This window comes from Enterobacter sp. RIT637 (genome assembly GCF_019718755.1).
Taxonomy (GTDB): Bacteria; Pseudomonadota; Gammaproteobacteria; order Enterobacterales; family Enterobacteriaceae; genus Enterobacter.
In genome coordinates, this window is sequence record NZ_JAIHAZ010000001.1 from 662890 (window position 1) to 720560 (window position 57671).

Annotated in this window: 46 protein-coding genes and 1 pseudogene (1 of these 47 running past the window's edge); 21 read left to right on the forward strand and 26 right to left on the reverse strand. The window is 57.4% G+C overall.

From position 1 onward, the window contains the following. Window positions 1-20 precede the first annotated feature (20 nt). On the forward strand, window positions 21-947 hold the full coding sequence (locus tag K5E19_RS03220) for a LysR substrate-binding domain-containing protein (RefSeq protein WP_221549943.1): 927 nt from the start codon (window positions 21-23) through the stop codon (window positions 945-947). Window positions 948-993: 46 nt separating this feature from the next. Here K5E19_RS03220 and K5E19_RS03225 read toward each other — a convergent pair whose 3' ends face one another. After that, a complete protein-coding gene (locus tag K5E19_RS03225) occupies window positions 994-1464 on the reverse strand; it encodes a hypothetical protein (protein WP_221549944.1) in 471 nt (156 codons plus the stop codon). Window positions 1465-1650: 186 nt separating this feature from the next. On the opposite strand from K5E19_RS03225, the gene K5E19_RS03230 reads away from it, so the two are divergent. Continuing rightward, window positions 1651-2436 carry a phosphotransferase family protein gene (locus K5E19_RS03230; protein WP_221549945.1) on the forward strand — a complete coding sequence of 262 codons (786 nt, stop codon included), beginning with the start codon at window positions 1651-1653 and terminating at the stop codon, window positions 2434-2436. Between the two features lie 284 nt (window positions 2437-2720). Here the strand turns inward: K5E19_RS03230 and K5E19_RS03235 are convergent, their stop codons facing one another. From K5E19_RS03235 to K5E19_RS03265, 7 genes are all read right to left on the reverse strand, one after another. Further along, window positions 2721-3263, reverse strand: a complete 543-nt coding sequence (locus tag K5E19_RS03235; RefSeq protein ID WP_221549946.1) for a cysteine hydrolase family protein — start codon at window positions 3261-3263, stop codon at window positions 2721-2723. Between the two features lie 287 nt (window positions 3264-3550). Continuing rightward, a complete protein-coding gene (locus K5E19_RS03240) occupies window positions 3551-4150 on the reverse strand; it encodes an NAD(P)H-dependent oxidoreductase (protein WP_221549947.1) in 600 nt (199 codons plus the stop codon). Between the two features lie 74 nt (window positions 4151-4224). After that, window positions 4225-4818 (reverse strand): TetR/AcrR family transcriptional regulator, encoded by a 594-nt coding sequence (locus K5E19_RS03245; protein WP_221549948.1) that lies wholly within the window; start codon window positions 4816-4818, stop codon window positions 4225-4227. A gap of 34 nt (window positions 4819-4852) precedes the next feature. Beyond that, a complete protein-coding gene (locus tag K5E19_RS03250) occupies window positions 4853-7942 on the reverse strand; it encodes an efflux RND transporter permease subunit (RefSeq protein WP_221549949.1) in 3090 nt (1029 codons plus the stop codon). Then, complete coding sequence (locus K5E19_RS03255; protein ID WP_221549950.1) at window positions 7939-9036, reverse strand: efflux RND transporter periplasmic adaptor subunit; 1098 nt, start codon at window positions 9034-9036, stop codon at window positions 7939-7941. Before K5E19_RS03255 ends, K5E19_RS03250 begins: the two co-directional genes overlap by 4 nt. A 75-nt stretch (window positions 9037-9111) precedes the next feature. Then, window positions 9112-9726, reverse strand: coding sequence for a TetR/AcrR family transcriptional regulator (locus K5E19_RS03260; protein ID WP_042716843.1), 615 nt, complete (start codon window positions 9724-9726; stop codon window positions 9112-9114). Window positions 9727-9936: 210 nt separating this feature from the next. Continuing rightward, window positions 9937-10731, reverse strand: a complete 795-nt coding sequence (locus K5E19_RS03265; RefSeq protein ID WP_221549951.1) for an SDR family oxidoreductase — start codon at window positions 10729-10731, stop codon at window positions 9937-9939. A gap of 96 nt (window positions 10732-10827) precedes the next feature. On the opposite strand from K5E19_RS03265, the gene K5E19_RS03270 reads away from it, so the two are divergent. Continuing rightward, on the forward strand, window positions 10828-11196 hold the full coding sequence (locus tag K5E19_RS03270; protein ID WP_221549952.1) for a MerR family transcriptional regulator: 369 nt from the start codon (window positions 10828-10830) through the stop codon (window positions 11194-11196). A 209-nt stretch (window positions 11197-11405) separates the two neighbouring features. Here the strand turns inward: K5E19_RS03270 and K5E19_RS03275 are convergent, their stop codons facing one another. Beyond that, on the reverse strand, window positions 11406-11873 hold the full coding sequence (locus tag K5E19_RS03275; protein ID WP_059354822.1) for a nuclear transport factor 2 family protein: 468 nt from the start codon (window positions 11871-11873) through the stop codon (window positions 11406-11408). 104 nt (window positions 11874-11977) lie between these two features. On the opposite strand from K5E19_RS03275, the gene K5E19_RS03280 reads away from it, so the two are divergent. Then, a complete protein-coding gene (locus K5E19_RS03280; RefSeq protein ID WP_221549953.1) occupies window positions 11978-12562 on the forward strand; it encodes a TetR/AcrR family transcriptional regulator in 585 nt (194 codons plus the stop codon). A gap of 269 nt (window positions 12563-12831) precedes the next feature. Here K5E19_RS03280 and K5E19_RS03285 read toward each other — a convergent pair whose 3' ends face one another. Next, window positions 12832-13419, reverse strand: coding sequence for a histidine phosphatase family protein (locus tag K5E19_RS03285; protein ID WP_260411595.1), 588 nt, complete (start codon window positions 13417-13419; stop codon window positions 12832-12834). A 197-nt stretch (window positions 13420-13616) separates the two neighbouring features. Between K5E19_RS03285 and K5E19_RS03290 the strand changes: the two genes are divergently transcribed. After that, the gene (locus K5E19_RS03290) at window positions 13617-14129 is read left to right on the forward strand and encodes a GNAT family N-acetyltransferase (protein ID WP_221549954.1); all 513 of its coding nucleotides are present in this window, start codon (window positions 13617-13619) and stop codon (window positions 14127-14129) included. On the opposite strand, the gene K5E19_RS03295 is transcribed toward K5E19_RS03290, so the two are convergent. Beyond that, entirely contained in the window at window positions 14110-14898 is a 789-nt protein-coding gene (locus K5E19_RS03295; RefSeq protein ID WP_221549955.1) for a hypothetical protein, read from the reverse strand. The genes K5E19_RS03290 and K5E19_RS03295 overlap by 20 nt on opposite strands. A gap of 1 nt (window position 14899) precedes the next feature. Next, window positions 14900-15097, reverse strand: coding sequence for a hypothetical protein (locus K5E19_RS03300; protein WP_042715285.1), 198 nt, complete (start codon window positions 15095-15097; stop codon window positions 14900-14902). Window positions 15098-15354: 257 nt separating this feature from the next. On the opposite strand from K5E19_RS03300, the gene K5E19_RS03305 reads away from it, so the two are divergent. From K5E19_RS03305 to K5E19_RS03340, 8 genes are read left to right on the forward strand one after another with little or no spacing between them, the layout of a single operon-like run. Next, complete coding sequence (locus K5E19_RS03305) at window positions 15355-15789, forward strand: nuclear transport factor 2 family protein (protein ID WP_221549956.1); 435 nt, start codon at window positions 15355-15357, stop codon at window positions 15787-15789. Then, window positions 15786-16505 carry an SDR family NAD(P)-dependent oxidoreductase gene (locus K5E19_RS03310; RefSeq protein ID WP_221549957.1) on the forward strand — a complete coding sequence of 240 codons (720 nt, stop codon included), beginning with the start codon at window positions 15786-15788 and terminating at the stop codon, window positions 16503-16505. The genes K5E19_RS03305 and K5E19_RS03310 overlap by 4 nt, the downstream gene beginning before the upstream one ends. Next, window positions 16502-17761, forward strand: a complete 1260-nt coding sequence (locus tag K5E19_RS03315; RefSeq protein ID WP_221549958.1) for an NAD(P)/FAD-dependent oxidoreductase — start codon at window positions 16502-16504, stop codon at window positions 17759-17761. Before K5E19_RS03310 ends, K5E19_RS03315 begins: the two co-directional genes overlap by 4 nt. Window position 17762: 1 nt before the next feature. Further along, the gene (locus K5E19_RS03320; protein WP_221549959.1) at window positions 17763-18485 is read left to right on the forward strand and encodes a DUF1365 domain-containing protein; all 723 of its coding nucleotides are present in this window, start codon (window positions 17763-17765) and stop codon (window positions 18483-18485) included. Beyond that, a complete protein-coding gene (locus K5E19_RS03325) occupies window positions 18482-19702 on the forward strand; it encodes a cyclopropane-fatty-acyl-phospholipid synthase family protein (RefSeq protein ID WP_221549960.1) in 1221 nt (406 codons plus the stop codon). The genes K5E19_RS03320 and K5E19_RS03325 overlap by 4 nt, the downstream gene beginning before the upstream one ends. Then, on the forward strand, window positions 19699-20184 hold the full coding sequence (locus K5E19_RS03330; protein WP_221549961.1) for a DUF2878 domain-containing protein: 486 nt from the start codon (window positions 19699-19701) through the stop codon (window positions 20182-20184). The genes K5E19_RS03325 and K5E19_RS03330 overlap by 4 nt, the downstream gene beginning before the upstream one ends. After that, window positions 20181-20705 (forward strand): hypothetical protein, encoded by a 525-nt coding sequence (locus K5E19_RS03335; RefSeq protein ID WP_221549962.1) that lies wholly within the window; start codon window positions 20181-20183, stop codon window positions 20703-20705. Before K5E19_RS03330 ends, K5E19_RS03335 begins: the two co-directional genes overlap by 4 nt. Then, window positions 20702-21235: a DUF3833 domain-containing protein gene (locus K5E19_RS03340; RefSeq protein ID WP_221549963.1), complete on the forward strand. Its 534-nt coding sequence runs from the start codon at window positions 20702-20704 to the stop codon at window positions 21233-21235. Before K5E19_RS03335 ends, K5E19_RS03340 begins: the two co-directional genes overlap by 4 nt. Here K5E19_RS03340 and K5E19_RS03345 read toward each other — a convergent pair. Both K5E19_RS03345 and K5E19_RS03350 read right to left on the reverse strand, forming a co-directional pair. Next, window positions 21232-21690, reverse strand: a complete 459-nt coding sequence (locus K5E19_RS03345; protein ID WP_221549964.1) for a DMT family transporter — start codon at window positions 21688-21690, stop codon at window positions 21232-21234. The two genes, K5E19_RS03340 and K5E19_RS03345, sit on opposite strands and share 4 nt — an antisense overlap. Window positions 21691-21694: 4 nt before the next feature. After that, a complete protein-coding gene (locus K5E19_RS03350) occupies window positions 21695-22129 on the reverse strand; it encodes a DMT family transporter (RefSeq protein WP_010430856.1) in 435 nt (144 codons plus the stop codon). 97 nt (window positions 22130-22226) lie between these two features. Here K5E19_RS03350 and K5E19_RS03355 point away from each other — a divergent pair, with 97 nt between their 5' ends. Continuing rightward, entirely contained in the window at window positions 22227-23159 is a 933-nt protein-coding gene (locus K5E19_RS03355; protein ID WP_221549965.1) for a LysR family transcriptional regulator, read from the forward strand. Here the strand turns inward: K5E19_RS03355 and K5E19_RS03360 are convergent. Both K5E19_RS03360 and K5E19_RS03365 read right to left on the reverse strand, forming a co-directional pair. Further along, window positions 23156-24184, reverse strand: a complete 1029-nt coding sequence (locus K5E19_RS03360) for a methionine synthase (protein ID WP_221549966.1) — start codon at window positions 24182-24184, stop codon at window positions 23156-23158. The two genes, K5E19_RS03355 and K5E19_RS03360, sit on opposite strands and share 4 nt — an antisense overlap. Before the next feature lie 27 nt (window positions 24185-24211). Next, window positions 24212-25186, reverse strand: coding sequence for a DUF1852 domain-containing protein (locus tag K5E19_RS03365; RefSeq protein ID WP_221549967.1), 975 nt, complete (start codon window positions 25184-25186; stop codon window positions 24212-24214). A gap of 354 nt (window positions 25187-25540) precedes the next feature. Between K5E19_RS03365 and K5E19_RS03370 the strand changes: the two genes are divergently transcribed. Then, window positions 25541-26080, forward strand: coding sequence for a DUF2058 domain-containing protein (locus tag K5E19_RS03370; RefSeq protein WP_193939686.1), 540 nt, complete (start codon window positions 25541-25543; stop codon window positions 26078-26080). 7 nt (window positions 26081-26087) lie between these two features. Here K5E19_RS03370 and K5E19_RS03375 read toward each other — a convergent pair whose 3' ends face one another. Both K5E19_RS03375 and azoR read right to left on the reverse strand, forming a co-directional pair. Beyond that, window positions 26088-26774 (reverse strand): RluA family pseudouridine synthase, encoded by a 687-nt coding sequence (locus K5E19_RS03375; protein ID WP_221549968.1) that lies wholly within the window; start codon window positions 26772-26774, stop codon window positions 26088-26090. Window positions 26775-26864: 90 nt separating this feature from the next. Then, entirely contained in the window at window positions 26865-27470 is a 606-nt protein-coding gene (gene azoR, locus K5E19_RS03380) for an FMN-dependent NADH-azoreductase (RefSeq protein ID WP_221549969.1), read from the reverse strand. A gap of 205 nt (window positions 27471-27675) precedes the next feature. On the opposite strand from azoR, the gene hrpA reads away from it, so the two are divergent. Further along, window positions 27676-31578 carry an ATP-dependent RNA helicase HrpA gene (hrpA, locus tag K5E19_RS03385; protein ID WP_221549970.1) on the forward strand — a complete coding sequence of 1301 codons (3903 nt, stop codon included), beginning with the start codon at window positions 27676-27678 and terminating at the stop codon, window positions 31576-31578. A 70-nt stretch (window positions 31579-31648) separates the two neighbouring features. On the opposite strand, the gene K5E19_RS03390 is transcribed toward hrpA, so the two are convergent. From K5E19_RS03390 to K5E19_RS03410, 5 genes are all read right to left on the reverse strand, one after another. Continuing rightward, window positions 31649-32308, reverse strand: a complete 660-nt coding sequence (locus K5E19_RS03390; protein ID WP_221549971.1) for an O-methyltransferase — start codon at window positions 32306-32308, stop codon at window positions 31649-31651. Between the two features lie 75 nt (window positions 32309-32383). Continuing rightward, entirely contained in the window at window positions 32384-33763 is a 1380-nt protein-coding gene (locus K5E19_RS03395; RefSeq protein ID WP_221549972.1) for an efflux transporter outer membrane subunit, read from the reverse strand. Next, a complete protein-coding gene (locus K5E19_RS03400; RefSeq protein WP_221549973.1) occupies window positions 33760-34842 on the reverse strand; it encodes an HlyD family secretion protein in 1083 nt (360 codons plus the stop codon). Before K5E19_RS03400 ends, K5E19_RS03395 begins: the two co-directional genes overlap by 4 nt. Before the next feature lie 22 nt (window positions 34843-34864). Next, complete coding sequence (locus K5E19_RS03405) at window positions 34865-36517, reverse strand: MFS transporter (protein ID WP_221549974.1); 1653 nt, start codon at window positions 36515-36517, stop codon at window positions 34865-34867. A gap of 156 nt (window positions 36518-36673) precedes the next feature. After that, window positions 36674-37993 (reverse strand): MFS transporter, encoded by a 1320-nt coding sequence (locus K5E19_RS03410; protein WP_221549975.1) that lies wholly within the window; start codon window positions 37991-37993, stop codon window positions 36674-36676. Window positions 37994-38385: 392 nt separating this feature from the next. On the opposite strand from K5E19_RS03410, the gene K5E19_RS03415 reads away from it, so the two are divergent. Together K5E19_RS03415 and aldA are read left to right on the forward strand one after the other, a co-directional pair. Next, window positions 38386-39177 (forward strand): YdcF family protein, encoded by a 792-nt coding sequence (locus tag K5E19_RS03415; protein ID WP_221549976.1) that lies wholly within the window; start codon window positions 38386-38388, stop codon window positions 39175-39177. Between the two features lie 198 nt (window positions 39178-39375). Beyond that, the gene (aldA, locus tag K5E19_RS03420) at window positions 39376-40815 is read left to right on the forward strand and encodes an aldehyde dehydrogenase (RefSeq protein ID WP_221549977.1); all 1440 of its coding nucleotides are present in this window, start codon (window positions 39376-39378) and stop codon (window positions 40813-40815) included. Window positions 40816-40852: 37 nt separating this feature from the next. Here the strand turns inward: aldA and gap are convergent, their stop codons facing one another. Beyond that, a complete protein-coding gene (gene gap / locus K5E19_RS03425; RefSeq protein WP_126544619.1) occupies window positions 40853-41854 on the reverse strand; it encodes a type I glyceraldehyde-3-phosphate dehydrogenase in 1002 nt (333 codons plus the stop codon). Between the two features lie 190 nt (window positions 41855-42044). On the opposite strand from gap, the gene cybB reads away from it, so the two are divergent. Then, window positions 42045-42575, forward strand: coding sequence for a cytochrome b561 (cybB, locus tag K5E19_RS03430; protein WP_221549978.1), 531 nt, complete (start codon window positions 42045-42047; stop codon window positions 42573-42575). 93 nt (window positions 42576-42668) lie between these two features. Here cybB and K5E19_RS03435 read toward each other — a convergent pair whose 3' ends face one another. Beyond that, the gene (locus K5E19_RS03435; RefSeq protein WP_221549979.1) at window positions 42669-43736 is read right to left on the reverse strand and encodes an oxidoreductase; all 1068 of its coding nucleotides are present in this window, start codon (window positions 43734-43736) and stop codon (window positions 42669-42671) included. Window positions 43737-43749: 13 nt separating this feature from the next. Further along, window positions 43750-44493 (reverse strand): DeoR/GlpR family DNA-binding transcription regulator, encoded by a 744-nt coding sequence (locus tag K5E19_RS03440; RefSeq protein WP_221549980.1) that lies wholly within the window; start codon window positions 44491-44493, stop codon window positions 43750-43752. Between the two features lie 738 nt (window positions 44494-45231). Here K5E19_RS03440 and K5E19_RS03445 point away from each other — a divergent pair. Further along, window positions 45232-46569: a TolC family outer membrane protein gene (locus tag K5E19_RS03445; RefSeq protein ID WP_221549981.1), complete on the forward strand. Its 1338-nt coding sequence runs from the start codon at window positions 45232-45234 to the stop codon at window positions 46567-46569. 121 nt (window positions 46570-46690) lie between these two features. Beyond that, window positions 46691-57671 (forward strand): annotated as a pseudogene (locus tag K5E19_RS03450) (Ig-like domain-containing protein) (its annotated part continues 5882 nt past the right edge of the window); the annotation flags it as partial.

A 57671-nucleotide genomic window follows, 5' to 3' on the forward strand; every position in this document is an offset into this window, starting at 1 on the left:
ACCTCACAGAAAGGGAACGTATGTCTTTACCACCACTGTACGCCCTGCGCGCCTTTGAAGTTGCCGCGCGGCTGAACTCCTTCAGCAAAGCGGCTGAAGCACTGAATATCACGCCGGGCGCGGTCAGCAGGCATGTCCGGACGCTTGAAATGTGGTTCGACTGCGAGCTCTTTAAACGTCAAGGGCCGAGAGTGGAAGTCAGTGAGGCCGGGCGTATTCTGGCCGGACAGCTTAGCGAAAGCTTCTCGAACATCGAGTGGGCCTGCCGCGCGTTCAGAAGTGAAAATCACCTTCTGCGCCTCAAGGCTCCCAGTACCCTGACGATGAGATGGCTTCTTAACGTCCTGAAATCGTTTCGTGAAAACCATGCAAAACCGAAAGTAGAAATTGCCAGCGTCTGGATGGACTTCGACACCGTTGACTTCAGCCGTGAGCCCTACGATTGCGCGATCCTCCTCGGTAATGGCTATTTCGGCGAGTCAACAGAAAGCAGGCTGCTCTTCAGTGAATGGCTCATTCCGGTTTGCACCCCGTCTTTGCTTGAATCTGCCCGGCAACAGCTACCGCAGTGCGAGCTTATTCACCCCTCACCGGACAGACGGGACTGGCGGCGCTGGCTGAAAAGAACGGGGCTATTTCCCGGTCTCGACATGAGCGGCGGGATTGTGTTTGACACCCTGGAGCAGGGAAGCCTGGCCGCCATGCACGGTCACGGCGTGGCGATGGCCGATCTCCGCCTCACGCTCGACGCGCTGAAAAGCGGTCTGCTCGCGCTGCCCTTCAGGGAGGCGATTGCAACAGGGGATGGCTACTACCTCGTCTGGCCGAAAAATTCGCTCAGAAGACAGAGTATTGAACGTCTGCTGGCCTGGCTAAACCTGAACTCGCCGGTGGTACCTTCTCTGGATATTGCCTGTCTTGAGTACGATCAAAAACGGCTTTCTTAAATTAAGCAGGATATTCCTGACGGGATATCCTGCATATTTAATGCGTTTATGCGTAGGGGATATTTGCCATTTTCTTATATCTTTCCGGCAGGGCGCTATTCAGGTTGAGTAATTTATCCAGAATATAAAGTGCAGACGTACCCTTTGCGCGCTCTGCATCGATCAGCGCCGCGCGCAATATATTGGCAGCCGCGGTCATTTTATGGAAGTATGCGTCTGATTCAGGCGTCTGCGCTTCGCCCGACGTGGCGTACCGCACGTGGGGCCATTCGGCGAAGTCAAGTAGGGGAAGGGTTCCATCGTCTTTTGGTAAGTGTGCTGACAGCAACTCTTCGGCGTTACCCGGGTTGCTTTGGGCAAAAGACAGAAGATGCAGTCGATGTACAAAGGGTGAAAGCGCATCTGAACGATGGTTTTCTGACGACAGTCGCGAAATTAGCGCAGGGATATTTTCATCCGCGGTGTTTATTTCCGGGGAAAGTATTTTCATTAAATGAAATAAAGCATCGAGTGTCATAGGTGCTCCATACAGACTTAGTATTATTTATTTTTTCTATCCCAGGGATGAGAGGATGGTATTTCAGGGCCGTCACTTTGAAAAACGATAAATAGTGGCAATCAATGTGAGTTTTACTCATCATCGAATGTTGGTACACCACACTATACTTACTCCCTGAGACCAAACGAGTGGGATGAGGATGGTATGCCTGGTGAAAACTTATCCAGAATGGGCGCAGCAAAAGTCTGCTTGATTGCGGATCGCCATGGCAATCAGGTAATAGAAAAATGCCCTGTTAGCGATGTTGAATATGGCTTTTATACCCGTGCGGCGAAACCACTAAGTGACGTTGTTGAATCCCCGCGGTTGTTGCACGCGGACTCACACCGACGCAGCCTGATGCTCGAATACGTTCCTCATAAGATTTCCCAGGATGAGATTGCAGGGGACGAGATATTGAGACGACTTGCACGCCTGCATGATTATCCTGCCGACCCCACATGGATTTATCACACCCACACCTGGACTGTGTCAGCGCTAGAAAAATCTTTGTCTCTTCTGGAATTACCCATCCGCGCTGAGCGGCAGATACGATGTTTTCAGCAAGCGGGCAGCGTTTTATTTAGTCGGGAATGTTTAATTTCAGGTGATACCAATGCGGGTAACTGGGGCAGAAGAGAAAACGGTGAAGCGATACTTTTCGACTGGGAAAGGTTCGGTACAGGTAGTCCGGCTATTGACCTTGCTCCGCTGGTAAAGGGGATGGGTTCAAGACAAGGTATTTTCCAGCTTGCCGAGCGCTACTGTTTTTTTGCCACACATTTGGTCGCAGGCAGGTTAGCCAGAGAAATTGCTCTCGCTAAAGCATGGATTGTCACTGAAGTCGTGTTACTTCTGCACGAAAGGAAAAACAGTGATTTTAATCTCTACCTGAGCTGGTACAGAGAACATCTCCCCGACTGGCTGGATGAGTCCATCTCACTGCTCTGAGCACGTTGTAACACAGCATACGAAACCCATGCAGCGTTTTGTTTCTCAAATGCCATAGCTCATCGGCCTTTCGGGATACTACAACGTGGGTTGCCGTCCGCAGGCCCCATTAAAAAAGGTTTACATGCAACAAATCACTTTCAGTGACCTGCACCAACAAAGCGATCAGGATGCCAATTCTTTTCGCTTACGTGCGCATCGCAATTGACATCCTGAGCTGAGTGACCGGGTGCAGAGCCTGGCCTGGCCATTGCGCCGGACAAGATAGACAAGATCCCGCCAACTCAACCGGCCGTATTAAATTGCCAGTCGCATGCAGTGGACAGCGTCACGAACGGCCCGGCCAGCGTGCTGTTGTGATGACTAATAATGTCGCTGGCGGATAAATGTTCATTGTCCATTGTGGTATGTGCATCTGAAATCAATACCGTCCTGAAGCCCAGTTCCGGCGCGGCCCGGCAGGTAGTATCGACACAAAATTCTGTTTTCATCCCGGCAATGACCAGCTGTTTGATGCCCCTCTGATTAAGTTCACGCTGCAATTCGGTATCCCGAAAACAGCTGGGATAGCGTTTTGTGAAAACAACATCCTGCTCCTTCACGTCCAGCTCGGGTATCAGCTGTGTTAATGGGCCTTTCTCCGAGAAGGGAGAGTCGTCTGGTCCGATATGGCGGGCAAAAAAGACGGGCACCTCTGCTTGCCGCGCGCGGGCGATTAACAAGCAGATATTTGCCAGAACGGCGGCGGAGGAGCTGGGGGAAACCGGGCCCCGGAAGAGGCCGTGCTGCATGTCGATAATTAAGAGAGCATTGTCAGATGAAACCATTTTCTTTCTCCATTCAGAGGGGAATGAACGGAGAGCGTTTTCCCCGTCCAGGTCGGCGGGGATTGAGGTTCTGTTTGTCAGTAGTTCGCTACAGATACGCTCACGCCGCCGAGGGTGTCGGTGGTGGTGAGGGTGGTTGTTGGCTTAACTGACTGATACATGGAATGACCTTTGTTTATTCAGTCCGCTCTATGCGGAACGATCGCGTTAGTTATAGCGTCGCTTAACGCATTTCTTCAATTCACCAAGTTGGGTAGGGGGCTGATGCAGCGACGGGATAGCCAGAATCATCTCAGGCTCTCGAGCCCTTGCAGGAATTCCTCCACCTGGGCAGGCGTCGCTGTATCAGCCTGGTAAAGGATATCAAGCTTCACGTTCTTTAACCCGCAGAAGCCAAATACACCTTCGATTATCTGCGTCTGAATCGCCGTCGAATAGCCGTGTTTGTCGAATCCGGTAAGATCGCTGCCGCCGGTGGCAATCAGGCGGACGGGAACATCGCGTAAATTGCCCACAATCCGGCCATCGTCGGCCACCTTATACGCCCAGTTCAGGGTCAACACCCGATCGAACCAACCTTTTAACAGTGCGGGGACTGACCACCAGTACACCGGGAAGACAAACACCAGCATATCCGCTCGCTCGACGCGCTGCTGCTCGCGCAGGATATCCCCGGGAAGCGCAGTGGGATCGCCGTGATACAAATCAAGATCGGCGCGGGTCATCGCCGGATTAAAGCCTTCAGCATGAAGATCGGCAATTTCTACCTGCGTCCCTTGCTCGCGTAACGTCGCGGCAATGCGATCCGCCACTGAATGGGATAACGAATGTTCTACAGGGTGAGCCGTCACGATCAGCGCATTATTGATGACATGTGTAGCAGACATAGCAACCTCAGCAGGGGAGTGAATTAATACTTATATTACTGTTGGTAACTTAAGTGTCAATCCGTCCCGAGCGATCATTTTGTGCCATTCGCGTAAGTCTCCAGCACGCCGGTCATGGCGCCGCAGAGCATATCCTCTGCGACGTTTCGGGCAAGCACGCCATTGCCCGCGGCGGTGCTGAGTGCATCCGCCGCGCCAATAATGGCCGTCAGTGCCGCTTCACCCTGCACGCCTTTCAGAGTGACAAAAGGGGAAAGCGCCGTGCGCAGGCAGTCTGCGCATTCGGCAACGCACGCCTCGCGGAACGTCTGCAGCGCGCGGGAGCCGGACAGCGCTGCGGCTATCGGCCCCGTTTCCGGCCCGGCGCTAATGGCGCAGTCGATATAGGCAGCGCTGAAAAAGCGGATCGTCTTCTCCAGCGTTTTGCTGTCAACCGCCAGCGTCTCGCGGAATTTTGCCAGTTGACGATCGCTGTAATCCTGGTACAGCGCCATCAGCAAGCCTTCACGATCGCCAAAGTGGTCGTAGGGGATAGGCTTTGTCACGCTGGCCCGTTCGGCCAGGTAACCCAGCGTGAGCGCCTCGGTGCCTTGCTGGCGAACAATGCCGCGAGCAACCTCCAGCAGCTGCACCCGGCGATCCTCTTTTCTTAAGCGCTTAACAACCATGATGTCCTCGTGTCGTTTATCTACCGATAGTAGTTTACACGCTTTCTCCAACAGGCTGAACGCTTTGTGCCGCAGGACGGATCCTGAACCAGATCGCATACATCGCGGGCAGGAAGACCAGCGTAATGATGGTTCCCCCTAGCGTTCCGCCGATCAGCGTCCAGGCGAGCGTTCCCCAGAATACGGAATGCGTCAGGGGAATAAAGGCCAGAACGGCGGCCAACGCCGTCAGTAAGACCGGTCTGGCACGCTGTACTGTCGCTTCGACAACCGCATGGAACGGATCGAGCCCCTCTTTCTGGTTATGATCGATTTGCCCAATAAGAATCAGCGTATTGCGCATCAGAATGCCCGAAAGGGCGATCAAGCCGACGAGGGCGTTGATGCCAAACGGCTGATTGAACAGCAGCAAGGTTGGCACCACGCCGATAAGCCCCAGCGGCGCGGTAAGAAAGACCATGACCATGGCCGACATGGAACGCACCTGCAGAATGATGATCAGGAGCGTCAGGGCAATCATAATGGGGAACAACGGCATCATTGCCCGGGTGGCTTTGCCTGATTCCTCAATCGATCCGGCCATTTCAATCCGGTATCCCGGCGGCAGTGAATCCACGATCGGCTGGAGCTGTTTCATGATGGCCGTAGACACGTCCGGTGGCTGAAGCGTTTCGTCGATATCGCCCCGCACGGTAATGGTCGGCATTCGGTCGCGACGACGGAGCAGCGGATCTTCCATTCTCACCTCAACGTCGCCAATTTGTGACAGAGGGATGCGCTGGCCCGCATTGCCGACCAGGGTAAAGCCCGCTATTTTGGCCGGATCCAGGCGAATATCACCTGCGGCGCGGCCAATCACCTCAACAGCGCGAATGTCTTCTCGTACTGACGTAATGGGAACCCCGGACAGCAGGAACTGCAACTGCTGAGCAACGGCATTCGAGGTTAAGCCGGTGGCCTGCAGGCGGTCCTGATCGAGGGTGAAATGCAGAGTGGGTACGCGCGATCCCCAGTCCGTGTTGACGGTCCGCATCATCGGGCTTGCCTCAAGCACGCCTTTCACCTTGTCAGCGATGCCGCGCAGGGTGTCGACATCGGGTCCCGACACTCGCCAGGCGACCGGGAAGGGAGAGTAGGGACCAAACACCAGCTGTGTGACGCGCACGCGCGCTTCGGGCGCGAGGCCTTCGGCGACCGCTTTCCGTAGCCGAAGCTTGAGTGCCTCACGTGATGCCGGGCTATCCGTTAACACCACTATCTTCGCAAATGACGGATCGGGTAACTCAGGTGCCATGGCCAGATAAAAGCGCGGTGAACCCTGACCGATGTACGAGGTAACAATGTTGGCTTCTGGCTGTTTCTTCAGCCAGTCTTCTATTTTCGCGGCGGCGGCGCTGGTCTGCTCAATGGATGTTCCGTAGGGCATCTGCACTTCAACCAGCACTTCGGGGCGATCTGACGTCGGGAAAAATTGTTTTTTCACCAGCCCCATGCCCAGGATCGCCAGAATAAAAATGGCGACTACTGTACCCGCCACGATCCATTTTCTGGCGATGACGCGGGTTAAGAGATGGCGAAAACGGTTATAGCGAGGCGTGCCATAGATGGCGGCATGTCCCCCTTCCACTTTGGGCATATCCGGCAGCATTTTCACGCCGAGATAGGGGGTGAAAACCACGGCGACGACCCACGACGCAATCAGCGCCAGGCCGACAATCCAGAACATATTGCTGGTGTATTCTCCCGCCGTTGACTGGGCGAAACCATTCGGCATAAAGCCAATGGCCGTTACCAGCGTACCGGCGAGCATCGGGGCCGCGGTGTGGCTCCAGGCGTAGGCGGAGGCTTTGATTCTGTCGTAGCCTTCCTCCATTTTTACCACCATCATTTCGATAGCGATGATGGCATCATCAACCAGTAAGCCCAGGGCAAGAATGAGAGAGCCCAGCGTGATGCGGTCAAAGTTAATGCCGCTGGCTTCCATCACCACAAAGACCACGGCCAGCGTCAGAGGAACCGCCGCCGCGACGACCACGCCCACACGCCAGCCCATGCTGACAAAACAGACCACCATAACGACCAGCAGGGCGACGAAGAATTTGATCATGAACTCATCCACTGACGAGCTGATGTTCACGGACTGATCGGTGACTTTTGTCAGGGTCATACCCAGAGGCAGACTGTCATTGATCCTCGTCGTTTCGGCATCGAGCGCTTTCCCCAGCGCCAGGCCGTTCCAGCCTTCACGCATTACAATACCCAGCAGCAGAGCCAGCTCATGCTGGTTACGAATTTGCAGAACAGGCGGGTCTTCATAACCTCGTTCCACCGTGGCGACGTCGGAGAGCTTGAGCGTTTTGCCCTGGGCAATAAACGGCGTATCGCGGATCTTCCGCAGGGTATCGAAAGCCCCGTCGAGGCGTATCACGATCTGCGCGCCGCGCGTCTCAATGGAACCCGCAGCCGTCAAAGCGTTCTGATTGTTCAGCGCATTGAAAATATCCTGAGGCGACAGGCCAAGCGTCGCGAGACGATCGTGAGAGAAGGAGATATAAATCCGCTCTGCCTGCTCACCGATGATATTGACTTTCTTCACGCCGGGCACGTGCAGGAGTTGCTGGCGCATGGTTTCGGCATCGCGCACGAGCAAACGCTGCGGCTCTCCTTTGGCTTTGAGCGCAAAGAGGGCAAAGGTCACATCGGCGAACTCGTCATTGATCATCGGTCCCGTCACGCCAGCAGGGAGATTTCGGCTCTCATCCCCAAGCTTTTTCCTCGCCTGATAAAACTCTTCCTGCACCTCAGAAGGCGGCGTATTGTCCTGTAATGACAGCGTGATAAAGGCCATGCCGGGACGGGTGTAGGTTTCCGTACGGTCATACCATTTCAGCTCCTGCAGGCGCTTTTCAAGCGGTTCGGCCACCTGATCCTGGATCTCCTGCGCGGTCGCGCCGGGCCACACGGCGATTGCGGTCATCTGCTTCACCGTGAAAGGCGGATCTTCGGCACGCCCAAGCCCGAAAAACGAGAGAATACCGGCAATGGTCACCAGAATAATCAAAAACAGCGTGACCGAGCGCTCGCGTACGGCAAGCGCTGACAGGTTGAAGCGTCCTTCGCTCATGGCTGACTCTCCGAACGCTGTTGAGCGAGGCGGACCACTTCGCCTTCATGCAGAAGATGCACCCCTAACGCGACAATCTTTTCACCGGGCGTCACACCGCCCGTTACCTGGGCGGAATCATCGCTCACGCCAAGCACCTTGACGGGCTGCCAGCTCACTCTGGCGGGTTGAGTCGAGATCCGCCAGACGCCAGGCCCTTTGCCCGCATCGTAGAGCGACGCAAGGGGAACCTGCATGACCTGGTTTTTCTCTTGATTACTCCCTATGTTCAGCGTGACGGTTGCACCCAGCGGCGCGTCCGCCAGCGCACCTGCCAGTACATACCGCGCCTCATAGGTGCGGGTGGTGGCATCGGCGGAATCGGAAAGCAGACGAAGCGTTGCGGTTACGGGCTGTTGTTCGTTGCCATAGCGAGTCGCCAGCGCTTCGCTACCGACGACGGGACGCAGGGTCTCAGGAAGCTGTACCAGCGCCTCACGTTGCCCCGCTCGGGCGAGGCGAATAACGGCCTGTCCGGCGCTCACGACCTGACCTGGCTCAGCGAACGTCTCCATCACCACGCCGTCTGAATCGGCCAACAGTACGGCATAGCCCGTCGCGTTTTGCGCGACGTTGGCCTGCGCCCTGGCGGCACTAAGCTCCGCTCTGGCCGTATCGGCCGCCGCTTTAATCTGGTCGTACTCGGAGGCAGACACTGCGCCCGTGGCAACAAGACTCCGGTAGCGCGCTTCGTCACCGATCGCTTTTCTTGCACGCGCCTGGGCGGCATCCACCGTCCGCTGCTGCGCCTGCGCCTGTAACGTCAGGTCAACAGGATCGAGGCGCATTAAAGGCTGGCCTTTTTTTACGCTCTGGCCTGTATCAACCAGGCGCTCAAGGATTTTGCCCTGAACCCTGAAGCCGAGATCGCTTTGCGTTCTGGCAACCACCACGCCGGTAAACGCGCGGGAAGCCTCGTTCGCGCGTTCTACGGACGCGGATCTGACGAGCGGTGGGTGCGTGCGCGGATCGTCACTCGCCGCGTTATCGCCGCAGGCCGCGAGGGCCAACGGCAGGAGAGAAACGATACAACGGGCTGAAGTAAGCCTGAGCATGGGAAACCCTTATTAAAATAACAGGACAGTTTCCGCATTCTCAGGCTAGTGACCAATAATGTCAATGGTCACAAATCAGGGAGCCAGGCTTCTTAAAATCAGTGAGGGGAGAAGGATCGCAGCAGTGGGCGCGGTTTCGAGATTGTATTGCAGTTCAATGGGGTTAATGAAAGGACACATCACCATATAGATCGCGAGCGTAGCCTCATCGAGCGGGGTTTTTCTTTCGAACTCCCCGGCCTGCCTGCCTTCAACAATAATGCTCTCAATCAGTTTTAACAGGTGTTCTGAATACCTTTCAGTTGAAGGCCATTTTTCCCGCGCGGCAACGGCGGCGATGTCGTAAAGCTTACGATCGTGGAAAAACAGTTCGCTTCCCGCCTCGGTGAGCGCCCTGAAGAGACGACGTATTTTCTCGCTGGCGGAGGGCGCATCGGCGAGCGCCGAATGCACTGCGGTCATGATCAGTTCCAGACGGTTAGCGCAGATGACCTCGCCGATAGCCTGTTTGGAGTCAAAAAATTTATAAATGTAGGACTTTGAAAAACCAATGGATTTAGCCAGTTCGGCGACGGTGGTTTTTTCATAGCCGTAGTGACCGAAGTGCTCAAACGCCGCTTCGACGATCTGCTCTCGGACGGAGTGGTCAAGTGGACCACGTGTTACTGGGACGTTCAAATTTTTAGTCATTTTTTAAGCTTAGCGTGACAGGCTTCGAATGACAACGAGTGACCATTTCGTAATTTGGTTACACGCGTTTTCGTCATGAATCCTTCAGACGGGACGATAAATCAGATGGGGTAAGTGTATCACTGTTTTTCGCGCGCAATGGCATCTATCTGACAGTGATATGCGAGGGTTTCAGCGCAGTTCCTCTGCGCTGAAACGCGAATTTTTTGGTTAAGCAGAACGTGGACGGAGTATTTTTTCAACGATGAGCACCAGGCGCTGACGGGTCACGAAGCGGTGTAGCTGCCCCAGTAGCCAGTTACCGAATCCGGCGATCAGGGTGTTGCGGTTAGTATCGACAGCCTGTAACGCCTGGGCGACCACTTTATCAGCAGGCATTCTTTTCCCCACCGAGGCTTCATCGGCATTCACCACATCAAAAAAGGCCGTATCCGTTGCGCCTGGACAAAGCGCCAGGACGCGGATGCCCTTCGAACGGTATTCACCCCACAGCGCATTTGAAAACGAGAGCAGGAAGGCCTTGGTAGCGCCATAAATTGCCATATAGGGATCCGGCTGCATCGCGGCGGTTGAGGCAACATTAATAATCACCCCGAAGCCTTTCTGCAGCATTCCCGGCAGCATGGCGTGCGTCAGTTCCACGGGAGCCAGACAGTTCAGGTTAATTTCATCACGCTGCCGATCGATAGACAGCTTTTCGAATGGCCCATAGGTGGCGAACCCGGCGCAATTGATCAAAACGTCGGGATAATGTCTTAAGGTTTCCAGCCGCGCCGCAATGTGGGGAATGGCTTCCGATTTCGCCAAATCCTGCACGATGACGGTGACGGATACGCCATGCTTTCTGACTAACTCTGCTGCAAGCGCCTGCAGCTTTGCCTCGGAGCGGGCGATCAGGATCAATGCCGCGCCGCGGGCAGCGAGTTGTCTGGCGAACTCACGCCCCATTCCGGAAGACGCCCCGGTAACCAGCGCTGTTTTTCCTGTATAATCAAAAGAATTCATATCTTTAATCCCGTTTCCCTCATATGTGCCGCACAGGATAAACCGTGCACTTAGGTACAGGGTCAAGCGTGATTTTTACAAGGTGAGGGCAACGCGATGCGAATTGGTGAGCTGTGTGCGAAAACGGGATTGTCGAAAGAGACCGTCCGTTACTATGAGCGGCAAGGGCTGTTAGAGAATATCCCGCAACCCAACCGCAGCAATAACTACAAAGTCTATTCGGCCGTTGATTTACAGCGGTTGAACATGATCAAGCATGCCAAAATGCTGGGTTTTACCCTAGCCGAGATTTCAGAGGTTTTAGCGGTCTGGGTTGACGACAAATTTACCGCCGAGCAAAAACAAGCGTCTCTGCACCGTAAGCTGCAGCAGCTTGAAGAGAAAGAAGCGGCGTTAATTGAACTCAGAGCCAGGATAAAAAACGCCATTAGCAAGGTCGGCCAGCCTTGTGTCGATGCGTTTTAATCGGCGGGTGAGAGGAGGCCGCAAAAACGATGCGGCCTTATATTTCAGGCAGCCAGTTCAGGCATCTGTTCCTTCACGAAATTTAACACCTTACTCGCGTCCAAAGATGCATAGGGCAGGCTCTCAATAATGGTGATAGAACGCGTATTACCCACCGATTCTTTTATCTCATCGAGTTTGTACTGGATGTGCGCTATCTCTTAATAAAGCTATAATCCCAGATCGCTCAGAGAAGGGTGATCGTCCGGGCGTCTGCCCAGCGGCCAGTGGAAAAGCCGCTCTGATTCTTTTATCGGCATATCGTTGACGCAGGCAAAGCGGCGCTTCATCAGTCCGTCCGGCTCAAACTCCCAGTTTTCATTGCCGTAGGAACGGAACCAGTTGCCGGAATCATCATGCCATTCATAGGCATAGCGCACCGCGATCCGGTTATCCGTAAATGCCCAGAGCTCTTTAATCAGACGATAGTCCAGCTCTTTTTTCCATTTACGCTCCAGAAACGCCTGGGCCTCTTCACGGTTGGTGGCGAACTCTGCGCGGTTGCGCCATTGGGTATCCAGCGTATAGGCAAGCGCGACTTTTGCCGGGTCGCGGCTGTTCCAGCCATCTTCCGCCAGCCTGACTTTTTCGATGGCGCTTTCGCGAGTGAAGGGCGGTAAAGGAGGACGTGTGTTCATAGCGATTACCTCTGGGTGATATAATGTAGACAGGTCTGTCTACATGCGGTAATCTATGCCTGTAAAATAACGCTGTCAACATCCGTTTTGAGGCTACTAAAAAAATGAAAACAGAACCCGCAGGCAACGATACTAAAATTAGCGTCAGAGATAAGATATTACTCACGGCGCACGATCTGTTTTATTCCACAGGCTTCAGGGCGACGGGCGTGGACACGCTGATTAAATCGTCAAAAGTGACTAAGGTGACTTTCTACCGTCATTTTCCGAGTAAAAGCTTACTTATTCTCGCCTATTTACGCTATCGGCATGAAATATGGCTTAGCTGGTTTGAGACCACGCTGCGTCGACATCTCGATGAAGGCAAAATGCCGTCTGATGCAATATCTGCAACGCTTTATGAATGGTTTACTTCGCCCGAGTTCCACGGTTGCGCGTTTATTAATGCCAGCGCAGAGGCAAAGTCGGAAGATATTGAAAGCGAAATAAAAGAGATATGCCGCAATCATAAATGCGAAACAAAGAACGCTATTGCCTTGCTGACGAAAATCGCTGATGAGCGCGTCGTCAATGAGATCATGCTGCTCGTGGACGGCGCAATTATTCATGCGCAAATGGGCATGGATACGGATGAGGTCATCACTCCGTTGAAGAGGGCACTAGCCGCAGCGTTATTAGGGGGAAAATAATGTTTACCCCTGCGACGACTGGCAAACGCCCGCAACATAACAACACTTAGTGTTGAACAACCTTCACATCGGGAATGAGAAAATGGCCTATAACCGCACTTTCGCACTCGATATTAGCTGGAAAAGTCCTCATCCGCGTACATGCTATGCAGTCGGCAAGTATGCCGGGATGCTCATCCGCATGCGCGTCTGTTCGATTGCGTTATTCTTGACCAGATGTTATGACCCCATTGCTGAGGTTGAAAAATCCTCGGCGTCAGTTGGTGCCGTTACATAAGGCTGTAAACCCCCGCTCCCCAGTAACCCTTACCCTGACGAGTCTGCTCTTTCCAGCCTGATGCGATCAGTTCTTTTGCAATAAACCGATTGATGATCCCATGCCCCATGAGCAAGATGGGGCCATCGGAGGCCTTAGCCGCCGTCACGAGGATCTCAGCCGCCTTAGCGGCACGTTTTTTTGCGACGCTTACGCACTCTGCTTCGCCAGACAGGCCGCAGAGCCAAAGAACGCGAAACAGTGACGCCCAGTAAAAAGGCGACAACCGTAACCCTGGGATACGAAATACCGGCAGTTCCGCTTCCCGAAAAACCTCATCAACTAAGCCCGGCTCACACTCCAGCGTTTTCAGCGATGAAAGGGCTCGCGGGAGAGGGCTGCTGAGGAAAGCGAGCGCGCGGTACGCCTGGATTTGCGCCATTTCAGGCGGCCTGTCGCTGCCCGCCGAAGAGAGGTTGTAGCTGTCGATCCACTCCGCCATTTCCCTGCACGAGACCTTTGGCGCGCCCCTGTAATGGGGTTCTCCATGCCGCATCAAAATAATTTCCATACGTTTTAATCGCGAGTCCTGACCTTCCATTCATCACAGCCAGACTAGCGCGAACTGGTGAGCGTTTTCACCCACCCATTTTGGTGTGTCAGGGCGAGATCCATCACCCGCGGGCTGTACTTAACGTCGTTCACCGCAATAATATATGTCGCAAGAATTTAACTATTTTTTGTCTTTCTCGTTTCGCGCGGCATCACACGTAAAGCGGGTTAGTAAGGATACCCTCCATGTCTCTTCGAATTCGACAGGCCACCGGGGCCGATTCAACGCTTTTAAGCGAGCTGGGATACCGAATCTATCCCGCCCATTTTCAGCATCTGTGGGTGTCAGACGCAGAGATGAAGGGTTTTCTGGACGGCGAGTACGCGCTTTCCGTACTTGAACAGAGCCTGAAAGATAACGCTGTTTCCTGGTATGTTGCCGAGACCGATCGGCCAGTGGGATTCATGAAAGTGACCTGGGAAGCCATGCTCCCGGAAACGGACAAGAAGGGCGTTCTTCTGAACAAGCTCTACCTCGATCCCGCCGAGACTGGCAGGAACTATGGTCAGGTGATGTTCAACAGCATCACCGACATGGCGCGGAGCAGGGGGAAAGACTATCTCTGGCTGGAAGTGCTTGAGCAGAACGCGGGAGCGTTCCGGTTCTACCAGAAGCAGGGCATGCTCTGCGTTAAGAACGTCCTTTTCGAAACCGCTTCACAGCAGAGCATACTCAGGATTATGGGGATGTCTCTTTAGGGCAAGGGCTCTCGTCGCGCTGTGCCAGCGATAACGCGCTGGCGCTGGCGGGGTCGAACAGCGAGATGCTTTCAATCTGATTGAGTAAAATCACCTTCCGGAATGACATGGCGCTGCGGGGTTCAGAGTCGAGCGTAATGTCATGCTCCGCATACCACTTGCTGTAGTTATTCTCGATGCGCAGATTCATCGTCTTCGCGTCTCTGTATCCGCTTAACATCGGGATCAGCACGATATTGGCCGTTTTTTCATATTCCAGCGTCGCGGTGTGGATCATGCCGACGTAAATTCGCCTCGACCGAAGCGTGACCTGCGCCAGCTCGCCTTCCTCCATGCACTGATAGAGCACCTGTTCAATACCGCTTGACTGCGCAAGGCGCTTGTAGAGCTTTTTCCTGCCTTCACCGTCCAGCCGCGCGCTGCCTGCCCAGTTAGAGCGGTAGAGGCAAAACAGGATGGCAAACGCCAGCATCACGACCACCGGTGCCTGAATACCTAAAAAGCTCCAGTTCATAAAGTCGATTTGCCAGTCTGTATATTTCGGTGAGGCAAAGTGAAAAGCGTTGTTGGCGGCGGAAAGGGTGAGTAGCACCAGCCAGAGCAGACCGGTAGCGATTACGCCCTGAAGAACAAAAATACAGCCGTACAGCGCCACAAGGAAATAGACGTCCCAGCCGAAGGAACGCTTGATTTTAAAGCGGGTGGACAGGTCGCGGCTGGTGTACCAGTACCCGCACACCATCAGCACCATAAAGATTGCCGTTCCCATATCAGGCCCTCTTCAGCGCGTCGACGTGACGCAGAAAATCCTGCCGTACCTCGTTGCTTTTGTAGTTCACCGAGGCGTTCCCGTCCTGGTCGATAATGATGCGATCGCCATCTTCGACGGCTTCAATGATTTCCTGCTGGCTCATTACCTGGAGCAATGACTCAGGGCTGGAGAACAGAGAGAGAAAGAAGCGTTTCATGTCAGGCATCCTTATGAATAAAAAGGATAAGCCTGGAAGAAGACCGGTGAGTTTGCCTTAAGGATATCCTGAAAGTTAAGGCCGGGTGGCGGCTATGCCTTACATGACCTACAAAAGCCACGTTCTTTACTCATTTTAACGCATTGATAGTTAAACAGAATAAAAAATAGATCACCACAAACTTGGACAAATAACACTAATTGTGTAAGTTTTAATTATGCGATTACGCCACGTTATTTACAGCCAGGATGTGACCCATGAGCACGTTGCCCGCCGTTGTCAGTCGGTTTGTTGATTACTACACCACGCTGGACGCTCAGCCGCCGTCGGCGCTGGTAGGGCTTTATCACCCGGATGCCACGCTTATCGATCCGTTTGGCAAACACAAAGGGCTTTTTGCGCTCCAGCGCTATTTCACCCATTTGCTGGCGAACGTCGAAGACTGCCGTTTTACCATTGATACCCCCCTTCTGAGCGAACGCCGGTTTGTTGTGACCTGGACAATGCACTGGTCGCACCCGCGCATTGCCGGGGGAGAGCCGCTCGACCTGCCGGGCTGTTCAGTGGTGGACACGGAAAACGATCTCATCACCTGTCAGCGCGACTACTACGACGCGGGGGAGATGATCTACGAACACCTTCCTCTGCTGGGCTGGGCGGTACGCGGCGTGAAGCGGAGGGTCAAATCATGAAAACGGTACTGATTACCGGGGCAAGCTCGGGCATTGGCGCCGGGCTGGCGAATTCCTTTGCCGCTGACGGCTACCGGGTTATTGCCTGCGGGCGAGATGCGTCGCGTCTGGACGCTCTCCAGTTGCACAGTCCGAACATCACGGTGCGCCGCTTCGACATGACAGACAGGGACGCCTGTCGCCAGGCGTTGAAGGACTGTAATGCCGAACTGGCGATCCTCTGCGCCGGTACATGTGAATACCTCGATGGTGGCGTGGTGGATGCCGCGCTGGTGGAGCGGGTGATGAACACCAATTTCCTCGGCCCGGTGAACTGCCTCGCCGCGCTTCAGCCGCAGCTGGCTGCTGGTCATCGCGTGGTATTGGTCAGTTCGATGGCGCACTGGCTTCATTTTCCGCGAGCCGAAGCCTACGGCGCGTCCAAAGCCGCGCTCACCTGGTTCGCCGACACGCTGCGTCTGGACTGGGAGCCGAAAGGGATTGGCGTAACCGTGGTTTCTCCAGGGTTTGTGGATACGCCGCTGACCCAAAAAAATGATTTTGCCATGCCGGGCAGAGTGACCGTTGACGAGGCCGTGAATGCAATACGCGCCGGGCTGGCGAAGAATAAAAACCATATTGCGTTCCCTTCCGGGTTCGGCCTGATCCTGCGGCTGCTCTCACGGCTTCCGGCCCTGATCCAGAACGCGCTGCTGCGCAGGATGGTGCGCTCATGAAAATCGCGATTATCGGCAGCGGTATTGCCGGGCTGACCTGCGCCTGGCGTCTGGCGGGCCATCATCAGGTGACCCTGTTTGAAGCGGGCGCCACGCCCGGCGGTCATACGGCAACGGTTGACGTGACGACGCCACAGGGCACATACGCGATCGACACCGGGTTTATCGTCTATAACGACCGCACCTATCCGCGCTTTATGGGCCTGCTCAGCGAGCTGGGCATCAGCGGCCAAAAAACGCAGATGAGCTTTTCGGTGCACAACCCGGCGACGGGGCTGGAGTACAACGGACATACGCTGACGTCGCTGTTTGCCCAGCGCCGAAACCTGGTGAATCCGGCATTCTGGCGGCTGCTCGGTGAGATCGTGCGCTTCAATCGTCTGGCAAAACAGGCGCTGGACGGGGAGGTGGACCCTGACGCCACGCTGGAGACGTTTCTGGAACAGCACGGCTTCACGCCGTTTTTTGCCCGCCATTACATTCTGCCGATGGGGGCCGCCATCTGGTCATCATCATTGCAGGAGATGAAGCGTTTCCCGCTGCCGCTCTTTTTGCGCTTCTTTCACCACCACGGCCTGCTGGATATTACCCATCGGCCGCAGTGGTACGTTGTGCCCGGCGGCTCGCGGGAGTACATCCGCGCGATGCTCGCCAGGCTCGGCAATCGCCTGACCTTGCACCTGAACGCGCCGGTGCAGCAGGTGATTCGCCATGATCGCGGTGTGACGATCCAGCTGGACGACGCGAGCCATTCGTTCGATCAGGTGATTTTTGCCTGCCATTCCGGGCAGGCGCTGGCGATGCTGGACGAGCCGACGCCCGCAGAGCGTGATGTGCTGGGGGATATCGGCTGGCAGCGCAACGAGGTGGTTTTACACAGCGACAGGCGCTGGCTGCCGGTGCGCGAGCGCGCGTGGGCGAGCTGGAACTATCGCCTGAGTGAACGTGACCAGGCCAGCGCCTGCGTCACGTACAACATGAACATTTTGCAGGGGCTGCCTGAAGGGAGTCCGCTGTTCTGCGTCACGCTGAACCCTGAAACGCCGGTTGATGAACGCTTCGTTCTGAAGCGCTTTATCTATGAGCACCCGCTGTTCAACCCTAAAAGCTGGCGCGCACAGGCGCGTCGCGGGGAGATCAACGGTCATAACCGGAGCTGGTTCTGCGGGGCATACTGGTACAACGGTTTTCATGAAGACGGAGTGCGCAGCGCGCTGGACGTGATCAATGCGATAGCCGCCGGGGAGGGGAACTGAGATGAACAGCTGCCTCTACCACGGCGTATTGCGCCACCGCCGCCTTCAGCCGACAACCCACGACTTCCGCTACAGCGTCTTTATGGCCTGGCTGGATCTCGATGAACTGGAAACATTGCCCTCGGTCGGGGTACGCCGTAACCGCTTTGCTGCCGCTTCGTTCCACGACGCGGACTATCCGCTCGGCACGCCGCTCAAAGAGAACGTGCTGAGCAGGCTGGAAAGCCTGACCGGGGAGCGCCTGAACGGGCGCGTGATGCTCCTGACGCAGCTGCGCTACTTCGGGTTCCATTTTAACCCAGTCAATTTTTACTACTGCTATGACCAACACAGCGCGCTTCTCTGGGTGCTCGCCGAGGTGCGCAACACGCCGTGGAACGAGCGGCACTACTACGCGGTAGACGGGCAGAACGCCCGGCCCACGGCGAAAGCGTTTCACGTTTCGCCCTTCAACCCGATGGATATGGTTTACCACTGGCGCTTCAACAACCCGGACAACACGCTGCATATGCACATTGAAAATCATCAGGAAGCGAAGGTCTTTGACGCCACGCTGGCGCTGCGCCGGGAGCCTTTGACGCGCCCCGCGCTGCGCTCGCTGCTGCTGCGCATTCCGCTGATGACCCTGAAAACCGTTTTCGCCATTTACTGGCAGGCGCTGCGGCTGTGGCTCAAGCGCGTGCCGCTGTATAACCATCCCGTCAGCAGGAGTGAACGCTCATGACCGATCCCGTCTTTGCGCTAGAACCCGATATCCCGCGCAACGTCCGCATCGCGCGCTGGCTGCTTTTTCGGCTGCTAAGCGGCATTCGCGGCGGCTCGCTTACGCTGCGTGAAGGGGCGCAGACCTTTCATTTTGGTGAGACATCTGCCGCGCTGCATGCCGACGTGCAGATCCTCACGCCTGGCCTTTACTGGCGCATCTTAATGGGCGGCAGCCTCGCGGCGGCGGAGGCCTGGATGGACGGCGAATGGGAAACCGCGCACCTGACGCCGCTTCTGGAGCTGCTGGCGCTCAACGGCGAGGTGCTTGGCCGTCTGGAGAACGGGTTTCGCCTGCTCGGCAGGCCGCTGGAGCGGCTGCGCCACTGGACGCGGCGTAACTCCCGCATGCAGGCACGCGAAAATATTGCCGCCCATTACGACCTGGGCAACACCTTTTATGCCCATTTTCTGGATAAAGAGCTGCTCTATTCCAGCGCGCTGTTCACCGCTGACGAGCAGGATCTCACCGCGGCCCAGCAGGCCAAAATGGCGCGCCTGTGCGACCAGCTGGCGCTTAACGCGGGCGACCACCTGCTGGAAATTGGCACCGGCTGGGGGGCGATGGCGGAGTATGCGGCCCGTCACTACGGCTGCCGGGTCACCACCACCACGTTGTCGCAGGAGCAGTATATCTGGGCGACCGAGCGTATCGCCCGCGCCGGGTTGCAGGATCGCGTTGAGGTGCTGCTTTGCGACTATCGCGACCTCACCGGGCAGTACGACAAGCTGGTGTCGATAGAGATGATTGAAGCCGTCGGTCAACGCTATCTGCCCACGTTCTTCCGTACCTGCCAGGCGCGGCTGCGCCCGGGGGGACGAATGGCGATTCAGGCCATCACCATTCAGGACCAGCGCTATCGCGACTACAGCAAAAGCGTCGATTTTATCCAGCGCTACATTTTCCCCGGCGGCTTCCTGCCGAGCGTCACCGCCATGAACGAACTGATGACGAGCCACACCGATTTCGTGGTGCGCAACCTCTTCGACATGGGGCCGGACTACGCCCGCACGCTGGCCCACTGGCGGCAGCGCTTTGTCCACGCCTGGCAGGAGATTGAAACGCTCGGCTTTGACGAACGCTTCCGCCGGATGTGGCTCTATTACTTTGGCTACTGCGAAGCCGGGTTTAACGCCCGCACCATCAGCGTGGTGCAGCTGACAGCGGAACGCGTATGAGACGTTACGTGCAGGTGTTCCTGATGGCGATTGCGTTCGATCTCTACTGGACGCTGGTGGTGCTCTTTCGCGAGCGGGGGCTGGTTGTCTGGCTCGCGCTGGCGATCCTTGCCTGCCTGATGCTGCCGCCTGCACACCGTATTTTCGCCATTTTGCTGGCGGCCGCGGGCAGCCTGCTGGACGCCCTCTGGGCGGCAACGGGGCTGATTGCCTTCGCGGGCGACTCGCTGATGCCCCTGTGGATGGTGGCGCTGTGGCTGATGTTCGCCACCGTCTGGACCCGGCTGACGTGCACCACCACCTTGCCGGGCTGGATCTTAACGCTGCTGGCGACCGTCGGCGGGCCCGTGGCGTACCTTATCGGCGAGCGGCTGGGGGCAATTACGTTCCTGGAGCCTGGCTTTATCGTCGTCAGCTGGATGGCGCCGGGCTGGCTGGTATTAATGCTGTTTTTCCACCTGCTGATGGGGAGACAACAATGAAAACTCTGCTGATGCTAATCTGCCTGACCATCATGGCACCGGCCGCGCACGCCGCCGACTGGCTAAGCTGGCGCAAAGTGGGCAGCGCCACGCTCACCTGGGGGCCTTTCACCGTCTACACCTCGCAGCTGCTGACGCCGGATGGACGCTACGCGGGCGAAAACAGGGATCAGGCGCTGGTCATTACCTATGCGCGCGACATCGACCGGAAGGATCTGGTCGAGGCGACGCGCGATCAGTGGCAGGCGCAGGGAATTTTGCAGCAGGAGCCGCTGAGCGAAGCATGGCTTCGCAGGCTGGAATCGCTCTGGCCGGATGTCAGGGCGGGCGCGCAGCTGGCGTTTGTGCTTAAAAACCAGCAGGGACAGTTCTGGTACCGCGCGCCTGACGCGCAGACAGGTTTCACTCCACTGGGGCCACCGCAGTCCGCCGCCTTAAGCTCGCGCTTTCTGGCCATCTGGCTCGACCCCCGCACGCAATATCCTGAGCTGCGTCAGCAGTTAATCGGAGGCCAAAAATGAAACGTTTCCTGATGATGGCGCTGGCATTCACGATGCTGCTGGCGGGCTGCAGCACGGAGGTGGCCGAGTATCGCCAGCAGCAGCCGCGGCTTGATATCTTCAATTACTTCCAGGGTAAAACCGAAGCGTGGGGCATGGTGCAGGATCGCAGCGGTAAGCAGATCCGCCGTTTCCACGTTGAAATTGCCGGGGACGTGATCGGCGATACGCTGACGCTCAACGAGCACTTTGTTTACGACGATGGCGAGAAGCAGCAGCGGGTCTGGCACATCCGCCGCGTGGGGAACGATCGCTACGAGGGAACGGCAGGGGATATTGAAGGGGTTGCCACGGGGCAGGCCGCAGGCAACGCCTTCAACTGGCATTACAGCATGAACGTGACGGCCAATGGCAAAACCTGGCTGCTGCACTTTGACGACTGGATGTACCTGCAGGATGAGACGCATCTGTTTAACAAAACCGAGATGAAGAAATTTGGCGTCACCGTCGCCACGGTGACGCTGTTCTTTACCCGTAAGACCTCGGCTTAGTCGCGGACGCTGCCGGTTTTGCTGCTGGAGTAAATGAAGTACAGGGCAATCCCCAGGCACACCACCGCGCCCAGACGGCTCAGAGAAAACGGAATGGCGTGATTGCCCAGCCAGCCAAAGTTATCAATCAGCATGCTCATGGCGAGCTGGCCGAAGATCACCGCTACCGTAGCGACGGCGGTGCCGATCCGCTGTACGGCGAGCACCATTATCACGATATAGGGCACGCCAAACATCGCGCCGAGGAGCTGCCATTTCGGCACGTCCAGTAGCGTGACCGCCTGCTTAGGCTCAAAGAAGAAAATGAGCAGGGCGGTCACCAGTGCGCCGACGGAAAACGTCAGAAACGCGCTTTTAAATACGCCCACGCTGCTGCCGAGCTGCCCGTTGATCGCGGCCTGAATGCTCAGCGTCGCGCCGCCGCAGACGGCCAGTAGAATCATCATCAGTGTCATACGTTTACCCCTGCGCCACCAGAACCAGTGCGGCAATAATAAAAACCAGCGCCACGATGCGTTTCGCGTTTATCTTCCTGTGCGGCGTACCCAGCAGACCAAAGTGATCGATGATAAGGCTCTTAAACACCTGACCGGCCAGAATGCCAATCATGGTCATCGCAATGCCGATAGCGGGTGTCGCAACGGTCAGAATGACCACGTACACGGGGCCGAGCACTCCGCCGAGCAGTTGCCAGGACGGCTGGGTAAAAAACGATGGACTGTTGCGCGGGCTGAAAAACAGCATCAGCAGAAACGTCAGCGCGGCACCCACCCCGAAGATGCTGAACGTGGCCCATAAATCACCCACTTCGCCGCCCAACGGGCCCAGCAGGCCCGCCTCTACGGACAGCCCCATCCCGCCGGCAATCACCAGGAAAATTAAAATAAGTTGCATAGCTCACTCTCTCGTTGTTCAGGCGACGAAGAATACGGGGTATCACCAGTGAGAAAAATGCCATAATGCAGGAAACACCATTGCAGGAAATGCACTAATGATCGATGCCGGAAATATCAGCATTCGCGCGCTGCTGATCTTTATCGCGGTTTATGAATCGCAGAATTTCTCCGTGGTTGCGCGGCGGGAAGGGATCTCCGCCTCGCAGGTGTCACGCGTGATTCACCAGCTTGAGGACGCGCTCGGCCAGCAGCTTTTTTATCGCAATACGCGGGCTGTGATGCCGACGGAAAGCGGGCATCTCTTCATCCGCTACGCCCGGGCGATGGCAGGAAGTCTTGACGAGGCGCGCCGGGAGCTGGACGAGCGCTCCATCGAGCCAACCGGGCTGATTCGTATTAACTGCCCGGTATTTTTTGGACAGCGGCACGTAGCCCCCGGCCTGGCGGGGCTGGCGGCGCGCTACCCCCGGCTCAACCTGGATTTGACCCTCACCGATGATTTTATCGACCCGCATCGGGACGCCGCCGACGTGCTGTTCCGCATCGGCACGCTGACGGACTCCTCGTTTCACGCGCGGGTGCTCGGGCAGCAGCTGTATCATCTGGCGGCATCGCCGGCCTATCTGCAACGGCACGGTGCGCCCGATGCGCCGGAGGATCTGACGCATCACAGCTGCCTTGTCTATCGCGGATCGTCCGGGCCTAACCGCTGGCTCATTCGCCGCCCAAATGCGGCGTGGGTTCACTATCCCGTTGCGCCGCTGATGACCTCCAACAACGCTGAAACGCTGCTGATTGCCGCGCTGGGCGGAATGGGGATCGTGCTGTTCCCCGACTGGCTGGTGAGCGAAAGGCTAAACAGCGGTGAGCTGGTATCGCTTCTGGCGGAGCATGAATGTTCGATCAACTCCGAGCCGCAGACCATCGCCGCAATATACCCGAACGCGCGCCATCCGCCCCTTAACGTCAGGGCGGTGATTGATTATTACGTAGAGCGGTTTGGCACGCCGCCGTACTGGCAGCGTTAGCGGCTGAGCTCGCGACGGATGATCTCTGCGCCGGCACTGAGCGCGTTCAGCTTGCCGTTGGCGACCTGACGGGAGAGGGGGGCCATACCGCAGTTGGTGGACGGGTAAAGCTTGTCCGCATCGACAAACTGCAGCGCCTTGCGCAGCGTGTCGGCGACTTCTTCCGGCGTTTCAACCGCGTTGGTTGCCACGTCGATCGCGCCCACCATCACTTTTTTGCCGCGGATAAGCTCCAGCAGATCCATTGGCACGCGGGAGTTGTGGCACTCGAGCGAGATAATGTCGATGTTTGAGGTTTGCAGCTTAGGGAAAGCCTCTTCGTACTGTCGCCACTCGGAGCCGAGCGTCTTTTTCCAGTCGGTATTGGCCTTGATGCCGTATCCGTAGCAGATGTGTACCGCGGTTTCGCACTTCAGCCCTTCAACGGCGCGCTCCAGCGCGGCGATCCCCCAGTCGTTCACCTCGTCAAAAAAGACGTTAAAAGCAGGCTCGTCAAACTGGATAATATCGACGCCTGCGGCTTCCAGCTCGCGCGCTTCCTGATTGAGGATTTTGGCAAATTCCCAGGCCAGCTTCTCGCGGCTTTTATAGTGCGCGTCGTAAAGCGTGTCGATCATGGTCATCGGCCCCGGCAGCGCCCATTTGATCGGTTTGTCCGTCAGCTGACGCAGATACTTCGCATCGTCCACGAATACCGGCTTCTGACGCGCAACGGCTGAAACCACGGTCGGCACGCTCGCGTCATAGCGGTTGCGAATGCGCACCGTCTGGCGGTTCTCAAAATCGACACCGCTCAGGTGCTCAATGAAGGTGGTGACGAAGTGCTGGCGGGTCTGCTCGCCGTCGCTGACAATATCGATACCCGCACGGGTCTGCTCATCCAGAGACAGGCGCAGCGCATCCTGTTTACCCGCCAGTAATTCATCATCCTGAAGTTTCCACGGCGACCACAGGGTTTCCGGTTGTGCAAGCCAGGTTGGCTTAGGTAAGCTGCCAGCCGTTGATGTCGGGAGCAATGTTTTCATAATAGAACACCTTTATTATTCGGTTAATTAAAGCGTGAAGTTATGAGACCACTGCTCAAGACGTTGTTTGTAAGGCTTAATAAACTGTTCTTCCGTAAATTTGCCCTGCTGAATCGCTAGCTGGCTGCGCTCTTCACGGTCATAAACAATTTTTGTTAATGAATGATCCTGCTGATTCAGATCCGGCTGATAGCACTGTCCGGCGGTCGAGTTCGCATTATAAATTTCAGGACGGTAAATCTTCTGGAATGTTTCCATGGTGCTGATCGTTCCAATCAGTTCAAGATTCGTATAATCCGCCAGCAAATCACCGGAATAATAAAAGGCGAAAGGTGCCGCGCTGTTTTCAGGCATGAAATAACGCACCTTCAGGCCCATCTTGCCAAAGTATTGTTCAGTCAGGGATGTACCGTCCGGCTGGTACTCAATCCCCAGTACAGGGTGCGTGTTGCCCGTACGATGGTAGGTATCTTTGCTGGAGACGCTCAGGCAGATCACCGGCGGCTTCTTAAAGTGCTCTTTGTATTCGTCAGAGTGGGTGAAGTGCTTGAAAATATTGCCGTGCAGTTCACCAAAGTTCTCAGGAATACTAAAAGTGGAACGATCCTTATTGTGATCGAGCAGCAAAACGCTGAAGTCATAGTCGCGCACGTAGGAAGAGAAATTATTCCCGACGATACCTTCGATGCGCTCATTCGTTTTTTTATCGACAATAAACGTCTGCAGTATTTCAATGGCCGGGAAGCTATATTCTCCATCGATGTTCATATCAACGGAAATAATTTCAAGCTCAACGGCATAGCGATCGGCTTTTGGGTTATCCCAGCGCGCCAGGGCGTTAAAGCGGTTGTTGATCATCACCAGCGTATTGCGCAGGTTTTCCTGACGCTTTTCGCCGCGTGCCAGGTTAGCAAAGTTGGTCGTGGTACGCGTATTTTCTGACGGGTTGTAATTTTCATCGAAGCAACTGCGCTTAAGGCTAAATGTAAAAGCTTTACTCATTGTGGTTATGCATCCTAAGTTCATGTTGCCAGGAAGTTATCAATGCATAATTTATGCCTGAGCCAGTGGCAGAGGGGAAGTGACTTAATTTCACTGCAACATGAGGGAAGTTCATGAAGTGTAATGCTCGATGTGTCGCTGCCATCTTGCCGGGTGGCGCTGCGCTTACCCGGCCTACGGTTCAGCGTCGTTTGTAGGCCCGTGCAAGCGCAGCGCCGCCGGGCGAAGCTCGCAATATGTCCGTGATATGCCCTTTACCCTCGTCGTTAACCGGCTGCAGGGGGAGAGGGATTTTTTATTTCCATTCATTTCCCGCTATAATCCCCAAAATTTCCAACCGGTTTAGAAACGATCATGACAAAACTCACCTTACAAGAGCAGATGCTGAAAGCGGGCTTAGTCAGCAGCAAGAAAGTGGCGAAAGTACAGCGCACGGCAAAGAAATCACGCGTTCAGGCGCGTGAGGCCCGTGAAGCGGTCGAAGAGAACAAGAAGGCGCAGATCGAGCGCGACAAGCAGCTGAGCGAGCAGCAGAAGCAGGCGGTGCTGGCTAAAGAATTTAAAGCGCAGGTGAAGCAGCTGATTGAGATGAACCGCATCACCGTGGCGAGAGGCAACATCACCTTTAACTTCACCGACGGCAATCTCATCAAAAAGATCGAGGTCGACAAGCAAACTCAGGCTCAGCTGATCAACGGCCGTCTGGCTATTGCCCGTCTGGTCATTAACGCCAGCGGCGACTGTGAATACGCGATTATTCCGGCGGTGGTGGCCGATAAAATTGCCCAGCGCGATGCCGACAGCATTGTGTTAAACAGCGCGCTCAGCCAGGAAGAGCAGGACGAAGACGATCCGTACGCGGACTTCAAAATCCCTGACGATTTGATGTGGTAAACACCCTTTAAAACGGCGCAGCGTGACGGGCGTTGATTGCCTCTCCGCTCACCGGATGCACGAAATCCAGACCGCTGGCGTGCAGCATCAGCCGCGGCGTCGTTTCGGCGCCCGGCCATTCAAGACCGCCATATAAATCGCAGCCTAAAATAGGGTGACCCAGCTGCTGGCAGTGAATGCGCAGCTGATGGGTTCGCCCGGTCTCCGGCGTGAGCGCAACCCGCGTCAACGGTAAGCCCGTCTCCTGATAAAAACGTTCGATAACCCGGTAGCGGGAGCGCGCCGGTTTGCCCGCGACGGCGCAAATCGACATCAGCGGGAATAGCGCCGGGTCTTTGGCAATCGGCGCGTCAATCACACCTTCGTCATTTTCCACATGCCCGCAAAGCAGGGCGCTATAAACCTTCTTCACGGCGCGCTGGCTAAACTGATGGCACAGCGCCGCGTTAATCGCTTTATTACGCGCAATCACCATTATCCCGGACGTGCCGAAATCAAGACGATGCACCAGCGTGCAGCCAGGAAAGTTTTGCACCAGACGATAATGAACGGAATCAAGGTTTTGCGGATTTTTGCCCGAGAGGCTGAGCAGGCCGGAAGGCTTATCGATCAGCAGCAGATGTTCATCCTGCCAGAGGATCTCAATGTCGTCGTGACACGGTGGGGCAATAAAAGAATCAATAATCGCAGACATCAGGCCGCCCGGCTGGAGAGTGGGAGCGGATGATAACGAAATGCGGGAGAAAAGAAAAACCCTCCCACCAGGCGGTGAGAGGGCAAAATCTTATGCTGCTACCAGGCTGTCGATGGCGGCTTTCGCATCGGTCTGCGCTTTGGTCGCCACTTCCGGACCGTAAGCGATACCTTCCGCGAACACGAAGTTCACGTCAGTGATGCCGATGAAGCCCAGGAACACGCTCAGGTACGGCGCAACCAGGTCGGTTGGGGTATCTTTATGGATGCCGCCACGGCTGGTCAGTACAACCGCACGCTTGCCTTTCACCAGACCTTCAGGGCCATTTTCGGTGTAACGGAAGGTTACGCCAGCACGCGCTACCAGGTCGAAGTAGTTCTTCAGCTGGGTAGGGATGTTAAAGTTGTACATTGGGGCGTTGATGACGATAACGTCGTGCGCCTGCAGTTCTGCAATCAGTTCATCAGACAGCGCCAGGGCTTCCTGCTGACGCGGAGTCAGTGGTGCATCGCTTGGACGCAGCGCGCCAACCAGCTCGCCGTCCAGCACAGGAATTGGGTTTGCAGCCAGGTCACGCACGGTGATTTCGTCAGCAGAATGCTGTTCACGCCACTGTTCAACGAAGTAATCAGACAGCTGACCAGACTGAGAGTACCCTGCCAGAATACTGGATTTCAAAACTAATACTTTGCTCATGGGTGATTCCTGTTGTTGCATTTGATTGAAGGGGGTTGCCCCGTTGCTTGTTGACACTCTATTCACAATCCTGCCACAGAGATAGCGCAATATATCGAAGCCTATGTTCGAATTTTTTGAATAAGGCGCTAAAAGCCCTGATGTGGTACTCTATAGCCATCATTAAAAAGAGATTTTATCCGGCAGTGCACTGCCCGTTAACGCTATGACAGAACAACAAAAATTAACCTTCCCGATGCTCCTGCAACAGCTTGATTCCCTGATGCTGCGCGACAAACAGCGCTTTGCCCGCCGTCTGCACGGGGTGAAGAAGGTTAAAAATCCTGATGCACAACAGGCCATTTACCAGGAGATGGCGAAAGAGATTGAACAGGCGGCAGGGAAAGTTGCGCTGCGCGAAGCCGCACGCCCGGCGATTACCTACCCGGAAAACCTGCCCGTCAGCCAGAAAAAACAGGACATCCTTGAGGCCGTCCGCGACCACCAGGTGGTGATTGTTGCAGGTGAAACCGGTTCGGGGAAAACCACCCAGCTGCCGAAAATCTGTATGGAGCTGGGGCGCGGCCTGAAAGGGCTGATTGGCCACACCCAGCCGCGTCGTCTGGCGGCGCGTACTGTGGCGAACCGTATTGCCGAAGAGCTGCAAACGGAGCCGGGCGGCTGCATCGGGTATAAGGTGCGGTTCAGCGACCACGTTAGCGATAACACCATGGTCAAGCTGATGACCGACGGTATTCTGCTGGCGGAAATCCAGCAGGATCGCCTGCTGATGCAGTACGACACCATCATCATTGACGAAGCGCACGAGCGCAGCCTGAACATCGACTTCCTGCTCGGCTACCTGAAAGAGCTGCTGCCGCGTCGCCCGGATCTGAAAATCATCATCACTTCCGCGACCATCGACCCGGAGCGCTTCTCGAAGCATTTCAACAATGCGCCGATTATCGAGGTGTCAGGACGTACGTATCCGGTTGAGGTGCGCTATCGCCCGATAGTGGAAGAGGCGGACGATACCGAGCGCGACCAGCTGCAGGCCATCTTCGACGCCGTTGACGAGCTGGGTAACGAAAGCGCGGGCGATATCCTGATCTTCATGAGCGGCGAGCGCGAAATCCGCGACACCGCCGATGCGCTCAGCAAGCGCGACCTGCGCCACACCGAGATCCTGCCGCTTTACGCGCGCCTGTCAAACAGCGAGCAGAACCGCGTATTCCAGCCGCACGGCGGGCGACGCATCGTTCTGGCGACCAACGTGGCGGAAACCTCCTTGACCGTGCCGGGGATCAAGTACGTTATCGACCCGGGCACGGCGCGCATCAGTCGCTACAGCTACCGCACGAAGGTTCAGCGGCTGCCGATTGAGCCGGTCTCCCAGGCTTCCGCTAACCAGCGTAAAGGCCGCTGCGGCCGCGTGTCGGAAGGGATCTGTATTCGTCTCTATTCCGAAGAGGATTTCCTGTCGCGTCCGGAATTTACCGACCCGGAAATTCTGCGCACCAACCTGGCATCCGTTATCCTGCAGATGACCGCGCTGGGGCTGGGCGACATCGCGGCGTTCCCGTTCGTCGAAGCGCCAGACAAACGCAACATTCAGGACGGCGTACGTCTGCTGGAAGAGCTCGGCGCCATTACCACCGACGAGCAGGCGACGGTCTACAAGCTGACGCCGCTGGGCCGTCAGCTCAGCCAGCTGCCGGTCGACCCGCGCCTGGCCCGTATGGTGCTGGAAGCGCAAAAGCACGGCTGCGTGCGCGAAGCGATGATCATCACCTCGGCGCTCTCCATTCAGGATCCACGCGAGCGCCCAATGGACAAACAGCAGGCGTCTGACGAAAAGCACCGTCGCTTCCACGACAAAGAGTCCGATTTCCTCGCTTTTGTGAACCTGTGGAACTATCTCGGCGAGCAGCAGAAAGCGCTCTCCTCGAACCAGTTCCGCCGCCAGTGCCGCGTGGATTTCCTCAACTACCTGCGCGTGCGCGAGTGGCAGGATATCTACACCCAGCTGCGCCAGGTGGTGAAAGAGCTTGGCATTCCGGTTAACAGCGAGCCTGCGGAGTACCGTGAAATTCATATCGCGTTGCTGACCGGCCTGCTGTCCCACATTGGGATGAAGGACGCCGAAAAGCAGGAGTATACCGGCGCGCGTAACGCCCGTTTCTCCATCTTCCCCGGTTCCGGCCTGTTCAAAAAGCCGCCGAAGTGGACCATGGTCGCGGAGCTGGTGGAAACCAGCCGCCTGTGGGGGCGCATTGCCGCGCGTATCGATCCGGAATGGGTGGAGCCGGTGGCACAGCACCTGCTGAAACGCTCGTACAGTGAACCGCACTGGGAGCGCGCGCAGGGCGCGGTAATGGCGACCGAGAAAGTGACCGTTTACGGCCTGCCGGTGGTCGCCGCGCGTAAGGTCAACTACAGCCAGATTGACCCGGCGCTCAGCCGCGAGCTGTTTATCCGCCACGCGCTGGTGGAGGGTGACTGGCAGACGCGCCACGCCTTCTTCCGCGAAAACCTGAAGCTGCGCGCCGAAGTGGAGGAGCTTGAGCACAAGTCCCGTCGCCGTGATATTCTGGTGGACGACGAGGCGCTGTTTGAGTTTTACGACCAGCGCATCAGCCACGACGTGATCTCTGCCCGCCACTTCGACAGCTGGTGGAAAAAGGCCAGCAAAGAGACGCCTGACCTGCTCAACTTCGAAAAGAGCATGCTGATTAAAGAGGGGGCGGAGTCGGTCAGCAAGCTCGACTACCCGAACTTCTGGCATCAGGGCAACCTCAAGCTGCGGCTGACCTATCAGTTTGAACCGGGTGCCGACGCGGATGGTGTGACCGTTCATATTCCGCTGCCGCTGCTAAACCAGGTTGATGAGGGCGGGTTTGAATGGCAAATCCCCGGCCTGCGCCGCGAGCTGGTGATTGCGCTGATCAAATCCCTGCCGAAACCGGTGCGCCGTAACTTTGTGCCTGCGCCAAACTATGCGGAAGCCTTTTTAGGCCGCGTCACGCCGCTGGAGATGCCGCTGCTGGACGCGCTGGAGCGCGAGTTCCGACGCATGACCGGCACCACCATCGACCGCGAAGACTGGAACTGGGATCAGGTGCCCGATCACCTGAAAATCAGCTTCCGCGTGGTGGATGATAAAAACAAAAAGCTGCTGGAAGGGCGCTCCCTGAGCGAGCTGAAAGAGGCGCTGAAAGGCAAAGTTCAGGAGACGCTTTCTGCGGTGGCGGACGACGGTATCGAGCAGAGCGGGCTGCATATCTGGAGCTTTGGTCAGCTTCCGGAAAGCTACGAACAGAAACGCGGTAACTATAAGGTCAAAGCCTGGCCTGCGCTGGTGGACGAGCGCGACAGCGTGGCGATCAAGCTCTTTGATAACCCGCTGGAACAGCAGCAGATGATGTGGCGAGGGCTGCGTCGCCTGCTGCTGCTCAACATCCCGTCGCCGATCAAGTATCTGCACGAGAAGCTGCCGAACAAAGCCAAGCTGGGGCTGTACTTTAACCCGTACGGCAAGGTGCTGGATCTGATTGACGACTGCATCTCCTGCGGCGTGGACAAGCTGATCCACGAGGCGGGCGGCCCGGTCCGGACGGAAGAGGGCTTTGCTCAGCTTCATGAAAAGGTGCGCGCGGAGCTGAACGACACCGTGGTGGAGATTGCCAAACAGGTCGAGCAGATCCTCACCGCCGTATTCAATATCAACAAGCGCCTGAAGGGGCGCGTGGATATGACCATGGCGCTGGGGCTGTCGGACGTGAAGGCGCAGATGGCGGGGCTGGTCTATCGCGGCTTTGTCACCGGCAACGGCTTTAAGCGTCTGGGCGATACGCTGCGCTATCTGCAGGCGATTGAAAAACGTCTGGAAAAAATGGCTATCGACCCGCACCGCGATCGCGCGCAGATGCTGAAAGTGGAAAGCGTGCAGCAGGCGTGGCAGCAGTGGCTGAACAAGCTGCCGCCGGCGCGCCGCGATGATGAAGACGTACAGGCCATCCGCTGGATGATTGAGGAGCTGCGCGTCAGCTTCTTTGCCCAGCAGCTCGGTACGCCGTATCCGATTTCGGATAAACGTATTCTGCAGGCAATGGAGCAAATTTCCGGTTAAAACCCTTGCCCGGTTTTCTCCCTCTCCCTGTGGGAGAGGGTCGGGGTGAGGGCATCAGGCCGCACAATTTTCACCCATTCACCATTGCCAGCGTAAACCCATCCCAACCCTTAACCCCCACCGTTTGCAGCGCGGTGGCGGTTAAGCACGGATTATCCCCAATCATCTCGATAAAACGGCGCACGCCCAGCACGCGCGCGTCGTCGCTTTGCCCGTTAATGACCTCGCCGTCGCGCACCACGTTATCGCCGATAATCACCGTACCCGGGCGGGAGTAGTGCAGCGCCCACTCCAGATAGCCGGGATTGTTGGGCTTATCGGCATCGATAAAGATCAGATCGAACGGCGGAACGTCACCCAAATTCTCCAGCGAGTTCAGCGCCGGGCCTTCAATTAATTCAATACGATCGGTTAGCCCCGCAAGGCGAATATTCTGGCGGGCAACGTCGGCATGCGTCGGATCCGCCTCGAGCGTAATCAGCTTTCCGTCCGGCGGCAGGGCGCGCGCCATCCAGATTGAGCTATAGGCACCCAGCGTCCCGATCTCAAGAACACGTCTTGCCTGCGTCATGCGCACGAACAGCGCCAGCAGCTGCCCCTGATTGGCCGCAACATCGTGTTCAGGTAGCCCGGCGCGCTTGTTGTTTTCCAGTACCTGATCAAGTACGTCATCATCAGGGATAAGTGAAGAAATCATGTAATTATCTACTGCAGACCATTGTTGTTGCATAGATTGACTCCTTGGATTTTTCTCCCTCTCCCTGCGGGAGAGGGGCGGGGTGAGGGCATCAGCGCGCAAGGCGGTTCATGCATTCTTCCAGCCGCCGCCCAGCGCTTTATACAAATCGATCTGTGCCAGCAGCAGGTTATTTTTCACCTGTACCACGCTGGTCTGCACCGAGAACAATGTTCGCTGCGCGTCCAGCACGTCCAGATAGGATGAATAACCGTTGCGATAGCGATTCTGCGCAATGCGCAGCGTCTCCTGCGCCACATCCTGCTGGGCAAGCAGTTCCGTCAGTTGTTCCTGATAGCGCGTAATGGCATCAAGGCTGTCATTCACCTCGGCAAACGCGTTACGCACGGTTTTTTCGTAGCTGTACAGCGCCTGATTACGCTGGGACTGGGAAATATCCACCTGGGCATTCAGCGCCTGACGGTTCAGCAGCGGTGCGAGAATACTGCCGCCAACGCTCCACAGCTGGAGTGGATTATCCAGTAAGCCTGACAGGGTGCGATCCTGGACCGATCCGGTTGCGGTCAGGTTGATCGACGGCAGCAGGCTGGCGCGCGATGCGGCAAGCGTCGCGTCTGCCGCAACCAGCTGTCGTTCAGCCTGAACGATGTCCGGGCGGCGGTTTAACAGCGTGGAAGGCAGCGGTGACGGCAGCTTCAGCGGCGTCAGTAGGTCGAAATTTTCACTGCGTGCCACATCACCTGGATTGCTCCCGAGCAGCAGGCTGAGGGCGTTCTCCTGCTGCGCAATCTGATGCTGCAGCACGGGAACCTGCGCCCGCGTTGAACGCAGTTCGGAATCCGACTGCATCAGCTCCAGACGCGAGCTGTAGCCCGTCTCAAACTGACGTTTTGCGAGGTTGAATGCCTCTTCGCGTGATTTCAGCGTGGATTCGGTCACCCGCAGCTGTTCGTCCAGCGAGAGCAGGGTGACATACCCGGACGCAACGGAAGACGCGACGGTCAAATCCGCGGCGGCGGCGGCGGCTTTTTGCGCCTCAAGCGAGGCCTCGGCGGCATTGGCGGTGCTGCGGTTAACGCCCCAGATATCAACGTCGTAACTGGCGGTCAGACTCCCTTTGTACAACGTCCCGTAGACTGGCAGACCCGTGGCGGCAGACTGCGAGCGGGCGCGCGTGCCCGTTACGCCCGCATCAAGGGACGGGAACAGGCTGCCGTCGGCAGCATAAACTCGCGCCTGATACTCATTAATCCGCTCGCGGGCGATCAGCACGTCGCTGTTGTTTTTCAGCGCCTGGTCCACGTAGCGGTTGAGGTTATTGTCATGGAAATTCCGCCACCAGAGCTGCTCCGCCGGGCTGGCAGGGCCGGAATCGGCGCGCCATTGGGTGGGGATTTGCAGCGTCGGCTGCGCCGGTTTTACATCGACGGACTGGCATCCGGCGAGCATCACCGCCAGCACCAGACCCGCTATCGGGCGAAGGGTCATTGCTTCGCCTCCCGCGTATCAATCGTCACCTGCACCGACATGCCGGGGCGCAGCAGCTTGTACTCTACCGCTTTCCCAAGCACCTCGATGCGCACCGGAATACGCTGCGCGATTTTAACAAAGTTGCCCGTGGCGTTATCCGGCGTGATGGCGCTGAACTCCACGCCCGTCGCCGGTGAGATACTCTCCACGCGGCCCTGATAGGCTTTATCGTTCAGGGCATCGACAGTGAATTTTACCGGCTGACCGACGCGCAGCTCCGCAAGCTGGGTCTCTTTAATATTGGCAATGACCCAGTGCTGAGGCGGAACGAGCGTGGTGAGGTGCGTCCCGGCGGTCACGTACGCCCCGAGACGCACGGCAATCTGGCCGAGCTGACCGTCGCGCGGGGCGATAATGCGGGTGTTTTGCAGGTCAATCTGCGCCAGCTCCAGCGCCGCTTTGGCGTTTTCAACATCCGCCTCCAGCGCGCCGCGGTTGACGATAACGGTCTGCAGATCCTGACGTGACATCTCAAGCGTGGCTTTGGCCTGATCGATATCCGCGCTGCCCTGAGCCGCGCTGGCGAGCGCAGCGTCGCGCTCGCGAATGGAAAGGGAACCGTCGGCCGTCAAATCCTTCACGCGCTTTAAATCCGCCTGTGTTTTCAGGCTCTGGGCGCGCGCATTTTTCAGCGCCGCGTCGTTTTTGGCGATCGTCGCTTCGGCGCTTTTACGCTGCTGGAGGTTGTTGTTCAGGGCGGCAATCTTCATCGCCAGCTGCGCCTCGGCCTGATGGACGCGCTGTCGATAGATACGATCGTCGATCTGAAACAGCACCTCGCCCTTTTTAACCTGCACAAAATCCTGAACGTTCACCTGGGTGATGTAGCCATTCACCTGCGGGCTGATAAACGTCGTCTGGCCGCGCACGTAGGCGTTGTCGGTAAACTGCGCGTGGCGGGTGAACGGCGGCAGTTGCCACGCGTACAGGATCACCAGTACGCCGACAATACCGATGGCAGCGGCGGTGAAGACGGAAACAATGCGCACATTTTTGCGGGTGTTGGCCTGCTCTTTAGCGGCATCCTGCTGACTCATAAACTCTCCAGAAATAGTTCAATTATTTGTTGCCGGTGGCGTTCTTCAGCGCCATACGGGCAGTGATGCGCAGGCGCAACAGGCGCCATAAAATCCAGACCAGCGTGGCGGCGGCAATGCTCGCCGTCAGCAGATAAGTATCGTTGTAAGCCAGAATGTTTGCTTCCAGGGTGGTCGCCGTTTGCAGCTGCGTGATCGCCTGCGTCCCCAGCAGAGAACTGTCGCCAATCAGGCTCCGGTACATCTGGGTGTAAAGCTGTATACGCTCGTTGACCAGCGGGTTAAGCGTGGTGAGCTGGTCGGCCAGCAGGCTGGAGTGGTACTTCTCACGCCAGGTCTGGAAGGTGCCGAGGATAGCGGAGCCCAGCAGGCCGCCGATATTCTGGCTCATGCCAAACATCACCGAGAAGCTGACCAGATTGCGCGGGTCGGCGATGACGCCACCAATGGCCGCCAGCATCGCGGGCGCCAGGAAGAAGGCGCTGCCGAAGCCGAGCAGGAACTGGCTTAACATCAGCTGATCCGGTCGCGTCAGGCTGTTGGACTGGCTGTCCAGCAGCGAGGCGATAATCATCAGCGCCAGCGAGGTGATGATTGGCCACGCCAGTTTCGTGGGCTTGATGGTAAGACAGCTGGTGACGATCCCGCAGACGATCCCGGCGAAAATGGACCACGCCAGGTGGGTCATCTGCTCGTTCTGTAACCCCACGTACTGCAGCCAGCCGATGACCCCGGTGTTTTGCTCCGCCAGCACGATACGGATCAGCAGCATGATCAGTCCCAGACGGACGATGCTGCCGCTCGACAGCCAGCGGGTGTTCAGGAGCGGGTTGCTGCGGTTATGTTCGAACACAATGGCGGAGACAATCAGCACCAGCGAGAGCGCCAGCGACCAGCCGATCCACGGGGCTTCAAACCACCAGTCCAGACGGCCCAGGGACAGAACCGCGCACAGCAGCGCTACGCCGGGCGCCAGCAAAAAGAAGGTGATGAAATCTTTCTTCTCGAACACTTTTCGCCTGTCACCCGGCGGCAGCTTCAGCGCCATCACGCAGGCGAGTGAAATCAGGGCCAGTCCCAGTTCGAAGAAGTAAAGCCCGCGCCACTCGTCAAGCTGCAACAGTTCGGTAGAAAACAGGCGCGCCAGCGGGATTGCCAGTGACGAGCCGGTGATGCCAATCGTCAGCGCTTTCAGGCGATGCTTCGCGGGCCACGCCTGGATCTGGTAGTAAATACCCAGCGAGCTCAGTGCGGCAGCGACCATGCCGTGCGCGGCGCGCACCATCAGGGCGGAGCTGAGATCGTTCACGAACAGGTGGAAAAAGGTCACCAGCACATACAGCACCAGAAAACCTTCCGTAAAGGCGCGCAGGCCGTACTGCTGGCGGAATTTAACCAGCAACAGGTTGATGGAAACGTTGGTCATCACATACACGGCGGGCAACCAGGCGATTTCGGTTGACCATGCTCCGAAAGTGCCCTGCAGGTTTTGCAGATTGGCGGTGACGACCGCGTTACCCAGTGCCCCCGTCAGACAGACCAGCAGGCCAACAACGCCGTAAGCGATCCGCTTGGGCGTAGGGTGTTCCGGGGTAGAGGGGGAACCCAGCAGGGCGGGCTTCTCATGTGGCTGCCACTCGCGAGGAGCATAAGGATCGCGTTCGGGCAGGCGCATAACGTTGTTTACCTTAGAAAAAATGTAATGATTAGAGGGCTAATGATTCTACGTCTGACGCAAATCATAATTCAAGTGAATATGATTATCGCATGTTAATCAAATGTTGAGGGGACGCTTGAACAAAAAGAGCGGCCCGGGAGGGCCGCTGAACGATCAGATGTGGTCAGGTTGTGCCTGGACGGCGGGGGCGCGTTTTACCCGGCTGGCGCAGAAAATGGCGATCAGCGAGATAACGACCGTCACCGCCAGATACCAGGCTACCGGCACCCAATCGCCGTCGTATTTCGCCAGCAGACCGGTGGCGATCAGTGGGGCGGTACCGCCTGCCAGCGCGGCACCCAGCTGATACCCGAGGGTGATGCCGGTGTAGCGCACGTTGGCACTGAAAATTTCAGAGCAGAGGGTACCGAGCACCGCCGTTACCGGCGCCCATAGCACGCCAAACGCAATGACGGTGGCGAGGACAATGCCCCAGGTCGTGCCGGTATTGAGCAGCATAAACCACGGGACGATAAACAAGCCGAGCACGAAGACGCTGACCGCGTACATGCGCTGACGACCGATTTTATCGGAGAGCAGCCCCATCAACGGGATCATAATGGTGGCAACCAGCGCGCCCAGCGTCACGGCTTCCAGCGCCTGATATTTTTGGTACGTCAGCGTGGTGGTGGCATAGCTCACCACGAACGTCGAGAAGATATAGAACGGCGCGGTTTCTACCACCTTCAGACCGGCGGCAATCAACACTTCACGCCAGTGGTGTTTCAGGGTATCGCGCAGGGGCGCTTTCGCCACCTGGCCCGATTTTTTGACCTTCTGAAAATCAGGCGTCTCGTCGATGTCCTTACGGATCCACAGCCCGATCAAGACCAGAATTGAGCTGAGCAGGAAAGGGATGCGCCATCCCCAGGAGAGGAAATCTTCCTCGCTGAACAGCGCCATCAGCGAGACGATAAAGGTCGCCATCAGCATGCCGATGGTGACGCCCGCCTGCGGAATGCTGCCGAAAAAGCCTTTGCGTTTTTCCGGCGCGTATTCGTAGGCCAACAGCAGCGCGCCGCCCCATTCACCGCCAATGCCCATGCCCTGAATAATGCGCATCAGGATCAACAGGGCGGGCGCCCACATGCCAATCATGTCATAGGTGGGGAGCAGACCGATCGTAACGGTTGCACCTCCCATTAACGACAGCGTCAACACCAGCGTTTTTTTGCGCCCGATACGGTCCCCGATGTGGGCGAAGAGAACACCGCCAATGGGGCGGATAAAAAAGGTCAGCGAGAACGAGAGATAAGAGAGGATCAGCCCGATAACCGGGTCGACCATCGGGAAGAAAATTTTATTAAACACCAGCGCGGCGGCAGTGCCATAGAGAAAATAATCAAACCATTCAATGGAACTGCCGGTGAGGCTGGCAATTAACACCTTCTTGTTTTTTCGTAAAACCGCTGTCGTACTTTCATGTTGTGTCATGACCCGAAGCTCCGCCACGTTAAGGGTGAAAGCGGTGTCACCTGGCGCGCTTCAGGTGCAACCCGCAGGAATGAAAAAGGTTGTAAAATTGTTAAGCAACTTAGGGTTGGATGTTGTGTTTGGCAAGTGAGGGGCGGGCGAGACTGGTCAGATCACGGTGAATTAAGCAGCGGCTGGTGCTTTTGACGGTGGTTTGACTGGCATGATGTTTTGTAAGTCGGATAATCAAAAGCATAACATGCAGGTGCAACCCAATTGTTTTTGGATGTTTCTGGTTATTTCAAAATAATGACAGAAATAGCGAGTAACGGGCGTTTTGGCTTTCGGAGAGATCCCCTGTTCAGCCGCAACGCGTGCAGTACTCTGAACCTAAACGCTGTAAGGAGGTAACGATGACGCTGGCACTTTTTCCTTGTCTGCCTGGATCCACCCTGAATGCCGTCAACACCGTCGGGGCGTGGCTTGCGCAGGACGATCGGCGCACTCCGCCTGTCGATATCGTCATTCTGGCGGGGAATGCGGTCATCCCTGCGATTGATGCAGCCTGTAGAACTGCGGCCGAACAGGACGTCCCGCTGCTGATCAGCGGCGGTATCGGGCACTCGACCACCTTCCTGTATGCCGCCGTGGCGAAGCATCCGCGCTATAACACCCTTCCCACCACCGGACGGGCAGAGGCGGCAATCCTCGCCGATATCGCGCGTGAGTTCTGGAACATTCCGGAAGACAAAATCCTGATAGAGGATCAGTCAACGAACTGCGGTGAGAACGCCCGATTTAGCTGGAACATGATGAAGCAAAAGGGCCTGAACGCCGGGCGCGTGCTCGTGGTGCAGGACCCGACCATGCAGCGCCGCACGATGGCGACCTTTGCTCGCGTTTGCCGTGACGAAGCCGCTTCGCCGGAGTGGATAAGCCATCCCGGCGTGACGCCGGTGCTGCAAAACAGTGAGGACGGCCTGGCGTTTAGCGGCGCTAGCGACGGCCTCTGGCCGGTTGAGCGCTATCTGTCGCTGGTGCTGGGGGAACTGCCGCGCCTGCGGGACGACATTAACGGCTACGGTCCGGCGGGGCGCGACTTTATTGCGCACGTGGACATCCCTGACGAGGTGGAGAACGCGTGGACCCTTCTGCGTAATGACGCCATCCTCACCGACGCGCTGGTCAGCCGTTCCCTGCTGTAGCGCTCTGCCCGTTTGCGCCAGGTTTTACGCAAACGGGCATTTAATGTTGCCGATTTGTGATTGTATAGATTGGCTGACCCGTTTCTTTTTTGAGATATCTCACAAAAACAGCCTCATAGGATAGGAAATCGTCCCTGGAATTATAGTTTTTAACAATGCATTTACTTGTCAAAAACAGTGTAATTACAGGAGCAGGTCATGACGGTACCCGTACAACATCCTATGTATATCGATGGACAGTTTGTTGCCTGGCAGGGTGATGCCTGGATTGATGTGATCAACCCGGCCACAGAAGAGGTCATTTCCCGTATTCCCGACGGTCGTGCTGAAGATGCGCGCAAAGCCATCGACGCCGCTGAGCGTGCCCAACCTGACTGGGAAGCCTTACCCGCTATCGAACGCGCCGGCTGGCTGCGCAAAATCTCTGCCGGGATCCGCGAACGCGTCAGTGAAATCAGCGCGCTGATCGTCGCCGAGGGCGGCAAAATCCAGCAGCTGGCAGAAGTTGAGGTGAACTTTACCGCAGACTACATCGACTATATGGCCGAATGGGCGCGCCGCTACGAAGGCGAAATTGTCCAGAGCGACCGTCCGGGGGAGAATATCCTGGTCTTTAAGCGCGCCCTGGGCGTGACCACCGGGATCCTGCCGTGGAACTTCCCGTTCTTCCTGATTGCCCGCAAGCTCGCGCCGGCACTGATTACCGGCAATACCATCGTGATCAAACCCAGCGAGTTCACGCCGAATAACGCCATCGCGTTCGCCAAAATCGTTGATGAAATCGGTCTGCCGAAAGGGGTCTTCAACCTGGTTCTGGGGCGAGGGGAAACCGTGGGTCAGGAGCTGGCGGGCAACCCGAAGGTGGCGATGGTGAGCATGACCGGCAGCGTGGGGGCGGGTGAGAAGATCATGGCGGCGGCGGCGAAAAACATCACTAAAGTGGCGCTTGAGCTGGGCGGCAAAGCGCCAGCCATTGTGATGGACGATGCGGATCTGGAGCTTACGGTAAAAGCCATTGTGGACTCCCGCGTGATCAACACCGGGCAAGTCTGCAACTGCGCCGAGCGCGTTTACGTACAAAAAGGCATTTATGACCGTTTCGTCAACCGTCTGGGCGAGGCGATGAAAGCGGTGCAGTTTGGCAACCCGGCTGAACGGGCTGATATCGCAATGGGACCATTGATTAACGCCGCCGCGCTTGAGCGCGTGCAGCAGAAGGTGGCGCGTGCGGTCCAGGAAGGGGCGCGAGTCGCGCTCGGCGGCAGCGCCGTTGAGGGGAAAGGGTACTACTATCCGCCAACGCTGCTGCTGGATGTGCGCCAGGAGATGGCCATCATGCATGAAGAGACCTTTGGCCCGGTGCTCCCGGTCGTAGTTTTCGACACGCTGGAAGAGGCGCTGAAGATGGCTAACGACAGCGACTACGGGTTGACCTCGTCTGTTTATACCCGGGATCTGAACGTGGCGATGAAAGCGATTAAGGGGCTGAAGTTCGGCGAAACCTATATCAACCGCGAGAACTTTGAAGCCATGCAGGGCTTCCATGCGGGCTGGCGCAAGTCAGGGATTGGTGGGGCGGACGGTAAACATGGTCTGAATGAATACCTGCAGACGCAGGTCGTCTATTTGCAGTCTTAAGCGGAACATCCCCTCTCCGGTGAGAGGGGATTTTAGGCTACAGCGACGCGTATTTATCCAGCGTACGCACCAGCTGTGTGACGAAACCGTACTCGTTGTCATACCAGGCTACGGCTTTCACCAGCTGCACATCCCCGGCTTCGGTCACCTCGGTCTGCGTGGCATCAAACACCGAACCATAATGGGAGCCGATCACGTCTGAAGAGACAATCTCTTCATCGGTATAGCCAAACGATTTATTGCCGAGCGTCGCTTTTTTCAGCGCGGCGTGGATCTCCTCGACCGTCACTTTTTTCTCAAGAATGGCTACCAGCTCCGTTACCGAACCGGTTTTCACCGGCACGCGCTGCGCGTGGCCCTTCAGTTTGCCGCTGAGCGCGGGGATCACCAGACCAATGGCTTTCGCAGCCCCGGTGGTGTGCGGAATGATATTTTCCGCCGCCGCGCGTGAAGCGCGAAGATCCTTCCCGCGCGGGCCGTCCACCAGCGCCTGCGTCCCGGTGTAGGCGTGAATGGTCGTCATCGTGCCCACCTTAATGCCAAAGGCATCGTTCAGGGCTTTAGCCAGCGGCGCGAGGCAGTTGGTGGTGCAGGAGGCGACAGAGACGATGGTATCGCTGGCATCGAGCGTGTCGTCATTCACGTTGAACACAATGGTTTTCATCTCTCCCGCAGGTGCGGAAATCAGCACCTTTTTAGCGCCCGCATCCAGATGGGCGCGGGATTTTTCTTCAGAGGTATAAAAACCGGTGCATTCGACGACGATATCCACGCCTGCCGCTTTCCACGGAATATGTTTAGCCTCTTTTTCGGCGTAAACCGAAATCGATTTTCCATCAACAATCAGCGAGTCTTCCGTGAAATCTACGCTCCACGGAAAACCGCCGTAGTTGGAATCATGTTTAAGCAGATACGCAAGCACCTTCGGCGAGGTGAGATCGTTGATGGCGACGACGGTGTTGCTGTCCTGGGTTTCAAGAAGGCGACGCAGGACAAGGCGTCCGATGCGTCCAAAACCGTTAATACCAATTTTACTCATCGTATTCTCCTGGTGAACATGTCGAGACGACCGTTTGAACTCATCCAGGCTTAGACTATGACGGGCATGAGGGCAATTGAAGATGCTTCATCCGCAGGGAAGTATTTGAAAAACCATACAGAAAACTTAATGAATTTTTAAGGAAAGCGGATTATGTTGGCGCTGTATTTGTCATTTATCAGGAAATCACATGCGCACTAAATATACAGGCCTGCAAATAGGTATTCACTGGCTGGTGTTTCTGTTAGTTATCGTGGCTTACTGCGCCATGGAGTTCAGAGGCTTTTTTCCGCGAACCGAACGCCCGCTGATTAACATGATCCACGTCTCCTGCGGGATCGCCATCCTGGTGCTGATGGTGGCGCGCTTGCTTATTCGTCTCAAATACCCGGCTCCGCCGATTCAGCCAAAACCGAAAGCGATGATCACCGGCCTGTCGCACCTTGGACACCTGATCGTTTACCTGCTGTTTATTGCATTACCGCTGATTGGCATTGTGATGATGTATAACCGGGGCAATGACTGGTTTGCCTTTGGTATGACGATGCCGCATGCGGCGGAAGGGAATTTTGACCTGGTAGATGTGCTGAAAGAGTGGCACGTCACGCTGGCCAATCTGGGGTATTTCGTGATTGGTCTGCACGCCCTGGCGGCGCTGATGCATCACTATTTCTGGAAAGATAATACGCTGCTGCGCATGATGCCTAAAAAACGCCAGTAGCCAGCTTATTGCCCGGCGGCGCTACGCTTGCACGGGCCTACAAACAGCGCTGTATCGTAGGCCGGGTAAGCGCAGCGCCACCCGGCTTGTTTTTTAACGCAGCTGGGACTGCTCTTCAGCTGTTAGTTCCAGCGTCTGGGTTGACCCTGTTTCGGATGATTTCGCCGCCGCTTCCAGCACCGCCATCACCGCCAATGCTTCAACCGGGTGAACCGGGTTCTCGATTTTGCCCGTCAGCGCGTCACGCACGTTAATGTAGTACTGACGCTGATCGCCTTTCGGCGTTTTCAGGCGCGTCGCGTCTCCGGCGGCATCAAACAACACCATATCGTCGTTGTCTTCACCCCAGCTCTCGCTGCCCGGAATAACACCCGCCAGCAGCTGTGCTTCCTGCTGATCGATGCGTGCCTTCACCACGCTGGCTTTATCGCCGTGGACGGTAAAGCGTGACGTACCGCCAGCCACCAGCATGCTGGCGTGCAGAATCACCTTATGTTCAGGGTAATTCAGGACCACGTGCGCCCAGTCGTTAATTTCAGCGCCGTCGCGCAGGGTGGCGATATTGCCCTGAACCGACTGCGGCAGCCCGAACAGCTGCAGCGTCTGGTCGATCAGATGCGGGCCAAGGTCAAACCACAAGCCGCTGCCCGGAACGTTTTGCTCTCTCCAGCGTACGCGTACTTCCGGGCGGAAGCGGTCAATGTGCGACTCGAACAATTTGACCTTGCCGAGGCGGCCTTCCTCAATCACCTGCTTAATGCCGAGGAAATCGCTGTCCCAGCGGCGGTTGTGGAAGACGGAGAGCAAAAGCTGCTTCTCATCCGCCAGGGTAATAAGCTCGCGCGCTTCCTGCATGTCGAGGGTGAATGGCTTATCCACCACCACGTGTTTGCCGGACTCAAGGGCAAGCGTAGCCAGCGGCGCGTGGGTGGCGTTAGGGGAGGCAATCACCACCAGATCGACATCCGGGTGTTGAATGGCTTCTTCCGGGGTGGCGACCACCAGCACGTTCGGAAGATCGCGTTTCACTTTCTCTTCGTCACGGGAAGAGACGACCGTCAGCGTTAATCCTTCGATGGACTGGATCAGCGGGGCATGGAACGTCTTACCCACAAATCCGTACCCGATCAGCGCAATGTTAATTGTCTTAGCTTTATTCATGACCTTCTCCACGTTATTCCGCGCAAACCGTGACGTGCAATGCGCTGGTATCCCCAGGCTCAGCCCAGGGCCTGTCTAAAAACAGTTGATGAATTTCGGATAACCCGGCGACCAGCCAGGGCTCACAGTGGTTTAATTTCATATGGTCCGCGACGATCCAGTGCTCATGGCTTGCCGCGAGCATCGCCCGCTTAACGTCCGCATCCGCTTCTTTGCTGGCGCTTAAGCCAAGCTGCGCGTGGATGGCACACGCCCCGAGAATGGCGATATCCGCGCGATAGCGGGACAGCAGGGACAGGGTGGCGCTGCCGGCGAACAGGCGTTGCTTTTGGTCCCACTGTCCGCCGAGCAGGATCAGCTCGATATCGTCCCGGTCACTGAAATGTTGGGCGATATCCAGCGAGGTGGTGATCACCTTCAGGGGGCCCTGAAGGAAAGTGGCTACGGCCATCACCGTGCTACCGGCATCGAGAAACAGTGTGGAACCTGTAGGCACGCGCTGTGCCACCGCTTTACCGAGCCGCTGCTTTGTCTCAGGCAGTAAGGTATTTCTGCCCTGGCGATTCATGGCGGAGAGATCGAGCGCAATCGCACCGCCGTGGTTCTTTTGTGCCAGACCCTGTTTTTCCAGGTCGGTCAGGTCGCGGCGAATGGTATCGGCAGAAACCTGCAGTTTCTCGGCAAGCTCGGTAATGCTGGCCTGGCCGTGCTCGATAAGGAGATCGAGCACGTACTTCTGACGGGCGGTTTTATGCATGGCGGGGCAATCCTGCAAAATGTCGCAATAAATCGCATAATACAGCAATTTTGAGCGGAGGGAAGAAAACGTTTAGCCGAAAACAGGAAGAAAACCTGATAGTTTATATGCGTAACTATTGAAATTTTATTAAGCGAATATAATCAAGGCGTTTGGAATAGTGACCACGATGTTATCGTTATGTTTTATTTACCTGTTTGGGTGATATAACCAATGCATAACCATTAATCGGCATTAAATTCCATTTATACGAACTTAATTGGCTTTTTACTTTGATAATTACAATTTATGTGGTTTTTAATATTGAATGCGTTCGACTGATTACCTAAATTGACACTTCTTTGAAAATCTTTGTGTCTGAGTCATAAGGAAATTAACGCAAAAATGTACACAAATGAAATTAGGAATTTTCTTTAAATAACAGTGGGTTTTTATGTTTCATTTGAAAGGCCACTTTTCGCATTTTGTCCAGAACCTGCATGTTTTTTCTTATTTGTAACACCACATTAACATTGTGAGTGTAGTTGCCTATAACGCATTTTGTTATGCTCCAAACCAGTAAAAAAATAAGTAAATTCTTATACGAAATAAGAAGAAACAATCTCATCTCCAATGGAAATGGATGCGGGGGAGTTTTGCCTGAAATTCAGTGAGGAAGTTAAAGAAGATATTTGTCTAATTATCTATACCTCCTTTTGGGTAATTGCTTAAGTATCACTCAGAGTCAGGGAGATAAAAATGACTGTATTGCCAAAGAACGTTTCACTCAAATTTACACTGACAATCGTATTAATTACGCTCGCAATGAATATGGCGTACGCCAATAGTGACCAGATGCAGATGGCCCCGGTGGCGGCGATAACCTTAAAAGAAAGCATTTTATTTGCTATCGATCGCGATCCGTCTATTAGCCAGCAGGCCGCACAATTAGGTATTGGTCAGGCGCAAATAGATGAGGCACGCAGCGGCTGGATGCCGCAAATATCGCTGAACGGCAGTACGGGCCATAGCCAGACCACCGACTCAAGCGGATCGCTGAAGAATTCTGCGGCCTGGGGGGTGAGCCTGACGCAGCTGTTGTACGATTTTGGTAAGACGAATAACAGCATCAGCCAGTCCTCAGCCCAGCGTGATAGCTACCGCTATCAGCTGATGAGCACGCTCTCTGACGTGGCGGAAAAGACGGCGCTCGGCTACGTGGAGGTTAAACGCTATTCCGATCTCTTACAGGCAGCCAAAGACAACGTCCAGGCGCTCAAAAACGTTGAGCAGTTGGCGAAACTGCGCGCGGATGCAGGTGTGAGTTCCACCTCCGATGAACTCCAGACCCGCACGCGCATTGCCGGTATGCAGGCGACCGTGGCGCAGTATAACGCCGCCTTAAACAGCGCCCGCGCAAGGCTCGCGGTGCTGACAGGTCTGCAGGCTGAAACCTATTCGCCTGTCCCTGCGAACCTTGCCGTTGAGCCGGATTCCCTCAACCGCATTGATTATTCGTTGATACCGACGGTGTTGGCCGCGCAGAACATGGAGCGCTCGGCCCAGTATGGCGTTGAAACAGCAAAATCGCAGCACTGGCCAACCCTGAGCCTGAAGGGAGGACGTACGCGCTATGAGTCGGACAACCGTTCTTACTGGGACGACCAAATTCAGCTCAATATAGACGCACCGCTTTATCAGGGCGGCGCGGTTTCCGCACGCGTGCGTCAGGCTGAAGGGGCACGTGCTATGGCCTCCTCTCAGGTCGACCAGGCGCGCTTTGATGTTCTGCAAAAAGCCTCTGTCGCGCAGGCTGACTGGACCGGTGCCAGGGGAAGAATGGAGGCCGGAAAACAGCAGCTGGAAAATGCCCTGCGCGCCCGCGATGTCTATAAAAATGAATATACCCTGAGCAAGCGGAGCATTAACGATTTGCTCAGCGTTGAACAGGATGTCTGGGCCGCTACCTCCGCAAAAATAATGGCTGAATATGACGGCTGGAGTTCGGCGATTAACTACGCTTCTGCGGTTGATAATTTGATGCCGCTTATCGGAATAGAGAAAAACGCTGCCGCAAAATTACCCGATTTGAGTTAAAAAAAGACGCGCCTTTCTGCGCGAAATAAGTCTGACAATAATGGGTGTTTTTTCCCAGGGATAGCTACATCCGTCTGGTGGACATATCCACAGGAATCCGTACACCTGCAAGGAGAAGAATATGAGTAACGTAAAAGTTGTTGATGTCATCATTCGCAAAACGGCGGAGAAAACGAAATTAACCGGTGAAGGAAATTTGTCGGTATCCATTTCATCGCCGAGCGTGATTGAAATCCAGGGTTCTGCTCAGGACGTGGTGCGTTATGTCCGCCAGGGGAAAGACCTCCTGATTTATATGAAAGATGGCAGTGTGATCCGCTGCAATAACTATTTTGTCGAAGATCCAGAAACGCATAATCAGTCAGAGCTGGTGTTCAACGATAATCAGGAACTGACTCATATTTCTTTTGCCGATGCCGGGGAAGCGTCAGGCATGGCCGCGACGGAATTAACCGCGCAGGCCGCACCCATTAGCAGCATTGAGCCTTTCCTGGAGCAGGAAAGCGTATTAAGCGATGCGCCGTGGGGCTGGATTGCGGGAGCGGCGTTAGGCGGCGGTGCCATTGGGGCGCTGCTGGCTCACGGCGGTGACGGCGAAACAAAAACGAAAGTTATTGACAATACCAAAGAGGTTGAGAGCGCCACGCCGACCTTTTTGCTGACTGATAACGCGGGTGACAAGCAGGGCGTGCTGAGTGCAAAAGAGATCACGGACGACAACACCCCAACCTTTAGCGGTACCGGGCAGCCGGGCGCGACCATTCAGATTAAAGACAGCAGCGGCAGCACCATTGCCAGCGCCATGGTCGCGAAGGACGGCACCTGGACGGTAAAACTCCCGACACAGACCGACGGGGAGCACACCTGGTCGGTCGTACAGATCGACGGCAGCAAAACCACCTCAGCGGGCAGCATCACCGTAACCGTCTCAACGGCCGAGGCCGCCGTGACGCTCGCCACCACGGCGGGCGATAACGTGATCAACGCCAGCGAACAGTCCGCGGGCTTCACGCTTTCCGGTGCCAGCAAAAACCTGGCGCAGGGAACGTCGCTGACCGTCACGCTGAACGGAAAAACCTATACCGCAGAAGTCGGGGCAAACGGCGCGTGGAGCGTGAAGGTGCCTGCCGCAGACGCGCAGGCGCTGGGCGACGGCACCTGGACGGTCAACGTGAGCGGCAAAGACGCGGCGGGTAATATCGTGAGCGGCAGTCAGACGATTGGCGTCGATACCGTTGCGCCTGCGCTCTCCGTGAACGCAATCGCGCAGGACAATATCATTAACGCCGCTGAACATAATCAGCCGCTGACGATTAGCGGTAAAACCGATGCGGAAGCGGGCCAGATTGTGACGGTCACGCTGAACGGCAAAAATCACACGGCGACCGTGGGCAGCAACGGCACCTGGTCCGTCACGCTTCCTGCCGGTGAAGTACAGGCGATGGCTAACGGCGGGCACACCCTGACGGTCAACGTCAGCGATAAAGCGGGTAACGGTTCTTCCACCACCGCCGATTTCACGGTTGATACCGCCGCTCCCGTTGTGACGATCAACACCGTCGCGGGTGACGACATTCTGAATACCAGCGAGCAGGGCCAGGCGCAGATCGTTTCCGGTAAGGCGAGCGGCGCGGCGGCAGGAGACGTGGTGACCGTTACCGTTGGCGGACAGACCTTCACCGGTGTGGTGCTTGCCGACGGCAGCTGGAGCGTCGGCGTGCCTGCCTCCGTCATCGGCGCGCTCGGTGAGGGCAGCCACACGATCTCTGTCTCCGTCACTGATGCTGCGGGCAACACCGGCAGCGCGACGCACGGCGTGACGCTGAGCGGCAACCCGCCGGAATTCACGATTGACGCCATCAGCCAGGATAACGTCCTGAACGCGCAGGAGGCCATGCAGCCCCTGAGCCTGAGCGGCACCAGCAACCTGCCGAACGGCAGCGCCATCACCGTCACGTTAAACAACGTTAACTATCAGGCTACGGTCGAAAATGGTATCTGGACGGTTCAGGTGCCGGTTTCTGACGTGCTGAATCTGGCGAACACCCTTTATACCGTGAGCGTCAGCGGTACCGACAGCGTGGGTAATAGCGGTTCTGCCGAAGCGAATCTGCTGGTGGACACCGTGCTGCCGCAGGTCATTATCAATACGTTTGCGGGTGACAACCTGGTCAATAACGCCGAAGCGGGCGTCGATCAAACCCTCAGCGGTCGCGTCACCGGCGCGGCGGCGGGCGATACCGTCACCATCACCGTCGGCGGCAAGAGCTACACCGCAACGGTTGGCAGCGATCTGACCTGGAGCGTGAAAATCCCGTCAGCGGATCTTCAGGCGTTCGGCGACGGGGATTTGACCTTTAGCGCCTCCGTCACTAACGGGCACGGCAATACCGGCACCGGCGAGCGTGATATCAATATCAACGCGGAGCTGCCGGGCCTGCGCGTGAACACCATTTCCGGCGATGACGTGATCAACGCCATTGAACAGCAGCAGGATCTGAGCGTCACCGGCTCCAGTACCCATCTGGCCGCGGGGACGCAGATTGTCGTCACCATCAACAACGTTGAGTACGTCACCGCGGTTAACGCCAGCGGCAACTGGCAGATCGGCGTTCCGGCGGCGGACCTGCAGGCCTGGACGGCGGGCGGCATGACGGTTAGCGTCAGTGCGGTAGATGCCTGGGGCAATACCGTTGCGGCTGAACACCCGATTGAACTCGATCTTAACGCCGTGGCGGTCACCATTGATATCGTCTCCGGCGACGACCTGCTGAATGCGGCGGAAAAAGGCGCGGACTTAACCCTTTCCGGCCAGACGCAGGGCGTGGAGGCGGGGCAGACCGTGGTGGTTAAATTCGCTGACCAGACCTTCACCGCGCAGGTGCAGCAGGACGGCTCCTGGAGCCTGACCGTACCGGCCAGCGCAATGGAAACCCTGATCGACGGACGCGCGCAGGTGAGCGTCAGCGTCACTAACATCAGCGGCAACAGCGCGGACGCCGCGCGCGTGGTCACGGTGGATACGCAGCCACCGGCGATAACGCTCGATAACCTGACCGCCGACAACATCATCAACGCGGCGGAAGCGCAGCAGGATTTAGCCTTAAGCGGTACCAGCACTGCGGAAGCGGGCCAGACGGTCACCGTGACGCTGAACGGCAAAACGTATCAGACCACGGTTCAGGCGGACGGTACGTGGCAGCTGAGCGTGCCTGCGGCTGACGTGGGTGCCCTGACGGATGGCATCGTTACCGTGACCGCAACCGTGAGCGACGTGGCGGGCAACGCCAGCAGCGCCGATCGCGTGGGACTGGTGGACGCCACCGTACCGCAGGTGACCATTAACGACTTTGTCACCGACACTAACACCGTTAACCAGCTCGCCCATTCACAGGCGCAGATCCTGAGCGGCTCCGTCACCGGTGCGGCGGCGGGCGACCTTGTGACCATTACCATTAACAGCGTCGATTACACCACGGTGGTGGATGCATCGGGCAACTGGAGCCTTGGCCTGCCCGCGTCTGTCGTGCAGGGTCTGACGGACGGCACCTGGACCATCGACGTCTCCGTGACCGACCGATCCGGCAATACCGGAAGCAGTTCACTGGATGTGGTGGTGAATACCGTGACGCCTGTTATCGCCATCAGCACGCTGGCGGCGGACGACGTGATCAACGCGACCGAGAAGGGCGAAGATCTGCTGCTCTCCGGCACCAGCAACCAGCCGGAAGGGACCAGCATCACCGTTAACCTGAACGGCATCAACTACACCGCCACCACCGACGCCAGCGGCAGCTGGAGCGTGACCGTACCGGCCTCGGCCGTCAGCGCGCTGGGAGAAGCCCATTACACCGTGACGGCGAGCGTCACGGATAGCGTAGGCAATAGCGCCTCAACCTCACACGATGTGCTGGTGGATAGCTCGCTGCCGGTGGTGACGATCAACACCCTGGCGGGCGACAATATCGTTAACGCAGCGGAAGTGGCGGCAGGGCAAACCCTGACCGGTAAGGTGACGAACGCGGCGTCAGGTGACACTGTCACTATTGTTCTTGGCGGCCAGACATACACCGCTACCGTGCAGGACGATCTCACCTGGAGTCTGCCGTTAAGCGAGAGCCAGTTAACCGCGCTCGGCAACGGCGACCTCACCGTCTCCGCCAGCGTGACCAACGCGCACGGCAATACCGGATCTTCTTCTCTCGACTTCAGCATCGACGCCCAGCTCCCGGGACTCCGTATTGATACCGTCGCAGGTGACGACGTGATCAACGTGATTGAACACGCTCAGAACCTGATTGTGTCCGGCACCAGCACCGATCTGGCGGCGGGCAGCACCGTGACCGTGACCATCAACGGCAAAGCCTATTCGGCAACGGTACTGGCGGACGGCACCTGGCAGGCGGCGATACCTGCGGCGGATGTGTCCCAGTGGGCGGACGGTTCGCTCACCATCAGCGCCAGCGCGCAGGATGCCTCCGGCAACCCGGTGACCATCGGCACCGTCGTGGACGTCGATCTCGCGCCTGTCGCCATCACCATCAGCAGCGTGACCGACGATAACGTGCTCAACGCGGCGGAAAAAGGCCAGGACCTGGTGCTTTCCGGCACCACCTCTAACGTTGAAGCGGGTCAGACCGTGACCATCACCGTCGCGGGTAAAACCTATACCACGACGGTGGATGCCAACGGCGACTGGACCTGGACCGTTCCGGCAGCCGATTTGAGCGGCCTGAAAGACGGTGACGCCAGCGTGCAGGTCAGCGTTACCAACGTGAACGGCAACGCGGCGTCTTCGGCGCAGGAATTCAGCGTCGACACTACCGCGCCGACGGTGACCATCAACACCATCAGCAGTGACAATATGCTGAACGCGGCGGAGGCGGCGCAGGATTTGACCCTGAGCGGCACCTCTACTGCCGAAGCGGGCCAGACGGTCACAGTGACCTTCAACGGCAATCAGTACACTGCGCAGGTGCAGGCGGACGGTAGCTGGACGCTCGACGTTCCGGCGGCGGACATGGCAGGCATCACCGACGGCAGCGCGGCGGTCACGGCGACCGTGTCCGATAAGGCAGGCAACCCGGCCAGTGCGGGCTCCTCGGTGCTGGTCGACACTACCGTACCGCAGATTACCTTCAACATCGTTGCGGGCGACGACGTCGTGAATATTGCCGAGCACGGCCAGGCGCTGATCGTCTCCGGTAAGGTCACGGGCGCGCAGGCGGGCGATGTCATTACCGTCACCCTGAACGGGAAAGACTATACCGCCATGCTGGATGCGTCCGGCAACTGGAGCGTGGGCGTTCCGGCGACGGACGTGGGCGCGCTGGCTGGCGGCGACCAGACGATTTCCGCGACCCTCACCGATAAAGCCGGTAACAGCACCAGCGCCACGCATGAATTTGACGTCTCGCTGACCGCGCCAGTGGTGGCCATCAATACCCTGGCGGTTGACGACGTGATCAACGCGACCGAGAAAGGCCAGGATCTGCTGGTGTCCGGCACCAGCAACCAGCCGGACGGAACCACCATTACGGTGACCCTGAACGGGATCGGCTATACGGCCACCACTGACGCCAGCGGCAGCTGGAGCATCACCGTTCCGGCGGCAAACGTTTCTGCGCTCGGAGAAGCAAGCTATGTCGTGACGGCGAGCGTAACCGACGCCGCAGGCAACAGCGCGAGCACCGACCACAGCGTGCTGGTCGACAGCGCGCTGCCGCAGGTCACCATCAACCCTGTCGCCACGGACGATGTCATTAACGCAGCGGAAGTGGCTGCCGGGCAGACCCTGAGCGGCAAAGTGAGCGGCGCGGCCAGCGGTGACACTGTCACTGTTTCAGTTGGTGGCAATACCTATACCGCGACGGTTCAGGACGATCTGAGCTGGTCGGTCAACGTGCCGTCCACGGTCTTAACCGCCATCGGTAACGGCGATCTGACGGTGTCAGCCAGCGTCACCAACGGCCACGGCAACACCGGAACCGGCGAGCGCGACATCACCATCGACGCTAACCTGCCGGGCCTGCGCGTCGATACCGTGGCGGGCGACGATGTGATCAACAGCATTGAGCACGCTCAGAACCTGATAATTACCGGCTCCAGCGAGGGCCTGGCAACGGGCGCGGCGTTAACGGTGACCGTCAACGGTAAAACCTACGCCGCAACCGTGCTGGCGGACGGCACCTGGACGGCGGCCATTCCGGCGGCAGACGTCAGCGCGCTGAATGCGGGCACGGTCACCGTGACCGTGGACGGCCAGAGCGCGGCGGGTAATCCGGTTTCCATCAGCCACGACGTGAAGGTGGATCTGGCGGCAGTCGCCATCAGCATTAACCCGATTGCCACGGACGATGTAATCAACGCGGCGGAGAAAGGCGCGGACCTGGTGCTGTCCGGCTCGACCACCAACGTGGAAGAAAACCAGACCGTTACCATCACCTTCGGCGGCAAGTCGTACACCGCGACCGTGGATGCCAGCGGCAACTGGACGGCGACCGTACCGTCCGCCGATTTGGGCAGCCTGAAGGACGGCGATGCCAGCGTGCAGGTGAGCGTCACCAACGTGAACGGCAACAGCGCGTCGGCAGGCCGCGAGTACAGCGTGGACGCCACCGCGCCGACGGTGTCTATCGAGATCGTCAGCGACAACAACATCATCAACGCGGCCGAAGCGCAGCAGGATCTGGTTGTTAACGGCGTGACCAACGCCGAAGCGGGCCAGACCGTCACCGTGACGCTGAACGGCGTGGACTACACCACTACCGTGCAGGCAAACGGCAGCTGGAGCGTGACCGTGCCGTCCGCGGATCTGAGCGGTATTACCGACGGCAACTACACCATCAGCGCCGCCGTGTCTGATAAGGCGGGCAACCCGGCCTCTGCGGATCGCGACGTGCTGGTCGATACCACCGTCCCGCAACTGACCATTAACACCGTTTCCGACGACGACGTGATCAACAGCGCCGAGCATGCGCAGGCTCTGATTGTCACGGGTTCCGTGACCGGTGCGGCGGCCGGAGATGTGGTCACCGTCACGCTCAACGGCAAATCCTACACCGCCACCCTGGACACCTCAGGCAACTGGAGCGTGGGCGTGCCTGCGGCGGACGTCACCGCCCTGGCCGCAGGGGATTACACCATTACCGCGGCGCTGACCGATAAAGCGGGCAACAGCAACAGCGCCACGCACGGCGTGGAGGTGAACCTGACCGCGCCGGTGCTGACCATTGACACCGTTTCCGGTGACGATGTGATCAACAACGCCGAGAAAACCCAGGATCTGACGATCTCCGGTACGGCTTCCGGCCTGGCGACAGGCGCGGTGGTGACCGTGATGCTGAACGGCAAAGCGTACAGCGCGATGGTCGATAGCAACGGGAAATGGACGACTACCGTTCCGGCGGATCAGGTCGGCGCGTTGGGTGAAGCGTTGTACACCGTTACTGCATCGGCAACGGACAGCGTCGGCAACAATACCAGCACGTCACACACCGTGAACGTGGAATCCGTTCTGCCGGGCGTGAGTATCAACACCATTGCAGGTGACGACGTCATTAACGCCGCGGAACTGGCAGCCGGGCAGACCATCAGCGGTAAGGTGGTGAATGCCGAAGCGGGCAACACCGTGACCGTGACCATTGGCGGCAACAGCTACACCGCAACGGTGCAGAGCGATCTCACCTGGTCCGTTAACGTGCCGGAATCCGTGCTGACCGCGCTGGGCAACGGCGATTTGACCGTGTCAGCCAGCGTCACGAACGGCGTGGGCAATAGCGGAACGGGCGAGCGCGAAATCACCATAGACGCTAACCTGCCGGGCCTGCGCGTGGATACCGTGGCGGGTGACGACGTGATCAACAGCATCGAACATACTCAAAACCTGATTATCACCGGCACCAGCGACGGGCTGGCGGCGGGCGCGGCGCTGACCGTGACCGTCAACGGCAAAACCTATCCGGCGACTGTGCTGGCGGACGGCACCTGGAGCGCGGCGATCCCTGCGGCGGACGTGGGTGCGCTGGCCGCAGGTACGGTTACCGTAACCGTTGCTGGCCAGAGCAGCGCCGGTAACCCGGTTTCCATCATCCACGATGTGACGGTGGATCTGGCGAGCGTTGCCATCAGCATCGACGCCGTTGCCACCGATGACGTGATTAACGCGGCCGAGAAGGGCGCGGATCTGGTGCTCTCCGGCACAACCTCGAACGTGGAGGAAAACCAGACCGTCACCATCACTTTCGGCGGCAAGAGCTACACCGCGACGGTGAACGCCGACGGCAAATGGACCGCCACGGTGCCAGCGGCCGATCTGGCGGGTCTGAAAGACGGCGACGCCAGCGTGCAGGTGAGCGTCACTAACGTGAACGGCAACAGCGCCTCGGCAGGTCGCGAGTACATCGTGGATGCAACCGCACCGTCCGTGACCATCAATACCCTGGCGAACGACGATATTCTGAACGCCGCTGAAGCGCAGTCCGATCTGACCGTATCCGGTACCACCACCGCCGAAGCGGGCCAGACGGTCACCGTATCGCTGAACGGCAAAGACTACACCACAACCGTCAGCGTAGACGGCAGCTGGACGCTGAACGTCCCGGCCGCCGATCTGGCTGGATTAACCGACGGCAGCGTGACCGTCACCGCGTCGGTCAGCGATAAAGCGGGTAACCCGGCGTCCGTGGATCACAACCTGGCGGTAGATATCACCGCGCCTGCGGTGACCATCAACACCGTGGCGGGCGACGATGTCATTAACATCGCAGAACACGGCCAGGCGCAAATCATCAGCGGCACCGCCACCGGCGCGGCAGCGGGTGATAAGGTCACCGTCACGATTGGCGGGCAGACCTACACCACCGTGCTGGACGCGGCGGGGAACTGGAGCGTGGGCGTACCGGCGAATGTGATTTCGGGCCTCAGCGACGGCACCGTGACCGTCACGGCGTCAGTCACCGACGCGGCGGGCAACACCGGCACCGGCACGCATAACGTGACCGTCGATACCGGTCTGCCATCGGTAGCCTTCAACGCCATCAGCGATGACAACGTCCTCAACGCCGTTGAAAAAGGCCAGGATCTGAGCGTCAGCGGCACCAGCGCTAACCTCGCGGAAGGCACCGTGGTGACCGTGACTCTCAACGGTAAAAACTACACGGCCACCACGGCGGCAGACGGCACCTGGAGCCTGACGGTTCCGGCAGCGGATCTGGCCGGTCTCGGCCAGGCCAATTACACCCTGAATGCGACCGCCACCAACGGCGTGGGCAACAGCGTGAGCAACACCGCGAACCTGCTGGTGGACACCGCGCTGCCGACCGTCACCATCAACACCGTGGCGGGCGATAACGTCATCAACGCGGCGGAAGTGGCGGCAGGCCAGACCCTGAGCGGCAGCGTGGCGAATGCCGAAGCGGGCAATACCGTTACCGTCACCCTTGGCGGCAACAGCTACACCGCAACGGTGCAGAACGATCTGACCTGGTCCGTGAACGTGCCGTCTGACGTGCTGACTGCGTTGGGCAACGGCAGCCTGAGCGTAACGGCGGTCGTCACCAACGGCCACGGCAATACCGGCACCGGCGAGCGCGAGATCGCTATCGACGCTAACCTGCCGGGACTGCGTGTCGACACCGTCGCGGGTGATGACGTGATCAACACCATCGAGCACGCGCAGAACCTGATCGTCACCGGTTCCAGCGACGGGCTGGCGGCGGGCACGGCGCTGACCGTCACCGTCAACGGTAAAGACTATGCGGCGACCGTACTGGCGGACGGCACCTGGATCGCGGCGATCCCGTCCACCGACGTGAGCGCGTGGCCGGAAGGCACCGTCAAAATCAGCGTGACCGGCGACAGCTCTGCGGGCAACCCGATTACCATCAGCCACGACGTGACGGTAGATCTGGCGACCGTTGCCATCAGCATCAATTCCATCGCTACCGACGACGTGATTAACGCGGCGGAGAAGGGCGCGGATCTGGTGCTGTCCGGTGCGACCACCAACGTGGAAGCCGGGCAGACCGTGACCATCAGCCTGAACGGCAAAATCTATAGCGCGACAGTAGACGATAGCGGTAACTGGACCTACACCGTACCGTCTGCGGATCTGGTACACCTTAAGGATGGCGACGCCAGCGTGCAGGTGAGCGTCACCAACGTGAACGGCAACAGCGCCTCGGCGGGCCGCGAGTACAGCGTGGATGCGACCGCACCGTTCGTGACCATCAATACCCTGGCGACCGACGATATTCTGAATGCCACTGAAGCACAGTCCGATCTGACCGTATCCGGCACCACCACCGCCGAAGCGGGCCAGACCGTGAACGTGACGCTGAACGGCAAAGACTACACCACAGCCGCAGGCGCGGACGGCAGCTGGACGCTGAGCGTTCCGGCGGCGGATCTGGCGGCACTCGGCGACGGCAGCGTCACCGTGACGGCGAGCGTCAGCGACAAGGCGGGCAACCCGGCGTCGGTTGATCACACTCTGACGGTCGACGTGACCGTTCCTGCGGTGACCATCAATACCGTAGCGGGCGATGACGTGATTAACATCGCTGAGCACGCTCAGGCGCACATCATCAGCGGCACCGCCACCGGCGCGGCTGCGGGCGATAAGGTCACTGTCACCATCGGCGGCCAGACTTACACCACCGTGCTGGACGCGGCGGGTAACTGGAGCGTGGGCGTACCGGCCAGCGTCATTTCCGGCCTCAGCGACGGCACCGTGACCGTCACGGCGTCAGTCACCGACGCGGCGGGCAATACCGGTACCGGCAGCCATAACGTGACCGTCGATACCGGTCTGCCTTCGGTCAGCTTCAGCGCCATCAGCGGCGACAACGTGCTGAACGCGGTGGAGAAAGGTCAGGATCTGAGCGTCAGCGGCACCAGCGCCAACCTGGCGGAAGGCACCGTGGTGACCGTGACCCTCAACGGTAAAAACTACACGGCCACGACAGCGGCGGACGGCACCTGGAGCCTGACCGTTCCGGCAGCGGATCTGGCGGGCCTGGGCGAAGCCAACTATACCCTGAGCGCCGCCGCAACCAACGGCGTGGGTAACACCGTGAATAACACCGCGAACCTGCAGGTGG

Bases quoted from the DNA above. Each gene is read 5' to 3' on its own strand.
- K5E19_RS03345 (WP_221549964.1), bottom strand. From the start codon at position 21,690: ATGACACTGATGATGATTCTACTGGCCGTCTGCGGCGGCGCGACGCTG.
- K5E19_RS03410 (WP_221549975.1), bottom strand. From the start codon at position 37,993: ATGACACAACATGAAAGTACGACAGCGGTTTTACGAAAAAACAAGAAG.
- K5E19_RS03285 (WP_260411595.1), bottom strand. From the start codon at position 13,419: ATGGAAGGTCAGGACTCGCGATTAAAACGTATGGAAATTATTTTGATG.
- K5E19_RS03220 (WP_221549943.1), top strand. From the start codon at position 21: ATGTCTTTACCACCACTGTACGCCCTGCGCGCCTTTGAAGTTGCCGCG.
- K5E19_RS03320 (WP_221549959.1), top strand. From the start codon at position 17,763: ATGAACAGCTGCCTCTACCACGGCGTATTGCGCCACCGCCGCCTTCAG.
- K5E19_RS03295 (WP_221549955.1), bottom strand. From the start codon at position 14,898: ATGGGAACGGCAATCTTTATGGTGCTGATGGTGTGCGGGTACTGGTAC.
- aldA (WP_221549977.1), top strand. From the start codon at position 39,376: ATGACGGTACCCGTACAACATCCTATGTATATCGATGGACAGTTTGTT.
- K5E19_RS03330 (WP_221549961.1), top strand. From the start codon at position 19,699: ATGAGACGTTACGTGCAGGTGTTCCTGATGGCGATTGCGTTCGATCTC.
- K5E19_RS03390 (WP_221549971.1), bottom strand. From the start codon at position 32,308: ATGCAACAACAATGGTCTGCAGTAGATAATTACATGATTTCTTCACTT.
- K5E19_RS03375 (WP_221549968.1), bottom strand. From the start codon at position 26,774: ATGTCTGCGATTATTGATTCTTTTATTGCCCCACCGTGTCACGACGAC.
- K5E19_RS03435 (WP_221549979.1), bottom strand. From the start codon at position 43,736: ATGAATAAAGCTAAGACAATTAACATTGCGCTGATCGGGTACGGATTT.
- K5E19_RS03365 (WP_221549967.1), bottom strand. From the start codon at position 25,186: ATGAGTAAAGCTTTTACATTTAGCCTTAAGCGCAGTTGCTTCGATGAA.
- K5E19_RS03255 (WP_221549950.1), bottom strand. From the start codon at position 9,036: ATGCTCAGGCTTACTTCAGCCCGTTGTATCGTTTCTCTCCTGCCGTTG.
- K5E19_RS03395 (WP_221549972.1), bottom strand. From the start codon at position 33,763: ATGACCCTTCGCCCGATAGCGGGTCTGGTGCTGGCGGTGATGCTCGCC.
- K5E19_RS03250 (WP_221549949.1), bottom strand. From the start codon at position 7,942: ATGAGCGAAGGACGCTTCAACCTGTCAGCGCTTGCCGTACGCGAGCGC.
- K5E19_RS03445 (WP_221549981.1), top strand. From the start codon at position 45,232: ATGACTGTATTGCCAAAGAACGTTTCACTCAAATTTACACTGACAATC.
- K5E19_RS03440 (WP_221549980.1), bottom strand. From the start codon at position 44,493: ATGCATAAAACCGCCCGTCAGAAGTACGTGCTCGATCTCCTTATCGAG.
- gap (WP_126544619.1), bottom strand. From the start codon at position 41,854: ATGAGTAAAATTGGTATTAACGGTTTTGGACGCATCGGACGCCTTGTC.
- K5E19_RS03315 (WP_221549958.1), top strand. From the start codon at position 16,502: ATGAAAATCGCGATTATCGGCAGCGGTATTGCCGGGCTGACCTGCGCC.
- K5E19_RS03290 (WP_221549954.1), top strand. From the start codon at position 13,617: ATGTCTCTTCGAATTCGACAGGCCACCGGGGCCGATTCAACGCTTTTA.
- K5E19_RS03305 (WP_221549956.1), top strand. From the start codon at position 15,355: ATGAGCACGTTGCCCGCCGTTGTCAGTCGGTTTGTTGATTACTACACC.
- K5E19_RS03265 (WP_221549951.1), bottom strand. From the start codon at position 10,731: ATGAATTCTTTTGATTATACAGGAAAAACAGCGCTGGTTACCGGGGCG.
- K5E19_RS03415 (WP_221549976.1), top strand. From the start codon at position 38,386: ATGACGCTGGCACTTTTTCCTTGTCTGCCTGGATCCACCCTGAATGCC.
- K5E19_RS03335 (WP_221549962.1), top strand. From the start codon at position 20,181: ATGAAAACTCTGCTGATGCTAATCTGCCTGACCATCATGGCACCGGCC.
- K5E19_RS03355 (WP_221549965.1), top strand. From the start codon at position 22,227: ATGATCGATGCCGGAAATATCAGCATTCGCGCGCTGCTGATCTTTATC.
- K5E19_RS03225 (WP_221549944.1), bottom strand. From the start codon at position 1,464: ATGACACTCGATGCTTTATTTCATTTAATGAAAATACTTTCCCCGGAA.
- K5E19_RS03280 (WP_221549953.1), top strand. From the start codon at position 11,978: ATGAAAACAGAACCCGCAGGCAACGATACTAAAATTAGCGTCAGAGAT.
- K5E19_RS03340 (WP_221549963.1), top strand. From the start codon at position 20,702: ATGAAACGTTTCCTGATGATGGCGCTGGCATTCACGATGCTGCTGGCG.
- K5E19_RS03405 (WP_221549974.1), bottom strand. From the start codon at position 36,517: ATGCGCCTGCCCGAACGCGATCCTTATGCTCCTCGCGAGTGGCAGCCA.
- K5E19_RS03325 (WP_221549960.1), top strand. From the start codon at position 18,482: ATGACCGATCCCGTCTTTGCGCTAGAACCCGATATCCCGCGCAACGTC.
- K5E19_RS03400 (WP_221549973.1), bottom strand. From the start codon at position 34,842: ATGAGTCAGCAGGATGCCGCTAAAGAGCAGGCCAACACCCGCAAAAAT.
- K5E19_RS03235 (WP_221549946.1), bottom strand. From the start codon at position 3,263: ATGGTTTCATCTGACAATGCTCTCTTAATTATCGACATGCAGCACGGC.
- K5E19_RS03240 (WP_221549947.1), bottom strand. From the start codon at position 4,150: ATGTCTGCTACACATGTCATCAATAATGCGCTGATCGTGACGGCTCAC.
- azoR (WP_221549969.1), bottom strand. From the start codon at position 27,470: ATGAGCAAAGTATTAGTTTTGAAATCCAGTATTCTGGCAGGGTACTCT.
- K5E19_RS03245 (WP_221549948.1), bottom strand. From the start codon at position 4,818: ATGGTTGTTAAGCGCTTAAGAAAAGAGGATCGCCGGGTGCAGCTGCTG.
- K5E19_RS03300 (WP_042715285.1), bottom strand. From the start codon at position 15,097: ATGAAACGCTTCTTTCTCTCTCTGTTCTCCAGCCCTGAGTCATTGCTC.
- K5E19_RS03270 (WP_221549952.1), top strand. From the start codon at position 10,828: ATGCGAATTGGTGAGCTGTGTGCGAAAACGGGATTGTCGAAAGAGACC.
- K5E19_RS03310 (WP_221549957.1), top strand. From the start codon at position 15,786: ATGAAAACGGTACTGATTACCGGGGCAAGCTCGGGCATTGGCGCCGGG.
- K5E19_RS03370 (WP_193939686.1), top strand. From the start codon at position 25,541: ATGACAAAACTCACCTTACAAGAGCAGATGCTGAAAGCGGGCTTAGTC.
- K5E19_RS03260 (WP_042716843.1), bottom strand. From the start codon at position 9,726: ATGACTAAAAATTTGAACGTCCCAGTAACACGTGGTCCACTTGACCAC.
- cybB (WP_221549978.1), top strand. From the start codon at position 42,045: ATGCGCACTAAATATACAGGCCTGCAAATAGGTATTCACTGGCTGGTG.
- K5E19_RS03230 (WP_221549945.1), top strand. From the start codon at position 1,651: ATGCCTGGTGAAAACTTATCCAGAATGGGCGCAGCAAAAGTCTGCTTG.
- hrpA (WP_221549970.1), top strand. From the start codon at position 27,676: ATGACAGAACAACAAAAATTAACCTTCCCGATGCTCCTGCAACAGCTT.
- K5E19_RS03360 (WP_221549966.1), bottom strand. From the start codon at position 24,184: ATGAAAACATTGCTCCCGACATCAACGGCTGGCAGCTTACCTAAGCCA.
- K5E19_RS03350 (WP_010430856.1), bottom strand. From the start codon at position 22,129: ATGCAACTTATTTTAATTTTCCTGGTGATTGCCGGCGGGATGGGGCTG.
- K5E19_RS03275 (WP_059354822.1), bottom strand. From the start codon at position 11,873: ATGAACACACGTCCTCCTTTACCGCCCTTCACTCGCGAAAGCGCCATC.